Origin of the sequence: Nostoc sp. 'Peltigera membranacea cyanobiont' 210A (assembly GCF_002246015.1) — a bacterium.
GTDB lineage: Bacteria > Cyanobacteriota > Cyanobacteriia > Cyanobacteriales > Nostocaceae > Nostoc.
In genome coordinates this window covers 183,260-240,930 of record NZ_NOLJ01000013.1, presented here as the reverse complement: position 1 = coordinate 240,930, position 57,671 = coordinate 183,260, and the positions used below count along the sequence as shown (strand labels likewise).

The 57,671-nt window shown below is 43.1% G+C and carries 41 protein-coding genes and 1 pseudogene (1 of these 42 cut by a window edge); 10 read left to right on the top strand and 32 right to left on the bottom strand.

What is annotated here, in order from left to right:
* The first annotated feature begins 109 nt into the window (after positions 1 to 109).
* Entirely contained in the window at positions 110 to 1,732 is a 1,623-nt protein-coding gene (locus tag CDG76_RS32325) for a tetratricopeptide repeat protein (RefSeq protein WP_094352929.1), read from the top strand.
* 153 nt (positions 1,733 to 1,885) lie between these two features.
* Here the strand turns inward: CDG76_RS32325 and CDG76_RS32320 are convergent, their stop codons facing one another.
* The 12 genes from CDG76_RS32320 to aroF all read right to left on the bottom strand — a co-directional run bounded on the left by CDG76_RS32320 (position 1,886) and on the right by aroF (position 17,055).
* The gene (locus CDG76_RS32320; protein WP_094352928.1) at positions 1,886 to 2,392 is read right to left on the bottom strand and encodes a hypothetical protein; all 507 of its coding nucleotides are present in this window, start codon (positions 2,390 to 2,392) and stop codon (positions 1,886 to 1,888) included.
* 84 nt (positions 2,393 to 2,476) lie between these two features.
* Positions 2,477 to 4,183 carry a multicopper oxidase family protein gene (locus tag CDG76_RS32315; protein ID WP_223265478.1) on the bottom strand — a complete coding sequence of 569 codons (1,707 nt, stop codon included), beginning with the start codon at positions 4,181 to 4,183 and terminating at the stop codon, positions 2,477 to 2,479.
* 185 nt (positions 4,184 to 4,368) lie between these two features.
* On the bottom strand, positions 4,369 to 5,508 hold the full coding sequence (gene tyrA, locus CDG76_RS32310; protein WP_094352926.1) for a bifunctional chorismate mutase/prephenate dehydrogenase: 1,140 nt from the start codon (positions 5,506 to 5,508) through the stop codon (positions 4,369 to 4,371).
* Positions 5,509 to 5,576: 68 nt separating this feature from the next.
* Positions 5,577 to 5,969 (bottom strand): chorismate mutase, encoded by a 393-nt coding sequence (gene aroH / locus CDG76_RS32305; protein ID WP_223265481.1) that lies wholly within the window; start codon positions 5,967 to 5,969, stop codon positions 5,577 to 5,579.
* Between the two features lie 58 nt (positions 5,970 to 6,027).
* Positions 6,028 to 6,648 (bottom strand): PEP-CTERM sorting domain-containing protein, encoded by a 621-nt coding sequence (locus CDG76_RS32300; RefSeq protein ID WP_094352924.1) that lies wholly within the window; start codon positions 6,646 to 6,648, stop codon positions 6,028 to 6,030.
* Positions 6,649 to 6,819: 171 nt separating this feature from the next.
* Entirely contained in the window at positions 6,820 to 7,479 is a 660-nt protein-coding gene (locus CDG76_RS32295; RefSeq protein ID WP_094352923.1) for a PEP-CTERM sorting domain-containing protein, read from the bottom strand.
* Between the two features lie 186 nt (positions 7,480 to 7,665).
* Positions 7,666 to 8,811 carry a 3-oxoacyl-ACP synthase III family protein gene (locus tag CDG76_RS32290; RefSeq protein WP_094352922.1) on the bottom strand — a complete coding sequence of 382 codons (1,146 nt, stop codon included), beginning with the start codon at positions 8,809 to 8,811 and terminating at the stop codon, positions 7,666 to 7,668.
* Positions 8,812 to 9,043: 232 nt separating this feature from the next.
* On the bottom strand, positions 9,044 to 10,894 hold the full coding sequence (locus CDG76_RS32285; RefSeq protein ID WP_094352944.1) for a ScyA-related TPP-binding enzyme: 1,851 nt from the start codon (positions 10,892 to 10,894) through the stop codon (positions 9,044 to 9,046).
* Between the two features lie 67 nt (positions 10,895 to 10,961).
* A complete protein-coding gene (locus CDG76_RS32280; RefSeq protein ID WP_094352921.1) occupies positions 10,962 to 12,482 on the bottom strand; it encodes a long-chain-fatty-acid--CoA ligase in 1,521 nt (506 codons plus the stop codon).
* Between the two features lie 47 nt (positions 12,483 to 12,529).
* Positions 12,530 to 13,966 carry a cytochrome P450 gene (locus tag CDG76_RS32275; protein ID WP_094352920.1) on the bottom strand — a complete coding sequence of 479 codons (1,437 nt, stop codon included), beginning with the start codon at positions 13,964 to 13,966 and terminating at the stop codon, positions 12,530 to 12,532.
* 223 nt (positions 13,967 to 14,189) lie between these two features.
* Positions 14,190 to 15,887 (bottom strand): HAL/PAL/TAL family ammonia-lyase, encoded by a 1,698-nt coding sequence (locus tag CDG76_RS32270; RefSeq protein ID WP_094352919.1) that lies wholly within the window; start codon positions 15,885 to 15,887, stop codon positions 14,190 to 14,192.
* A 55-nt stretch (positions 15,888 to 15,942) separates the two neighbouring features.
* Complete coding sequence (gene aroF / locus CDG76_RS32265) at positions 15,943 to 17,055, bottom strand: 3-deoxy-7-phosphoheptulonate synthase (RefSeq protein ID WP_094352918.1); 1,113 nt, start codon at positions 17,053 to 17,055, stop codon at positions 15,943 to 15,945.
* Between the two features lie 339 nt (positions 17,056 to 17,394).
* Here aroF and CDG76_RS32260 point away from each other — a divergent pair, with 339 nt between their 5' ends.
* Both CDG76_RS32260 and CDG76_RS32255 read left to right on the top strand, forming a co-directional pair.
* On the top strand, positions 17,395 to 17,886 hold the full coding sequence (locus CDG76_RS32260) for a cupin domain-containing protein (RefSeq protein ID WP_094352917.1): 492 nt from the start codon (positions 17,395 to 17,397) through the stop codon (positions 17,884 to 17,886).
* A gap of 140 nt (positions 17,887 to 18,026) precedes the next feature.
* Positions 18,027 to 18,404 (top strand): hypothetical protein, encoded by a 378-nt coding sequence (locus CDG76_RS32255; RefSeq protein ID WP_094352916.1) that lies wholly within the window; start codon positions 18,027 to 18,029, stop codon positions 18,402 to 18,404.
* A 104-nt stretch (positions 18,405 to 18,508) separates the two neighbouring features.
* Here the strand turns inward: CDG76_RS32255 and CDG76_RS32250 are convergent, their stop codons facing one another.
* From CDG76_RS32250 to gvpN, 16 genes are all read right to left on the bottom strand, one after another.
* Entirely contained in the window at positions 18,509 to 20,731 is a 2,223-nt protein-coding gene (locus CDG76_RS32250) for a chemotaxis protein CheW (RefSeq protein ID WP_094352915.1), read from the bottom strand.
* Positions 20,732 to 20,769: 38 nt separating this feature from the next.
* Positions 20,770 to 22,020, bottom strand: coding sequence for a GAF domain-containing protein (locus tag CDG76_RS32245; protein ID WP_094352914.1), 1,251 nt, complete (start codon positions 22,018 to 22,020; stop codon positions 20,770 to 20,772).
* Between the two features lie 156 nt (positions 22,021 to 22,176).
* On the bottom strand, positions 22,177 to 23,202 hold the full coding sequence (locus CDG76_RS32240; RefSeq protein WP_094352913.1) for a chemotaxis protein CheW: 1,026 nt from the start codon (positions 23,200 to 23,202) through the stop codon (positions 22,177 to 22,179).
* A gap of 265 nt (positions 23,203 to 23,467) precedes the next feature.
* Positions 23,468 to 26,611, bottom strand: coding sequence for a hybrid sensor histidine kinase/response regulator (locus CDG76_RS32235; RefSeq protein ID WP_094352912.1), 3,144 nt, complete (start codon positions 26,609 to 26,611; stop codon positions 23,468 to 23,470).
* A gap of 139 nt (positions 26,612 to 26,750) precedes the next feature.
* On the bottom strand, positions 26,751 to 31,997 hold the full coding sequence (locus tag CDG76_RS32230) for a GAF domain-containing protein (protein WP_094352911.1): 5,247 nt from the start codon (positions 31,995 to 31,997) through the stop codon (positions 26,751 to 26,753).
* Positions 31,998 to 32,259: 262 nt separating this feature from the next.
* Positions 32,260 to 32,793 carry a chemotaxis protein CheW gene (locus tag CDG76_RS32225; protein ID WP_094352910.1) on the bottom strand — a complete coding sequence of 178 codons (534 nt, stop codon included), beginning with the start codon at positions 32,791 to 32,793 and terminating at the stop codon, positions 32,260 to 32,262.
* A 14-nt stretch (positions 32,794 to 32,807) separates the two neighbouring features.
* Positions 32,808 to 33,170 (bottom strand): response regulator transcription factor, encoded by a 363-nt coding sequence (locus tag CDG76_RS32220; protein WP_094352909.1) that lies wholly within the window; start codon positions 33,168 to 33,170, stop codon positions 32,808 to 32,810.
* A gap of 145 nt (positions 33,171 to 33,315) precedes the next feature.
* Positions 33,316 to 34,647: a response regulator gene (locus CDG76_RS32215; protein ID WP_094352908.1), complete on the bottom strand. Its 1,332-nt coding sequence runs from the start codon at positions 34,645 to 34,647 to the stop codon at positions 33,316 to 33,318.
* 442 nt (positions 34,648 to 35,089) lie between these two features.
* The gene (locus CDG76_RS32210) at positions 35,090 to 35,788 is read right to left on the bottom strand and encodes a gas vesicle protein GvpC (RefSeq protein ID WP_094352907.1); all 699 of its coding nucleotides are present in this window, start codon (positions 35,786 to 35,788) and stop codon (positions 35,090 to 35,092) included.
* 198 nt (positions 35,789 to 35,986) lie between these two features.
* Positions 35,987 to 36,208: a gas vesicle structural protein GvpA gene (gene gvpA / locus CDG76_RS32205; RefSeq protein ID WP_012408764.1), complete on the bottom strand. Its 222-nt coding sequence runs from the start codon at positions 36,206 to 36,208 to the stop codon at positions 35,987 to 35,989.
* Between the two features lie 239 nt (positions 36,209 to 36,447).
* Positions 36,448 to 37,137: a GvpL/GvpF family gas vesicle protein gene (locus CDG76_RS32200; RefSeq protein WP_094352906.1), complete on the bottom strand. Its 690-nt coding sequence runs from the start codon at positions 37,135 to 37,137 to the stop codon at positions 36,448 to 36,450.
* 374 nt (positions 37,138 to 37,511) lie between these two features.
* The gene (locus CDG76_RS32195) at positions 37,512 to 39,335 is read right to left on the bottom strand and encodes an AAA family ATPase (RefSeq protein WP_094352905.1); all 1,824 of its coding nucleotides are present in this window, start codon (positions 39,333 to 39,335) and stop codon (positions 37,512 to 37,514) included.
* Between the two features lie 111 nt (positions 39,336 to 39,446).
* On the bottom strand, positions 39,447 to 40,190 hold the full coding sequence (locus tag CDG76_RS32190) for a GvpL/GvpF family gas vesicle protein (protein ID WP_094352904.1): 744 nt from the start codon (positions 40,188 to 40,190) through the stop codon (positions 39,447 to 39,449).
* 36 nt (positions 40,191 to 40,226) lie between these two features.
* On the bottom strand, positions 40,227 to 40,661 hold the full coding sequence (locus CDG76_RS32185) for a gas vesicle protein K (protein WP_094352903.1): 435 nt from the start codon (positions 40,659 to 40,661) through the stop codon (positions 40,227 to 40,229).
* The gene (locus CDG76_RS32180) at positions 40,645 to 40,998 is read right to left on the bottom strand and encodes a gas vesicle protein (RefSeq protein WP_094352902.1); all 354 of its coding nucleotides are present in this window, start codon (positions 40,996 to 40,998) and stop codon (positions 40,645 to 40,647) included. The genes CDG76_RS32185 and CDG76_RS32180 overlap by 17 nt, the downstream gene beginning before the upstream one ends.
* A complete protein-coding gene (gene gvpN / locus CDG76_RS32175; RefSeq protein ID WP_094352901.1) occupies positions 40,995 to 42,167 on the bottom strand; it encodes a gas vesicle protein GvpN in 1,173 nt (390 codons plus the stop codon). The genes CDG76_RS32180 and gvpN overlap by 4 nt, the downstream gene beginning before the upstream one ends.
* 212 nt (positions 42,168 to 42,379) lie before the next feature.
* Here gvpN and CDG76_RS32170 point away from each other — a divergent pair, with 212 nt between their 5' ends.
* Positions 42,380 to 42,631: a gas vesicle protein GvpG gene (locus CDG76_RS32170; protein ID WP_094352900.1), complete on the top strand. Its 252-nt coding sequence runs from the start codon at positions 42,380 to 42,382 to the stop codon at positions 42,629 to 42,631.
* A gap of 585 nt (positions 42,632 to 43,216) precedes the next feature.
* On the opposite strand, the gene CDG76_RS32165 is transcribed toward CDG76_RS32170, so the two are convergent.
* Together CDG76_RS32165 and CDG76_RS32160 are read right to left on the bottom strand one after the other, a co-directional pair.
* Positions 43,217 to 43,549 (bottom strand): hypothetical protein, encoded by a 333-nt coding sequence (locus CDG76_RS32165; RefSeq protein ID WP_094352899.1) that lies wholly within the window; start codon positions 43,547 to 43,549, stop codon positions 43,217 to 43,219.
* 6 nt (positions 43,550 to 43,555) lie between these two features.
* Complete coding sequence (locus CDG76_RS32160; protein WP_094352898.1) at positions 43,556 to 44,260, bottom strand: hypothetical protein; 705 nt, start codon at positions 44,258 to 44,260, stop codon at positions 43,556 to 43,558.
* A gap of 176 nt (positions 44,261 to 44,436) precedes the next feature.
* Here CDG76_RS32160 and CDG76_RS32155 point away from each other — a divergent pair, with 176 nt between their 5' ends.
* Entirely contained in the window at positions 44,437 to 44,661 is a 225-nt protein-coding gene (locus CDG76_RS32155) for a site-specific integrase (RefSeq protein ID WP_223265477.1), read from the top strand.
* A gap of 30 nt (positions 44,662 to 44,691) precedes the next feature.
* On the opposite strand, the gene CDG76_RS32150 is transcribed toward CDG76_RS32155, so the two are convergent.
* Entirely contained in the window at positions 44,692 to 44,976 is a 285-nt protein-coding gene (locus tag CDG76_RS32150; protein ID WP_094352897.1) for a hypothetical protein, read from the bottom strand.
* A gap of 45 nt (positions 44,977 to 45,021) precedes the next feature.
* On the bottom strand, positions 45,022 to 46,920 hold the full coding sequence (locus CDG76_RS32145; RefSeq protein ID WP_223265476.1) for an ArsA family ATPase: 1,899 nt from the start codon (positions 46,918 to 46,920) through the stop codon (positions 45,022 to 45,024).
* A gap of 322 nt (positions 46,921 to 47,242) precedes the next feature.
* Here CDG76_RS32145 and CDG76_RS32140 point away from each other — a divergent pair, with 322 nt between their 5' ends.
* The 5 genes and pseudogenes from CDG76_RS32140 to CDG76_RS39790 form a co-directional block, all read left to right on the top strand.
* Complete coding sequence (locus CDG76_RS32140; RefSeq protein ID WP_094348113.1) at positions 47,243 to 48,901, top strand: IS1182 family transposase; 1,659 nt, start codon at positions 47,243 to 47,245, stop codon at positions 48,899 to 48,901.
* Between the two features lie 274 nt (positions 48,902 to 49,175).
* Positions 49,176 to 52,088 carry a WD40 repeat domain-containing protein gene (locus tag CDG76_RS39485; RefSeq protein WP_094352895.1) on the top strand — a complete coding sequence of 971 codons (2,913 nt, stop codon included), beginning with the start codon at positions 49,176 to 49,178 and terminating at the stop codon, positions 52,086 to 52,088.
* Between the two features lie 266 nt (positions 52,089 to 52,354).
* Positions 52,355 to 52,639: a hypothetical protein gene (locus tag CDG76_RS37895; protein ID WP_190241046.1), complete on the top strand. Its 285-nt coding sequence runs from the start codon at positions 52,355 to 52,357 to the stop codon at positions 52,637 to 52,639.
* A 326-nt stretch (positions 52,640 to 52,965) separates the two neighbouring features.
* Positions 52,966 to 55,188 (top strand): ATP-binding protein, encoded by a 2,223-nt coding sequence (locus tag CDG76_RS32130; RefSeq protein WP_094352894.1) that lies wholly within the window; start codon positions 52,966 to 52,968, stop codon positions 55,186 to 55,188.
* Between the two features lie 101 nt (positions 55,189 to 55,289).
* Positions 55,290 to 57,671 (top strand): annotated as a pseudogene (locus CDG76_RS39790) (trifunctional serine/threonine-protein kinase/ATP-binding protein/sensor histidine kinase); it runs 2,497 nt beyond the window's last position.

Here is a 57,671-nt window from a genome sequence, read left to right as displayed (position 1 = left end):
TGCAAAATAGTAAACAATTTTTGGGAATATCACCCAAGCTAATTAAAAGGTTTACGCCGAATGGATATTTTAATAGAATAATCTCATCAAAAGATTCGCAGAAATATAAATGGACTGGATTACACTACTGCGATCGCTACAGTCTGATTTTATTAAAAGGTTAGCATCTGGTTGTCTGCTTCATTGTGAAACAGAAGGTCAATATAGTGAATTAACTATAATTTCTGGAGAGAGGTTAAAGGCACTACGGGAATTTTGCTGGCAGATGGCTGAAAAATATAAGCGTGTTTTACCAGTGCGTGATGTTTTTCTTAGCTATCTCAAAGGGAAGTTGGGTGAGGAAGTTGTCAAAGAACGTTTAGCTGATTTTATAACGGAAGTCGATTATGAAAAGCGATTCGGTGGCGATGGCAATATAGATTTTACCTTGACTTCTAACCCATGTATTGGTATTGAGGTTAAATCTCGTCATGGTCGAATTGACAGAGTAAGATGGTCAATTAGTTCTGAAGAGGTTGAAAAAAATGCAGTTGTAGTTTGCATTTTGATTCAAGAAGATGTGAGTGAAGCACAATCTGAGTATCATCTTTTTTTGGCTGGCTTTCTCCCAACCCGGATGATTAAGTTGAAAACTGGTAAAATTTCTTTTGGAATAGAACAATTACTATATGGTGGTGGTTTATGGTGCTATCTAGAACAGTTACAATCTTCTATAAATAATTCTTCTCGGCAACAACCACCAATTTATAAATATCTCCCGAAACAGGAAATTCTATCTAAGCCAACTAATCATCAGGTACTCAAATCTTCTTTTCAGCCTGAATATCATCATGAAAGTTTAAATATATTTTATGTAAAACTGGGTGATGAATGTTTTCAAAAAGGAGAATATATAAATGCAATTACTAACTATAATCAAGCCTTACAACTTAATCAAAGTGATGTTGATGTTTTATATTATAAACGAGGTTTAGCTCACTATCAAATAGGAGATTATGAAGGTGCGATCGCAGATTATTCTCAGGCAATCCAGATAAACCTTCATGATGCTAAATCTTACAATAAACGAGGTTTAGCTCTCTATCAACTGGGGCGATTAGAGGAAGCGATTAATGATTATACTCAAGCTATTAGAATTAATCCTAATGTTGCCGTAACCTATAAAAATCGGGCTGAAGCTCGTTCTCATGTTGGAGATAACCAAGGAGCAATTGAGGATTATACCCAGGCTATTAAAATTAATCCTCATTATGCTGATGCTTATAAAAACCGTGGTATTACTCGTTATTTATTAGGCTCTCAGCCAGGATTTCCTCAAGCAATCAAGATTAATCCTCAAGATGCCATAGCTTATAAAAAACGTGGTAATGCTCGTTCAGATTTAGGAGATTTTGAGGGCGCAATTGAAGATTATACTCAAGCAATCCAGATTAATCCTAGTTATGCTGATGCTTACTACAACCGTGGTAATGCTCGTTCAGATTTAGGAGACTTTGAGGGCGCAATTGAAGATTATACTCAGGCAATCCAGATTAATCCTAGTTATGCTGATGCTTATTATAATCGTGGTAATATTCGTTTAGAAATTGCAGATAAACAGGGAGCAATTGAAGATTTTCAAAAAGCGGCAGATATTTATCGTAAAGAAGGTAAGCTAGAAGCACTCAAAGATACACGAGAAATAATATTAGATTTAGAAATAGAAGAATCATTAGATATTTTAAACTTCTAAATAATTGCTATATGAAGTAGCCTCCAAAGTTTGTTTACTATCTGGCTGATTTACTTAATTTAGGCGATATTATTACTGATGAATTGTCTATAGTATTTGGCCTTAATCAGCAACGCACAAATTGGGATTATTGAGTTTTGCAAATGAGCAAACCTACCGTTTATTTTTTTTGATAGCCATTAAAACGGTTATAGTTAATATACCTAACATTAACGAAGACTCAGGGATAGGTGTTATGGAAAAAGAGGTGAGGGGATAACCTGTGTAATAACCTTGCTCCCCTATTTCTAAGTAGTCATAAGTGTAAAACACATTATATGACGCTCCTCCTACGGTGTAAGCAAATCCGAATTCATCCAACGTCGGAGTTTGAGCTAATAAGAGATTGTCATTGTCAAGAAATGATCCTGGAGATAATAACGACTCTATTGGGTTCCCATTTCTTGTGCCAGTAATATCTATAATTTCATAACTATTTGTGGCTGAATCGTAGGGGTTAGTTGTTAATCTTCCTGCAACTGTAACAATATCATTTGGGTCAAGCACACTTGTACCAGAGTAGGAAAAATTAAAAATTGCGGCTGAAACAGGAGCCATCATAGTCGTTAAAAGACAGACTGTACTAGTGATGGTAACTGCGAGCTTTTTATCAAAATTCATTCCATTTTCCCTTTTATTTAAAACTACTATTAACAAGGATTTTTATGACTACTTATTTGTGTAACAAATAGCTGTTGGTAGGGGCTACGGCAGCACGTCAAAGGGTAGCATCATGTCGTTATCCTCGTGATTAAGCATGTGGCAGTGCCACACGAAGCGTCCAGTGAATGAATTGCCAAAAGGTAAATTCGCTGTGGCTTTAGCACCGAAGGGAACTATGACACGAACAAGCTCAAACGGATTGACTACCACAGTATCCTTCCAACCAGCTTCGTTCGCTGCTGGTGGTTTTGGTAAACCTTTTAAATAGGGGGTAGGGTCGAGTGGTGGATAACCATAAGGCACTGTATCTCCACCAGGTGCATGGTGCATAAGTACTTTACGCGGCCCAGTAGCCCTGTATGCTGCGGAGTAGGCAGTATCATTAATTGATTGACGGTTGAGGATTTGAAATGGCACTAGATGCAGGTGCATTGTGTGAGCGAATGGCTGTAGATTGATGAAGTTCCACTGCTCTACTGTGTCTACTTTTGGTTGCTCCCTCAATTCTGGGTGGTTGGCTGCTTCATGCCAGTAAACCGCGTTGAGCATCATCGCTAACACCTGAAAGTTAGAGTTCAAAATATCTGTTAAAACCAGGTTGCGCTGTCTTACTGGTTTGGTAGCAATCTTTGTTATCAATGGGTTGTTTACTCGCAACCGTATGGGAATAGCTTTAGGAACAGCAGCGCCACGATTCACCGTAAACTGCATGATTTCTGGCATTCTAAAGTAACCCTGGTCAATAACCGTAGCCAAACCCTTGGGATACGGTGCCGCAGCGTCATTTTGCAATACAATCTTATCTCCTGGCAGACTTGTAGAAAAATCGATTAGCACATCAGCTCGTTCACCAGGCCCCAGCAGTAACTTAGACAAATATACTGGAGCGTTCAAGAATCCTCCGTCACAGCCAATTTGAATTAATTGCTGATTTGACGACAGCTTCAGTCTGAAGAATCGGGAGTTTGAAGCGTTGACGATGCGAAAGCGGTACAAAGTTCGGTCAACATTGAGGTTTGGCCAAGCCTTGCCGTTGACAACAGCAACATCACCGTAAAACTCATGATCCCATTTTGCTGGGAAGGACATCGAACCATCAGAATTGAAGGAATGATCTTGTAGTATCAATGGCACTTCATAGGGCGCTCCAGCAGGGATACCAAGAGGGCCATTGCCACCTATAGGATCGTCCTCATCCCGAATCAGATACATCCCAGCCAGCCCGGCTTGGAGGTTCAATGCAGTCATGCCAAGGGAATGGTCATGATACCAGAGTGTCCCGGCTTCTTGATTGTTGTTGTAGTTATACACATTGCTCTGTCCGGGCAGGTACGTGTCTTCTGGATAACCGTCGCTGTCAGGCTCGGTATTGCTGCCGTGTAAGTGTATGACTGTTCGTGGGTTAGTTATGTCCGACGCATTGACACCATGTAAGCTTGTATCGACCGACCCAGCTAATGGATGAGTACCGAGTTTGTTGAATGCCCGAATCTTAACAGGCGTTCCCCTTGTTACCTCGAAAGTGGGGCCAAGATAAGACAATCCGCCGTAACCCCAGGTGGTAAAAGATCCTAAGCTGCTGTGGAACGAGTGTTTACCTGGCGCAATATCTAAGGTACTAGGTGGTGAAATCGGGTATGAAATGGGCAGAGACTCGGTAAATTTTGAGAGTCGAGGCGAGGCTGCATAAGTTCTCTTTGCTTTGAGTACTTCGGGAAGCAGAACTCCTACTCCTAAACCTGCGCTCATCGTTAAAAATTGCTTTCTAGTTAACATTTTTGGTTGTGTTGTAAAAATTAGCGTTGAGTCTACAAGGTCTTGGACTTATGCAAGAACTCTCTGAAACTCTTATCGGCTCATAATGCTATAGGTTGATTAGCGATGGCTACGCCCGCCGTACCCCTACGGGGAAGCAAGCTACGCGTAGCGTCTGTCTACGACACGCTGCGCGAACGCAGAGAAGGCATCGCACTTTGTTTACTAACAAAATATGGTTGTTTTTGTTCAACATCCCTAGCTGCTAAAAGTGTACTCAGGGTGTTAATCATTTGAGTACTTTCCTCTACAGCAGAGTTCATTTCTTCTCCCAAAATGCTATGGGTTGCTTTGAACTCCCGAATCAGGCTATCTCGATCGTTCTGAATAATTAATTGCGCCAACCGATTATAAGTGACTGCTAGTCGTTTAATGGCTTCACGACGCTCTGATGTAGCAAGCATAATATCTACTACCAGAGGTGCAGACTGAGTGAATAAGCGACCAACTATGTCAATTTCTAGACGGAAAATTGGGCTAGAAAAATCTAAGCTTCGGCGGATGTCAATCTCTTCTTCTGCCAGGAAAACCCCAAGACTAAAGGTTTTAAAATTACGGATTGCTTGAACAGCAATCATCATTTGGTCGTGTTCTTCCGGTGTAGATACAATCAGTTTACCACCATCATTTTGAATCAAATCCAGAAGCCATTGGAAGGCATCGTCTCCACGACCAGAACAGACTACAACTTTTTGAGATAAGAACGATTTGATACCTGGCCCAAACATTGGATGCAAGCTCATTACAGGCCCACTATGCTCCTCAAGCATAGTCTGTAATATTGGAGTTTTAATACTAGCAATGTCAGCTAAAGCAGTAGTTGGAGAAAGGTATTTGGCAAGTTTATAAATAACCTCTATTGTATGTTCAATCGGAACGCAGACTAAAACTAAATCTGCTTTTTCTAGCAGCGATTCTGCTTGTTCCCAATCATCCCGATCGAGAATACTGACGTAGTGACCAGCATCTGATAACTTCTGCTGGAAGAAGTGCCCCATCATCCCCTGTCCGCCAACTAGAGTAACCCGTCGTGGCTTAGTGTTAGGTGGAGGCGAAAATCTACTAGCAACGGCAGAGGTACAACCTGTAACCAAGTTTTTCCACATTGACTCTGGAACACCAGCCTGCACCAAGGAAAATGCAAAATTAGTAATTTGTTCCTCTAAAGAAATCGATTGTGATTCAGCCAAAATGGCAATTCTTTTACCTAGTAAATCAATGAGTTGTTGGTCAATTTTTTTCAGCTTTTCTGGAAGCATAAAACTTTTCAAATATATGATTAATTTGTTTACCGCATCAAAGAGCGATGTCTAAGGGCGGGCTACGCCTAACTGAATATCGCTAAATCTGGGCGTAACTGTGCAGCACCGCGCAAATAAATCGGGCGTAATGCATTCTGAGGTATAGGGGTATTGAAGTGAATTAGCACTCGAATACAGCATTTAAGGCTACTGTTTACCTGCATTTGCTGCACATCCAACAGAGGAACTTGATCCCAGTTTGGACGACGACGCGCCACCGCAGCCGGAAATATTGCATCTAAGTCAGGAGTGGCGGAAAAAGTGACACTAACGATTTCGGCAGGATCTAGCGGATTGTTGACTTCTAAGGCATTCAATAACTCATCCACAGCTTCTGTGATCGCTTGTGGTGAGTTGTGACTAACTGTAGTTGCACCCCGGAGTCCCCGCACTCGCCATTCTCCGAGTGTCGCTGACATATTAGTTTGTTGATATGTATGTGTAAGAAATGTGAGCTTATCCATACTGATTTGACCCTTAAGTACTTAATTTTTGTCTACGACGAAAGATAAACCAAGCGCCTACTCCTAACAATGCAGGCAACAATGCAGGTTCAGGAACCTTCTCAATTCGGGTTTGGACAGTTCCTGTATATAGCAGGTTGCCTATTGAATTAGGAAAGTCCACATTTGGATAGACATCAAGGATTGCAGTACTTGGGACTGTTGTTCGTATAGCGGTAGATCCTTTAAATGAACCCTTTGGGTAATGAAAATAGTTTACGAAAGCGAAAGGGGATGCTGGTTCGCGTTGAGAAGCGAGTACTTCCCAAAGAAAATCGTCGGTTTCGGGTGCTGTAATACCATCTTCTAGACGGGGTAAAAAAACAATCGGATTGCCAATAGTTCCTTGAAAAACTCCCTTCTCGCCTAAGTCAAATTTATAATCATTTCCCCCTTCAAAATATCCGGTAGCGTTCGGTGAATCTGCAAACCCTATGGTAGTGTCATCGTAAGTAAAGTAACCGTTGACTCCCTCACCCTCGAAGCTGAATTTATATAATGCTGCTTGCGCGGTATCTATGTTTAATGTTGCTGACATGACTAATGCTACTACGCTTGAAATAGCAGGAAGCGATAATTGATTCAATAGAGCCATTTTTATTACCTTTATAAACGATCGATTGCCAAATTAGTTTTTGAAACTAATACCAATTAAATTAATGATTGCAACATATCCTTGGCTAAAGACGCGATGAATCCCCTCTCTACAAATGGTCTATTTGTTGCATTCTTTTTTGACCTAAATATACTAAACTGGCTCGTGTAATTAATCCTGTGCAGATAATAATTGTCGGCGCTGACGACGGAAGAGAAACCAAGCACCCACTCCCAGTAATGCAGACACTGATGCAGGTTCGGGAATTTGCTCGATTTTTGTTTTAACAGTTCCTTCAAAGGTGTAGTCTCCCGTCGTATTAGGAAAGTCCCAGTATGGGTAAACTCTGAGCCTAGCGGTATCAGGTACGCTCGTTCGTAAGGCAACAGAATCTGAAAAGCTTCTCTCTGGGTAACTAAAGCGAATTGACAAACCGTATTGCTGCCCACGAGCCGCCGGAGGAACGTAAAGAATAAAGTCATCAATGGCACCATCGTAGCCCAAGTTACCAGCACGTCCGAGATAAACAATATTTCTGGCCTCATCATGTATATCTTGCTGCGATCCTTTTGTTCCCTGAGCCAGAATATCCCCTGCATTAACAAAATACTTTTCCACTGAGCCATCATACTCAGCAAGAGGAAAGTTTGGTCCAAGAGGTTCTATCTTATTAGCTGAATCATCATAAATGAAGTAACCATTTGCTCCTTCACCCTCGAAAGTAAATTTAAAAAGAGCAGCTTCGGCTGGATTGATGCTAACCATTTCTAAAAGTAAAAATGCTGCGACGCTGATAGCAGAAGCCATCGAGAATTTATTCAACAAAGCCATTTTAGTTATCTCGCAATATAGCTATACTTGAATGCTGGGAATTTTATTGTTTGGTAAGCGATGCCTACGGCGGGCTACGCCTACGCGGTTCAAAAAATACCATCTGTATGTACATAATCCTTGTATTGTGAAAGGAATAGCAATACAGTTTTATGCACAATCTCAAATTGATATAAGAATAGAATTCTAGTGACGGATCGGAATTCTATCCTCTAGTTGAGAAAGGCTGACTGAGGGAGCAGGAGCAGGACCTAGCGCGACATCGCCCCAACGCATCACACAACCACCAGCATTAGATGACGAACCCATTGTGTAGACAAGAACTAAATCGTTTTCACGAATTTTACCTGCATGGGCGGCATGATACAGATTAGCAACGGGAAAGGTTGGCCCAATGTTGGCATATAGGGGATTGATGTTGATTGTACGCTCTGGTTCGATATCTAGAGCGCGGATGCAAACTCGTGAATACCAAGCGCTGGGTGTATTAAAAACAAAAAAGTTGATTTGATCTAAGGTGAGTCCAGCATCAGCGATCGCACCGTGGCAACATAGACGAATAAACTTCACTGTCGTCTCGTTAAACATCTTACTTGCACCCTTGCCGCCTCGGATGAACATTTTGACGTTGCCATGCTCATCGGTGGTAAATTCATTATAGAAGGCTCCACAGGTAGCAGAGGTATTGGCAATTTTTGTACCAAGAATACCTTGATTTGGTTTCAGCTTACCAACTACAAAGGCTCCAGCACCATCACCCGATAAAAACGCTAGAGTATCATTTTCGTCGGTATAGCGTGAATACGTAGTTGAGACAACCACTAACACATTGCGATACCGTCCCGTTTGCACCAAAGAACAGGCCGTCTGAAGCGAAACTAACACTGAAGTGCAAGTTGATTCTATATTCCACGCCGCACCTTGTAGTCCCAGTTTCCCAGCGAGAAAGGCAGCATTACCAGGTGTGATTTGCTCTGGAAACAGTGAAGTAACGAGCATAAGATCGATGTCTTCAGGAGATAGTTTTGCGGCTTCGAGAGCATCGATAGCAGCGCGATATTCTAGTGAAAGGGAAGTCTCATTGGCAGCTAACACCCTTCGCTCGACAGTACCACGGAAGGGGTCTGACATATATGGTGCTACCTCTTGTGACCAGATATCATCGTCAGTATCGACTGTGGCATTATCGGGTACAAAAAGTTTAGCTAGGGTTTTTTGTTCAGCCTCAGCAACCATCTTGGGGAAATTCTCTCTGTAGTAATCGTTGGTGCGGATAATGCTAGGAAAGTTAACTGAGACTGCGCGAATACCTACTGGTTCTAATCTTGTCATGACAAATCTCCTTTTGATTTTGTTTTTGGTTTGTGTAAAATCGTGGCGAATTGAGGTATGAGATTTAAACGCATAGGCGCTTCGCCTTCCCGCAGGGTAGGGGCGCAGAGGGAAGCGCAGAGGCACGCAGAGAATTCGCTACGAATTAATGAAATGTTGTACTAAGGACGCAAAGGACGTAGAGAAATAAGAGTTTTAGAGAGTTGTTGCGTATGTCCTGTTGGTATGATTTTTAGGAACGCCCTATTTTGGCTTCTATGGCTCCTTGCTGAATCAGACTCTGAATGCGACCTCCAATCGGTGCGGGTCGGGTTGGGTCAATCTTCACATCAACAATGAATGGAATAGTAGAGATAAGTGCTTTTTCTAAAGCTACTTCCAAGTCAGACTCAGTATTAACACAGATACCGTCAGCTCCCATAGCTCTAGCGATCGCCGCAAAATTAGTACTCGGTATCTCCGTATCTATAGGGACGCTCCCACTTAACCCCTGCAATGCCATTCCTTGGGCGCACATATTGTAGCGTCCATCGTTGAGGACAATCCAGACAGCTGGAATCTCGAATTTCACGGCTGTGCTAACTTCGTTGTTCATCAACATTGCTCCATCCCCAACAATCGCCACGGCTTTACCTTTTCGCCCTAATGCTGTACCAACTACCCCCGTGGCAGCATGACCCATAGACCCAAAACCAGTACTAATCCGGTAACGATTTGGTTGGTTAAATCGCAGTAAATTAGTTGCCCAAGCAAAAGAGTTACCCGCTTCAGCTAAGATTGAGGCATCACTGCCCTCAATAATCAGCCGTTGAATTGCATCCATCAGTGCTTCGGGTCGCACTAAGCCATTTGAGCGCTGAGTATTTGTGTAGGCTTCAGGACGCGGTAGTGAGGAAGTGGGAAACCAATGAAGACGCTCTGGAAGGTGTTTTAATAAAGCTTTGAGGAATTCTTTGATTTCCGAGTGAACAGCGAGAGTCTCTACTGATGGATAAGCCACTCCTGGAACTTGCGGGTCGATATCAATATGCACAAACCCATTAACAGGAATCATTGTCGGACTCCAGAATGAAGTCGGCTCACCAAGACGCGTTCCCAACACTAGTATGCGTTGTGGTCGTTGTTCCTGCATATATTTCAGGACAGATAGATGCCCACTAAAGCCTGTGACACCGATAAATTGGGGATGATCTTCTGGAAAAATGCCTTTGGCGCGAGGTGATGTCATTACCGCCGCTCCAGTTTTTTCTGCCAACTGGCGGATTTCCTCTGCGGCGTGTCGCGCCCCAAAGCCAACCCAGATAGCAAAAGATTCTGCTGATAATAACTTTACACATTCAGCGATCGCTTCTTCACTCGCAGTTGGTACAGACTGAGAAAATGCTGGTTGAGGTAACTGTACTTTTAATGGTGTCGTCTGTATTGGCGTGGGAACACTAATATGGGCTACAAAGCTGCCTGGTTGTGCTAAACCTTGGGCAAGTCTGCGAGAAATTTCTGGTAGTTGATCTCCAGACTCTAATATGGTTGCGTAATTGAATAGTGGGCCTGATGTAAAAATTCCTGAGAAAGGCATTGTGTGAGCGCTGGTTTCTTGACAAGCTCCGCGCCCACGATTTCCAGTTGAGGTTGCAGCCGATAAGAAAATTACCTTTGCTCCTTCCCCTCGTGCAGCAAAAAGCCCAGTCAGAGCATTAGTGATACCGGGGCCTGTAGTAGTGAATACCACGACGGGGCGATCGCTAGCAAAATAAGCCTCGGTAGCGGCAAAAGCTGCTCCTGATTCATGGCGAAAGTGAAGCAATTCGATGCTGCTACGGTTTAATGTTGCCCATAACGGCCCAATACCGCCTCCTGAAACACCAAATGCGTAGTTAACTCCCAAATTTTCCAGGATCTCAACTAGAGCCTCTGCAACCGTAGGGGTTAATTCTGACTCTGGAGATTTTTCATTCAGTGATGCAGGAGAGAAAATGGAAGATCCAGTTGAAGTTTCAAATGAAATTTGATTAGATGAGAGGTTAATTTTTGTTCCCAAAGCTTGAGAAGAATTAGTATTTTTGTTGATAGATTTAGTATTCACAATTGCCAACCTTGATTTCTATTTGTTGTTTTCCGATCTTTCTTGAGTATTTAGCTCAACTTAGCATTCAGTTGTTTACAACAGCTAATTCAGAGCTTGATTGCTGGCGCAAAAATCGTTTGATAACTTTACCACTGGGATTTTTGGGCAGGGAATCTACAAAAGTAATGGCATAAGGAAGTTTGTATTTTGCCATTCTTTCAGCACAAAATTTGAGGATTTGTTCTTCACTAATTCTGTAACCCTGCTTGAGGATAATATTTGCTTGAACTATCTCACCTTTGATAGCATCTTTAACGCCATATACAGCTACCTCAGCAACAGATGAATGTTGATAAATCACATTTTCAACTTCAGTCGGATATACTTTAAATCCAGACACATTAATCATGTCTTTCATGCGGTCAACGATGTAGAAAAAACCGTCTTCATCTACCCGACCAATATCGCCAGTATGAAACCAGCCATTTTTAATTACTTCCGCAGTTTCCAATGGGCGATTCCAATAACCAAGCATGACGTTAGGCCCTCGGATTACTATCTGACCTAATTCACCAAGCTCTACCTGATGACCATTATCGTCAATTACCTTCATTTCTACATTCTCAATTGGAGCGCCAATAGAACCAAGTTTGTATTTTAAATCGTGATTATAAGACGCACATGGTGATGTTTCAGTTAAACCATATCCTTCATTAATGACTTTTCCATATTTATCCTGCCAAGTTTGGGCAACCTCAATTGGCATCGGTGCGGCGGCTGAAAAGTAGTAACGTATACTATTGAGATTGTAGCCAGATAAATCACTATTTAGAAGATTGATAAATACCGTTGGTACTCCAAAGAACATTGTTACTTGATGAGTCGCGATCGCGTTAAGTATTTGCTCAATATCAAATCGACGTTTTAGGATAATTGTGGCGCAGACGTTTAATGCTGCGTTGAGAATAGCATTTTGACCAAAGCAATGAAATAATGGTAAGTAAAGCAGTAATCGGTCATTTGGTTGCATTCCACAACAACGGTTTTGGGAATACATATTAGAAATTATATTGCCGTGAGAAAGGGTTGCTCCTTTAGGAAAACCTGTTGTTCCTGATGTATAAATGATGCTAGCAGGAGTATGGCGATCTATTTCAATAGCGTATGCATTATCAGAAGCACTTTCCATCAGTTTGACTAAATCAATTCCCTTTTTGGCGCTACCTTCTGCAATCAAAATGTGTTGCAGTTCGGGTAAATCTGCCTCTGGTACATTTTCAACGAGTGACTCTGTGGTAATTATTACCTTAGCGGCACAATCGTTGAGAATGTAGCTAAATTCATTGCTTTTTAGCATGACATTGATTGAGACGACAATCGCACCAATTTTGAGAATGCCAAGATAAGAAATGATAAATTCGGGAATATTTGGCAAAAACAAAGCCACGCGATCGCCTTTTTTAATTCCTAATCCACTTAAACTGTTAGCTAGACGATTTGCTAGTTGGTTAAGCTGTTTGTAAGTAAAAGATTTCTCTTCAAATATCAGAGCGATTTTGTCAGGAAATAGTTGACAACCCCGCTCGATGTGTTGGGTAATATTCATGGCTAAAAAGACTTACTCGACTTGATTACCTTTGTCTACTTCGACAGTCATTGCTCAGAAGAATTCAGTGTTAATAATGTCTTTTGACTATTTAGTTGACTGATGTTATCGAGTTCAGTTTGTGGCTGCAATGTCATCAAGATGCCTTTGCGTGTTTGCAGAGTTAGCAACGGCTGCGGCTCAACTGGATGTTCCGGCAGTAGATTGAGGCGAAAACGTTGACACACCATTGCTACAATCAACTGAATTTCTGTTAACGCAAAGATGTCACCTAAGCATTGGCGTTGGCCGCCGCCAAAAGGAAAGTATGCATAACGGGGACGATCGACAGAGCGTTCTGGTGTGAATCGTTCAGGATCAAAACCTTCAGGATTATCCCAGAAAGCAGGGAGGCGGTGCGTGACAAAGGGACTCAACAAAAGCATGGAACCAGCGGGGATATGATAGCCGCCGATTAAATCATCGCCCAAATTGTTGCGGGCATAAACCCACGCACCCGGATAAAGTCGCATTGCCTCTTGGACAACCATTTTGGTATATTTCAGCTGTGGCAAATCCTCGAAGGTGGGGGTTCTGCCAGCCAATACCATAGTCAGTTCTGCCTGTAGCTGGCGTTCCACAGTGGGATACTTAGAAAGCAAGTACCAGATCCAGCCAAGTGTTGCTGCTGAAGTCTCAAATCCAGCCGAAAAGAGTCCAACTATCTGGTCATGTAATTGCTGGTCACTCAATCCCTCGCCAGACTCATCTTGAGTATTCATGAACATTGAAAGTATGTCATGAGTGGTACGATTGCCTTGTTTGCGTTGTTGGATGATGCTGTTGGCAATTGTGCGGAGAGTGTTGATTGCTTGTTGAAACTGGCGGTTTTTTGGCGTGGGAAAGTTAATCGGTGGCTTAATGATAGCCCACAAGCGATCGCTCAGGAACTTGTAGATAGTATTCCAAGCCTGAATTAGTTCGCTGGTGTCACTATCAGTATCGATACTCAAAGTCGTTTTCAGGAGAATCTTCTGTGTCAGCACGAGCATTTCCGCAGAGATATCGAGGGTTGCACCGGGTGGAATTTTTTGCCAGCGTTCTACCATCTCGGCGGTAAGCTGGGTCATGTCATTGACCATCGCGGCGATTTGCTGGCGGTGAAAAGATGGTTGCATGAGGCGACGCTGGGAACGCCATGAGTCACCCTCGCTAATCACCAAGCCTTCGCCAATTACTAGTTTTATGTCCTGGAAATTTTCACCTTTTGTATAGTTCTGAGGATTTTCTTGCAGGACATATTTTATACAATCGGGATCGGCAATCAAGTAAAGTTGTTGCGGGCCGATTGACCCCAGATGGACAACGCCACCATATTTACGCGCTGCATTGGTGAGGAATTGCAGCGGATTTGTTGACATTTGGGGAAAGCAGCCAATAATTGGGAGACTGGGTGGGCCAGGAGGTTTTTTCGGTGCATTTTGGTAGATGGTTTGTTGAAGCATTGTATTTTCTCCAATTTGAAAAAATAAGGAACGAACCACAGAGGCACAGAGAACACAGAGAGAAAGATTCTAAAACTTGGTCTTAATAGACTACTAGTTTTGAACTAATACCAATTCTTCAAAAGCAAGGGTGCAAGGTCTTACGCTCCTAAAAATGTAAACCTTTAAACCCTGATTTAATTTGATTTTCCTAATTACGAATTACGAATTTGTATTAGGAGTATCAGGTCAACAAAAGATCCTTAACTGCTTGCACAATCTGTCCACCATTGGCGATATCACTGGCAATTTTGGCGATGTGTTCGTCTAGGGCTTGTTCGTGGTCGTTCCAGATGTAAGGTCTGTCGGGAGAAGGCGGTTGTCCGACTAGATCGCGGATTGCTAGATATAAATTTCTGGTTGCTGGCGAGAGGGTGACGCGGGCATCATAATGTCCTACAGTTTTATATGTGCGTAAATCAACTGCTTGCACGCCAAACATTAAGGCGATCGCTATATATTGTTGAAAGATTTCTACTGATTGACGTGCTAAATTTGCCGAAGCAAAACCTTGACTATTGATATTTTGGTTATATTGTTCTGCGTGGGTAGGAAATCTATCAGCTATGGAATTTCCATAGAAGGTTAACAGAGGCATAATCGAGTTGCCAGTAATTTGCAATCCCTTCAAACCCATGTTTACACTCCGCTCTTTATTACCAACTAAAGATGGAGAAAGTCCATTATTAAATTCTGGTGCTACCAAGTAGGCTATTTGAACATCTAGATGTTTAGCTAACAACCCAATGTAGTAACGTAATTGATCCATGCCTACACCAATGTACTGCCCTAAGAAATTTCCACCATGATAAGTTACTTGGTTTTCTACATCGATAAGTGGGTTGTCAGTTACAGAGTTAATTTCTACTTCAATTTGTTTTTGAATTTGCTCAATTCCATCGACAATTGGCCCCATATATTGAGGTAAACAACGTAGTGAATAACGGTCTTGAATCGGCTCTTCACCGCGATAGTTGTGAGAACCATTTAACTCTTCTCGAATTAACTGTGAACCTTCCAACAGGTTGAGCATTTGGTTAGCAGCCCATTTTTGTCCTGAATGTGGTTTCAGCTGATGGATAAATGGGTGAAATGATTGATTAGTCCCATTTAAACCTTGAATAGCTAAGGCGTGAGCGCCCATTGCTAATGCTAAAAGATTCTTGGTGTCGTAGACGCAATTGGCGGCAATACCTGTCATCACTGATGTGCCATTCATCATCGCCAACCCTTCTTTCGGAAGTAGTTGCAATGGCTCTAAACCGAGTTTTTTCAGTGCTGTTAGTGCATTTATTTCTTCACCGTTAAAATCAACGGTGTAGCTAGAATTTAAACCAATCAATGCCCCAGTGATATATGCTAAAGGTGTTAAATCACCACTAGCACCAATTGAACCATATTCGCAGACATGAGGTGTAACACCAGCATTGAGGAATATCAGCATCCGCTTGATAATTTCCAAGCGAATCCCCGATGCACCACTAATGTGGGAGTTTGCACGTAGAAGCATTGCAGCCCGAACATCAGCCAAAGGTAATTTTTTTCCTGCACCTACTTTGTGATACCACATCAAATTATTTTGTAGCAAAGCCGCAGATTCAGGAGAAATCACCACATTTGCCATACCACCAAAACCAGTTGTCACCCCATAAATAGGTTCGCCAGATTCAACTGCATGGCGAATAAAATCGCAGGATGCTTGGATATTAGCCAATTTTTCTAGATCGTCTGTTAAACGTACTTGTTTGCCATAACGCGCTACACTAGTTACTTCTTCAACAGTGAGATTGCGATCGCCTACAATTACAGCCTCATCAGAACCATATACAAAAGGAAAGACAGTTTTGTTGGCAGTGTTTTTATTTAAGCGAAGTGTATCCATGTTTTTGAGAGTTTGTGACTAAAGTTTTTAACCTTGACCGACGAGTTGACAATTATCAAAGAACCCCAATCTTCCAACTTGATAAGGAGAGTAGAGGCTGAGTTTCGCTGCTTTTTGTGTTGTATTTCTGTTCTTGCCAGCGACCAAAGAATTTGCCCAAGGGAGCCATTTCTCTCATAAATTCTTCAAAGCTGGCAAAATTGAGCGACTGGGGCCCATCTGAAAGGGCTTTTTGAGGATTAGGGTGAACCTCGACCATTAGCGAATCACAACCAGCTGCTAAAGCAGCCATTGCCATTGGTGTCACCAATTCCGATTTCCCAGTACCGTGACTGGGATCAACAGCAATTGGCAGGTGAGTCAAACTACGCAAAACAGGAATTGCAGATATATCTAAAGTATTGCGTGTATACTCTCTGTCAAAAGTCCTAATTCCCCGTTCGCATAAAATCACATTGGGATTTCCTGCTGCCAAAATATACTCAGCTGACATCAACCAATCTTCAATAGTGGCAGACAAACCACGTTTGAGTAACACAGGTTTACCTGTTGCACCGACTTTTTTCAAAAGGGAAAAGTTTTGCATATTGCGGGCACCAACTTGCAGGATGTCTGCGATTGATGCCACCATTTCTAATTCCGCCCCATCCATCACCTCAGTAATAATACCCAAGCCAGAAACCGATCTAGCTGTTGCTAACCAGTCTAGGGCACTTTCTCCATGTCCCTGGAAAGCATAGGGTGAAGTTCGTGGTTTGTAAGCACCTCCTCTAAGAAACTTTGCACCTGCGGCTTTGACTCGCAACGCAGTTTCTACAATCATCTCTTCGCTTTCGACAGAACAGGGGCCTGCAATTACGACTATAGGATGGTTTTGACCAAAGGTAATAGTTTCGGAGGGTGTAGACACCTTTACATCGCTGGGTTCACCATAACGAAATTCTAAACTAGCTCGTTTGAATGGCTTCTTTACCCGCAGTACTTGCTCAATAAAAGGGCTTAAATTTTGCACTTGCTGCACATCGATTTCCGCTGTATCGCCAACCAAACCAATTGCTACTTTGTGTTTACCTACAGAGATTTCTGGGACAATCTTCCAGCGCGAAAGTTCTGTGAATAGTAATTCAATTTCTTGTCGAGGACAACCGGATTTCATGACGATAATCATTGTTTTCACATCCTCCTAAAATATGCAATGTGTAATTACTTAGCTGAAAATCAAGGGACTAATTAGCAGTCAGTAGTTTTACTGTTGCCGATGAATTACACAATATCCGACATATTCATGGGACACATCCACGTTTTCTGCTTGTTTGGGTGCAGTATTCATACCTGGAGAATGCACAAACGCGATTGCCTCATTTCAGAAAGCTGTATGATTCACGAATATCCGCTTATTTATTGGTGTTGTCAAAATTATTGACTTTGGAATTGCCAAAATTCAATGTAGAGTTTGTGTAGACGGAATTTAGGCACGAAACTCAACTCAAAAAGGAGAGTAATTGCTATGACAATTAATCAAAACGGACTTTTTGTTGAACCGGATCGAGGTCGTTCTTACTACCTTGGTCAAGACCTCTATACCTTCAAAGCAATTGGTGAAGAGACAGGAGAAGCCTATGCACTTTGTGAGTTAATCGTTGCAACTGGTGGCGGTACGCCTCCCCATCGGCACAGCCGAGAAAATGAATCGTTTTATGTTCAAGACGGAGAAATTGAATTCCAGCTTGGCGATCGCACCCTGGTTGCAACACCTGGAACCTTCCTCTATTCGCCCAAAGGTCAACTTCATCGATTTACCAATACGACCTCTGTACCAGCCAAACTGTTAGTTTGGGTGACACCTGCTGGATTTGAGAAATTTATTGCCGAAGTTGGAAAGGCGGTAAATGGTCAAATTACATCTGCTCCACCATTGAGTTCTGAAGACTTCGATAAAATCCTCACCATTTCATCTAAGTACGGCATTGAAATTATTCCTCCGCCTCCTGAGCAATGACAACACCAGGGAGCATCTCAGATTTACAAATCCCGAAAGCTGGCGCGACTACTTTCAGGAGCAAAGTCGTCGTCAGGATCTGAAATAAAGGCTTGCTGGAATGCTAAACAAATATTAATTTCACAACACTCTTGAAAATAATGAAAACACTACTGAAAAGATCCGCGTTACTCCTTGCTTTGCCAATCAGTATATTAGCTAATTTTTCCTTAAGAGCTTCTGCTGATTCTACTGCTGGCATCATCCTGAGTACAAAATGCCAGGGTGGTTATAACATCAATATTTGGCAGAATTATACGAACGGTGAACTGCTCTATCGCGCGACCAATCCCAACGGTAATTTAAGTTTGGGTAAAGGAACTAGCCAAGCGACAGAAGGGGTTCGAGTGTATAAGTTTCGGAATGGAATTTATGAATATTGGGTGTGGGATGGCACGTTAGATAACCCGCAGTCTGGAACTTTAGAGGTGTATAAAAACAAGCGTATCTTGATGAAGCAAGCTTGTAGAAAAAGTTGAATCTTCTAGCGGGTGTTAGCACTTTTTGTCAACCCAGCTAGGGCAAATATCGTTATCGTAAATTAAAGGGTTTAATTTTGATTTATGCAAGAGGTGTATTGAGTTCAAGTTAGAGATTTTGCGAGAAGCTGACCATCCAAAACCAGGCTAAGTTGCCCATTGGCAAGAATGCTAGTTCCTTGGATATAAGCAGCAACTGGGATTGCTTCCCCCAGAGGATGGATCGCAGCGGATTGCTTGCCGATAATGCAATCTACTTCTAAAGCACATCGTTTGTCTAAGTAACTAAATACTAATAAAGGCTTATCCTGCTTGAAAGCATTTAGTGTATCTGTGCTGTAAGTGGTAACTGAGGTGGGAAGGTGGTTAGGACAAATCAGCACATCAGTCAATAAGTGGATAGGGACGAGCATTTCTGTTGTCAGATCCTCACGATCGCAACCAAGGAAGCCACTGGTGCCAGAAGACTGCAAAAATAACATGCGTCCCGCTTGAGTTTGGATAATTTGTTCAGGCTGGGATAGACAAATCTGCTCTACAGAATCGGCAATAAATGCATAGACTCTGGAGTTAGCTTGGCAGACGATAAGTTGAGCAATTTTTTGATCGAGGGGAATTTGGAGCGAGAAGGCTGTACCATGTCCAGCTTTAGACTTCAATACTATTCTTCCCTGAATAGCTGTTAATTGCTTGCAAACTTCAGTTAATTCTACTCCTAACTCTAAGGCAGCGCGATCGCATAAAACAGATGAAACCTCTGGTTCAATTACCAGTTCTTGTAAGATATCTCCTGGTTTTGTTAGGGCGAGTCCTTGGGCTAAAGCTTGTTGATAGATTTGAGATAAGTTAATTCCTGCGCCATCATCACAGCCATCAATAATCAGTTGATTTCCCTGCTGGTAAACTTCAATTTCAATAATACCGTTGCTATTTTTACCAAGGTGTTGGCGTGTTTGGCCAGACTCAATACTTTGCTCTAGTAAATAGCAACTTATATGCAACAGGAGGGTACGGAGGCGATCGCTAAATGCCCGATCGACTTGGATATCGCTAATTTGTAAATGTAGTCTAGCAGACTTATCTTGTAGAGCTTGTAACTGAGACCAAAGCCGATGCAAGGGTTCTAAGGCTACTTTTAAAGGAATAGTTGTAACTTTTTTGACTAAACTGGAAGACTGGTTAAGTAACTTTTCCTGCTGTATGAGTTCTTGTTGGAGTTGATGATGATTGTTATTCAGCGAATCAACAGTTGATGTCACCTGAGACGCTTCAGCCAAAACAGATTGCAGAGTACTGTATAATTGCTGAGAGCGAGAAGCAGCTAGGGGAGAAAGGGTATCTGAAATTGCTGCTAAACGTCCTGACCATTCCTGTAGATTATTTAGCAGGTGTTGTAATCGTTTAACTTGTCGGAGCAACCGCCCGATGGTATGTTGTTGTTGTTCTTCTTGACAGGCTTGCTGATTATATGTAGTTAATAATGTTGCAACTAGCACACTTAGTTGTTCGAGATGCTTAAGATTGATGGGTGTGGCGGTTGGAATACTTGTTGCAACAATGGTAGCAATGGATTCTTGCAAAGAGAGTGGATAGCGATCGGGAACAGATTTAACTAGGGATGCAACAGAAGTTTCAGTAGGCAGGGAAAAATCCCCCAACCAAGCATGAAAATCTCCTTCCTCCAGGTTTACTAGTTCCCCTACATTGACGGGAAGTTTCTCTGTATCTACGTGAACAAGGCTGCCAGACTGGGGGCTAGTTTCATCTATTAGTTCCCTGTCAAGACTTTCCTTGTCTTTAACCATAACTTGCTCTGGTAGAGCCGTAGAAGATTCTACCTTGTCCAAGCGATCGCCAAACTGAATAACTGGTTGATATTCCTGCGGTTGCTCTATCGATGTCTCAAGGTTTGTTTCCTGGGAATCGCCAAACTCTGCTTGTAAACAAGCAACAATGGCAGACATCCGCTCTAGAATTTCTACTTCGTCAATTTGCGAGGCTGTTAAAAATGCCATCAACAGCATCTGTAGGCAATCTAATCCTTCCGACAACAGGGAGGCGATTGGGGCGTTGACTGTTGCTTGATACTGATGTAAAAGCTGAAAAATCTCTTCTAGTGCAGCCGCAACTATGGCAATGGCATCTAGCTCGGCTGCTATGGCAATCGAATGCAGAGAGCGAGCAGCTTCCATGAGAGCCAAAGCTGTACCAGGGTTACTGTCTTTTGTATAGTTAGGCAACTCCTGCTCCAAGAACAGTAACAAATCGATCGCTTCTTCTAGGAAGCGATCGTCGTTCTGCGGTTGGGGGACAAAATCGGTACTCATGAACACAACTCTCTGTTTCTATGGGGTTTGTGACAATTCTATGGCTTCGATATTGTTTGGAGGCTACAAGCAGCGATGTCGGCGATCGCTTTGAATTGCTCCTGGATTTGGGCGATTGACTCTAACCCTGCACTGATTTGGCGATCGCACGGTTCGATCACAGAAGCAACATCTGCTGCTGCCACCTGGAGTTCCTGGAACCATTCCTCTATATTTAGGGCGCTATCGCGGGCTTGACGGGCGAGAATTTCCACCTGTTCGGCAGCAGCTAGCAAACCTCGTTCCCGATCGCTAGCTTTTGTGGCTTCGATGGCTGTATTCAAGGACAAAACCTGAATTTTAGTACTCAAGCCTTCCACAAGGTGAACAAAGCCAGAAGCTTGCTGGCAAAATTCACCAAGATATTGCAGCTGTTTATTAGTAATAGCAACAGTATCTTGAATAGACATTAAATGTTCGCCGGCAAGCTCGGCGATTCTTGCTCCTTCTTGTACGGACTGGCTCACCTGCTGAAATGGCACTAGTAACTCAGAGCGATCGAGGGATTCAAGCTGTTGAGCAGGTGGAGCTACTATTTCAGCCGAATGCAAGTTAATTGTCAACATCATTCCTACTTGTTGCAGCAAACTGCGCTCTGCTTCCTGCCATTGTCGGGGTTGGAGGCAATGATGAATAACTAAAAAACCCCAAGGCTGTTGTTTGACAATCAAGGGTAAGCAGAGGCTAGTTTGCACCTGAAAGCGTTGCCAAAATTGCTGTTGGCGGGGAGTTAATTCTAATACTTCAGTTAGGTTGCCCTGCGAGTTTTTTCCGTCGCCAACATCGGGTTTATTAACAAACAAATTTATCGGTAGGGATTGGTTGAGCAGGGATGTCCAACCCGCTTGTATCGCTTCAGCGATCGCCCGACTGCGATTATCTTCCTCAAAACGATAAATCAAAACGCGATCGGCGTTGAGAGCATCTCGAAGGGTGGTAACTGTAACCTCCAAAAGTGCGGTTTGACCTTTTGTCTGCTGCATTTGCCGATCGATGGCCGCAAGTTGTTCTCGCTGGAGTTGAAAAGCCCCTCGAACATTTTGATCGTTGTCACTGGGTGAATCCTGAGCCAAAGCTTGGATAAAAGCTTCGATTTGACTCACCTTCTGCTGCAATTGAGCGACCTTTGGCCCCTTAGCAGATTGAAAGACTGCTTTGATTAGAGCCACATTAGCCAAAATTTCTTCTATCTGGATTTCATTTTCAACAGGCTGGGTTTCAGAATTAGGGTCTAAAGTTGCGATCGTCACAGAAAACTCCTTGGCAGCATCAAGTCAAATATAAAAAGCAGGGGAGCAGGGAGCAAGCCTGGATTTCTCACAAGTGAGAAATCCAAGGGGTGTGGGAGGTGTGGGAGGTGTGGGAGGTGTGGGAGGTGTGGGAGGTGTGGGAGNCCCTGCCTCTTATCAGTGGGTTTGCCATTGCAATGTCTGGGCGATCGCTCTGGTGTCTAAAATCCAGCGATCGCCTGGCAGAATACCTCGAACAAAATTTAGCAGTTTGTTTGGGGAAAAGTCGGTTGGTGCTGATTGTGCTTGCTGTAAATCCTGCCACTCTACATCGTAGACATGAGCCACCAAAAACCCGATTACCTGATTTTGCAGTTCGAGAACCAGAACCATTGGCTTTTCTGGTCGTGACTGCCGCTTCAAAAGCGGCGTATAACCAAGCAAATGTTCTAAATCAACCACCCGCAGCATCTGTCCTTGCCAATTATAGAAACCTAAAATCCAACTTGGTAAGGCCGGGGCTGGGGAAATTTCTTGGCTAGCGAGATGAATAATGTCCTGTAATGAGTGGAATGGTAGCAATCCACTTCCTCGATCGCCCAAGGAAAAACGGAGAAATCTTTGCCGTTGTTCGCCTGATGTCAGCCCAGGAGCCAAGGTTGGGGTTGTTCCGGGCAACCCCAACTTATCAGCCAATATCTGGCTCATACCAAAAAGAAGTACTTTGAGTGGTTCCTCGTTTGGTGCTACAGGCAAAACAGCCATGTGGCTAACACAGCTTAACTCCGCCACTTGCCGATAAGACCAAGGCACCGGACGCACTGCTGACAAAGGAATATCGATTAAGGCAGGGGGCTTGTCCACAGGAATGCCACAAATTTCCCCAGTCCGCGTTTGAGTCAGAAGTAAGAAGCGCCCTGAAGTGTCAACCGCAGAGGGAACTTGATGCGCCTGTTGGCCTTCTACTTGCTGAATGAACTTTTGGCGCAAGTCCACAATCGTGATGGTTTGCGCTCCCAAATCAACCATCCCGATACCACTTTCAACCGTACTGCTAATAGGGGGACAAGCCATCACCTTGAGAACTGCACCAACTGGCAGGGCAAATAAATAGTCTGCGATCGCAAAAACAACGACTCGTAATGAGTCGCGCTCGCTCACAGCGCCAGATAATCGCTTAAACGGAAAGGGAGTGTTAAGCATAAGTCGGTCGGTGTTGAAAACTGTGGTTATGACAAGGCAGGAGGCAGGAGGCAGGAGGCAGGAGGCAGGAGGAAAGAGATTTTTGAGGAACTTTACTTTCTGTTACGTACGAATGGCACTAAGTTTAGTTATTTATTGAGGTGAGGCAGGAGGTAGTTCTTGCTAGAGGCAGGAGTTTTAAAATCTTGTGCTGCAAGCTTTTCAGATATTTATCTTGTCTCTACCTCCTGCCTCCTGCCCCCTGCCTCCTGCCTCCTGCCTTATATCAGGTATTAACTAGTTCAGCGATCGCGGTGAGGAAATTTTGTTCTGAATAGGGTTTGGTCATGTAAGCTTTTGCTCCTAGAGCTAAAGCTAATTGGCGGTGCTTCTGTCCGCTACGGGTAGTCAGCATCACCACAGGAATCCCGGACAAACGCTCGTCTTGGCGACGATGTTCTAAAAACTCAAATCCATTCATCTGCGGCATTTCAATGTCACAAATCACTAAATCAACATCACCGTGTTGCAGGATTTGCGCGATCGCCTCTCGACCATCGGCTGCTTGCAACACCTGATAATCGGCTTTCTGGAGCGTCTGCACCAAACTTTGCCTTTGTACAACCGAATCTTCTACCACTAACACCATCAGTCGGTTAGGTTGAGCAACGGCTGTATTGACTTCCATCGGCTGTTGCTGCGGTTGCATTATCGTTAGCTGGGATTGCTGCCCCTCTAGAGTAAGAACAGGCTCAGGCGCAGGCAATAGTTTAGTTGCAATTGATGTCGGGGAAGTCGGGATCATATCTGTCTCCCAAGTTTGCCGAACTAACTCTAACGGGTCAACGATTAGGGTAAGACTACCATTTCCCAACACGCTGTAGCCTTGGATGTAACTAGGTAAAGTCAGGACTCTACCGAGGGATTTAATTACTAATTCCTGCTCGACTAAAATCTGATCGACTTGCAAACACAGGTATTGATGCTCTGTTTCCAACAGCAGCAGAGGTTCGACGGTGTTCCGTTGTTTGACTGGAAAAGGACTGAGGTTTAAATTGTGGTCTTGGGTGAATAAAGGATATTTGTAATCCAGCAAATTGGCAAGCGAGCGGATAGGAACTAGTTGCAGACTTTGCCCTTCTCCCCACTGCCAGAATTTTTGGCTGCCTTGCCCGTGTAAAGATTGCTGAACTTGAATCTGCTCTGGCTGCGGTAATAAAACCTGGCTAACTCCTTCAGACAGCAAGCCATAAGTAATACCTTGAGATTGACAAACGAGCAAGCGTGCCGTTGTCAAGCTCAGAGGCAATTGCAGCATGAAGGTGGTTCCCTGCCCTGAAAGCGATCGCACTACAATCGAACCTTGTAAAGCTTGCAATTGAGTGCGAACCACATCTAAGCCGATACCACGACCAGATAACTCACCAACCTGCTTGGCGGTAGAAAAGCCTGGTTCAAATAATAAATCTGCCAGTTGGTCTTCTGAGGCGTAGGCGGCTTCTTCAGGAGTCAGCAAGTGTTTTTCTCTAGCTCGTTGACGAATGGCTTCCCAGTTTAAGCCTCGACCATCATCCCGTACTTCAATAGTAGTGCGGTTGCCTTGATGATAGGCTTTAATTGTAATCGTTCCGGTTTCTGGTTTACCCTGCTGGCGACGGGTTTCTATCGGTTCAATGCCGTGATCGAAGGCATTGCGAATCATGTGCAGCAAGGGATCGTACAACTGCTCAGAAATGGCTTTATCCACGAGTACCTTGGTACCGCCAAGCTTGAGTTCAACAGGCTTATGATAAGTTGCTACCATCTGTTGCAGCAGCCGGGGTAATCGATTCAACACTGTTCCCAGTGGAACCATTCTGGCTTGCAGCAAATCTTCCTGCGCTCCTGAAAGCAGTTGCTTGCGCTTTCCGAGACTGAAGCGAGATTGCTGAACTAAGCCATTAACAGCCTCAATCCGTTCTCCTAATTGCACCATGTCTTCTGTAAGATTTTGCAGGAGAATGTGCAACTCGCTATAGTTATCCATTTCTAAGGCATCAAAATTGGATTGTGCCTCGGTAGCAGAGATAACTGGGCGTGGAGATACATGCATCTGTCGCTGCTTGCGTTCGGGAAGCAGCAGATGTCGATCCGACCAAGTAAAAACTTTACTAAGTTGTTGTTGACAGTACAAAAACTGTAGTAGAGTGTCTTGAGCTGCTTTGTGGATGTGGTTAGATTGCAGGTTTTGTTGGTTTTCGCTGATTAGCAATTCCCCAATTGTATGGCTGAGGCGATCGAGCTGTTCTATCGCGACTCGGATACTGGGAAGTGATGCCGATGACTGAGCCTGGAGGCTTGGCGCTGGTGGTGGAGAGGCTGGCCGATCTGAGTCTGAGTATCGGCAAGATGTCTCTGGATCTCCGATCCAGATTGACTGTAAAATCCGCTCTATGGCAGAGGGGACTACTACCGAATCCTGAGAATGAGAAATAGGTGCCAGTACCTCCGGTGCTTTCGCTACGGAGTTATCAGTCCGCTTCGGGAAAAACGACCAAATTGATTCCGCTTCGCTGGCACTGAGGAGGGGGGATGGCTGATTCTCAGTTGTAGTCGTTTGTGTTGGTTGGGCAGCGATCGCAACTGGCTGCTCTTGCGGTTCTGGGACAGGAATGGTTATTCCTGCCCATTCTCGCAATTGTGGAGATATCTCTCCCCCTTGAGTGCGATCGCCTGCAAGTACTGCTGCTTGAGCTGCTTTAAAATTTTCTAAAGCCACCTGAGCGATTTCCAGTACTTTGTCTGGATGTGCTTTGAGCGCGTTTAGGGTCGCCTGGGCAATTTCTTCCAATCCAGATAAGCCATAAGATGCTGCTAGTTCAGCAAAAAATTCGGCTTGGGAGTTGAGTGTTGTTTGAATTTGTTGCGGATCTTGGCTTTGGATGTCAGTTTCCAGCTGTTGCAAATCCTGGAGTACACTCCCGGAAAAGATTGACTCTACCACATCAAAGCCAAGTTCTTCCGAACTGGGAAGCAGAGCCTCACGACCAAAAAAGTCGCCTAGTTTATGTTGGAGTTGGGCGAAGATTGAGGCAGTTCGATCGAGTATTTCTGCCTCATTGCAGGATAAGCCCATCAAGGCTGCACTCAATGGAGTTCGCAGGCACTCATAAGCATCTAGAAGCAAAGCACCCAATTCTGGATCGATTTCCAGTTCTGGAGCATATAACGCTTGGAATACATCTTCCAAATGATGGGCAATTGTCTGAATAGTTTCTTGCCCAACACTGGCAGCACTCCCTTTGATAGTATGGGCGCTTCGCATCAAGGCATGAACTTTTTCTATTGTTTTTTCATCAAGTAGACCGATCAGATTCTGCTCAATGGTTTGCAACAACTCTGCCGCTTCGGCAAGAAAAGCCTGCTCTTGATTACTGGGATCGGGGTTCATAACAGTTTTGCGAGATTAGGGACTTCCAAGAAATAAATTATCCAAATAAACGAACCGCAGAGACGCAGAGAACACAGAGAGAAGAGAAATAGAGAGGATTTTTCCGTCAGTTTTGGGGTATTTTTTATTTGGAAGTCCCTTAGTCAACTTTGAACTGGCTAACGCTGGTTTCCAGTTGTTGTGAAGTCATCCGTAGTTCCTCAAAAGACTCGGAAATGTGCATGGCACTTTCTGAAGTCTTGCGGGCGATCGCCGAAACATCCATCATCGCCTCTGTCAATATGTGAGATTGCTGACTTTGATGGGAAACTGCTTCGGTAATTCCTTGTACCAGTCCACCAATTTCGTTGGTAGCTACGACGATCGCACTTAGGGAATGACGAGTCTCATCGATCAAGTTCGAGCCTTGGACAACTTGGCTAATCCCTATTTCCATTGCTTCGGTAACTTCGTTGGTGCCAGCTTGAATTTCTTGCACGAGTCGCTCAATTTCTGTGGTGGCACTAGCCGACTGATAAGCCAGAGAACGAACTTCATCTGCAACCACCGCAAAGCCTTTGCCATACTCTCCGGCACGGGTAGCCTCGATGGCAGCATTGAGTGCCAGCAAATTAGTTTGAGTGGCAAAGTTTTCAATCAGACTCACTACTTTCGAGATTTTCTGAGAAGCTTCACCAAGGCGTTTAATCTTCTTCGCTGTTTCCGACACGGTTTCCCGAATCTCCAAAATGCCCTCTACGGTTTTTTCCATTAGGATATCACCAGCTTGGACGGTGTTATTAGCTCTTTGAACCGCCTGTCCGACTTTTTGGGCATCAGCAGCAACTATCTGGGTGGAAGTTACCATCATTTGTAATTGTTCCAGAGCGTGTTCGAGCCGTTCTGCCTGCTGTTGAGCTTGGTCAGATAGTTTCACTACTGAGATCGTGTTATTGCTGGAAGTTTCACTCACCCTGCCAGCAGAAACCTGCACTTGTCGCACTAAATCTCGCAAACTTTGGATCGTAGTATTGTAACCATCGGCGATCGTCCCAATTTCATCTTCAGATAAGGGCGCTCGAACGGTAAGATCGCCTCTGAAGGATGGTTCCAAAGCCATGAGAACGCGTATAGCTCCTTGTTGCAATTTTTCGCGGGCGGTGCGTTCGCGCTCTGCTGCTTCTGCTAGTTGCTGCTCTTGAATACGCACCTGTGTTAGGTAGTCTGCAAGATTCAGGGCAAGACCAATCTGGACGCTGGCTTGGTTGAGAACATCTTCCTCGGATTGCTCCCACTGGCGCGGTGCGTTATTTTGATAAACTCCCATCAGCCCCCATAGCCGATTTTCTTGAAAAATCGGAGAAATCATGTAGGCTTTAGTTCCCCACATCTCTAACAATTGGATGTGACATTCGTCATGACCAACAGTATATATATCGTTAACCACCAAACTTTCTTTGCGGACATAACGCCCTCCTTGGTTGTACTGGAGATAGGTATCTCTAACTCTGGCCAGGCTAGTTCCCACAAGTCTAGGCCAATCTCCACTCACAGACTCAACTACAAATTCTCCAGACCAATCAGGCTCAAAACGGTAAACTCCAACTCGATCTACTTTCAGTAGCTGACGAAGTTCGTGGGTGGCAAACTGGACAAATTCCAGAACATTACCATTACTTTGGGCCATTTCTGTTAACCGACTTGGCAAGCGATAGGAAAATCGGGCGTTTGCCATTTCCCGTTCTGCCAGTTTGAGCAGTTCCTCATTCTTGGTTAAGGTTTGTTGTAAGTATTGCGATTGCTGGACGGCAACCCCAAACTGCGTGCCGATTTTTGTTACCAAGTTAATTTCATTATCTTGCCATTGCCGCGGCCCGCTATTTTGGTAAGTTCCTAACAAACCCCAGAGCTTGTTTCCGGCAATAATCGGGGTGATGATATAGGCTCTAATCTGGAATTGCTCTAGAATTTTCAAGTGGCACTGGGCATGACCAGCAGTGTGAATATCATTGACAACAAAAGTCTCGTTGTTGCGATAGCGTCCACCTTGGGTTTGTTGGAGGTGTTCGTCTTCCCATATAGTTCTGATATCGGGGCCAACCAAAGCCACCCATTCACGACTTACAGATTCGGCAATAAACTCCCCACCCCAATCTGGATTGAAGCGATACACGGCTAGACGATCGCATTCCAAATGCGATCGCAATTCTGGTAAGGCATTGCGGAAAATCATCTCTAGCTCTTGAACTTGGCGAATTTTTTCTGACAGCCGTGTTAATGCTCGTTCCCCTTCTGCGGTTCGCGCTAATTCTGCATTCTTCTTCTTGAGCTGTTCGATATACTTAATCTGTTGCAAACCTATACCCATTTGCACAGCTATTTTTCGCAACAGTTGCACATCCTTAGATTTCCACTGCCGAGGGCCAGTATTTTGGTATGCTCCTAAAAAGCCCCAGAGTTTGCTTCCAATAAAGATAGGAGTGATCGCGTAAGCTTTGGCCTGGATTTTTTCTAATATCTCTAGGTGGCACTGAACGTGATCGGCAGTGGAGATATCATTGACAACAAAGGTTTCATGATTGCGATAGCGTCCGCCCTGAGTTTCTTGTAGGTGATCGTCCATCCAAATCGTTTTGATGTCGGAACCCCCTAAAGGCAGCCATTGATCTTTTACGGATTCGGCAATAAACTCCACACTCCAGTCGGGATGAAAGCGAAATATTGCTAGGCGATCGCACTGTAGTTGTTTGCGTAAACTTGGCAGCACATTCAGGAAAATTGTATCTACGTCTTGAGCTTGGCGAATTTTTTCCACCATCCCTGTCAGCACCTGTTCCTCTTCTGCTGCTCGCGCTAACTCTGTATTCTTCGTTTTCAGTTGTTCGATGTACTCGGCTTGCTGTACGCTTAACCCGAACTGAATGCCCAATTTGGTCACTAATCGCACCTCCTCGGAATTCCACTGGCGCGGGCCGCTATTTTGGTAAGCTCCTAATAAACCCCAAAGTTTGTTTCCAGCAAAAATCGGGGCGATGGTGTAGGCTTTAACCTGGAACTGCTCCAACAGGTCGATGTGGCACTGGGCATGACCAACAGTATAGATGTCATTGACGAAAAAAGTTTCATTGTTGCGATAGCGTCCGCCTTCGGTTTGCTGTAGGTGTTCGTCTTCCCATACGGTTTTGATATCGGGGCCAACCAGAGGCACCCAGTCAGTTCCGACAGATTCAGCAATAAATTCACCACTCCAGTCAGAGTTGAAGCGATATATTGCTAGGCGATCGCATTTGAACAACTGCCGCAATTCTGCCAAGGTAGTGCGGTAAATTGTTTCTGGGTGTTGGGAATGAAGCATTCTATCCGTCATTCGGGCGATCGCGTGTTCTACTTCAGCTACTTGGGTCATTTCTAGATTTTTTAACCGTAGCTGTTCGATATATTCAGCTTGCTGGAGGGCAATGCTCAACGGTTCGCCGATCTGCAACAAAGCACCGATCTCTTCCTCAGTCCATTTCCGAACATCAGAATTCTCATAGGCTGCTAACAAACCCCAAAGATTACCAGCGCGGAAGATGGGAACATTAATGTATGCTTTGGCTTGGAACTTCTCTAATGTTTCTAAATAACAAGGTGAAAAACCAGCAGCAGAAATATCGTTGACTTTACGGAAGCGCGTTCCTTTGGTGTAAACTCCACCCTGCGTTTCTTTCAGATAGGTATCGGCATCAGGTTTAATAGGGGAGTTATAGTCCTTAATATTGCAACGCTCTGAAGATATCAGACCTGTTTTTAAAATGCTGTCTTGTTCCTGCATCTCCAACAGTGACGACCAACCAGCAGCCACAGATTCAGCGATAAATTCTCCACTCCAGTCTGGATGAAATTGATAAATGACAACGCGATCGCATTTTAAAAATCGCCGCAACTCTTGGGTGGTAATGCGGAAAAGGGTGCGAAGATCCGTTGCTTGCCCAATCTTTTCAATGATGCCGAAAACAGTACGTTCTCGTTCAACAAGTTTGGCTGACTCCTCAGAGCGGTGATAAAGTTGTTGCTGATATTGCACCTGTTGAATAGTAATACTAGACAGGGTTGCAACCTGCACCATTAGTCGAACTTCACTATCTTTCCACTGACGAGGCTGAGAATTTTGATAGGCAGCGAGCAAGCCCCACAACTTTTCTCCCTGGAAGATGGCAACAATAATGTATCCTTTGGCTTGATAGGTTTCTAAAACTTTGATATAGCAGTCAGAAAAACCAGCACTGTAGATATCATTAGTGACTCGATAAATCTGTCCGCGATGGAAATTTTTGCCTTGGGTGTGCTGAATGTAGCTATCTGCACTGGGCGATCGCCCCGTTGCCCCAGCCAATCCCCCTTCGTCTGCAAGGTTCCTCACACTGCAATAGTTAACGTTATTGACAATTGCTGGGTTGTTTCGCTGTTCTTCTAATAGAGAAACCCACTCAGATCCAACAGATTCAGCGATAAATTCCCCACTCCAATCTGGCTGGAAACGATAAATTGCGACGCGATCGCATTTTAGTGACTGTCGCACTTCTTGGGTGGCAACGCGAAAGATGGTATCCAAATCTTTGGATTGGAGAATTTTATTTGCTACACCGACCAGGATTTGGTCTTTTTCCACTTCTTGTTGCAACGTAGCCTGAATCACGGCAACTTGCAGTTGCGCTTCTAATTCCTGCTCGATCAATTTTAGTAACTGAATTTCAGCATTTTGCCACTGGCGAGCAGCAGCGCATTGCTGCACTACCAACAAACCCCAAACCCCATCTTTTGCTAAGATCGGCAAACTCACACAAGCTCTTACCTGAAACCGATCCACGAGCTGCTTTTGGTAAGGGGACAAGCCAGCAGTGTAGGTATCCGCGATCGCGACTAATTTTTCTTGTTGATAAAGCTTGGCAGAACCTAACCCAAAAGTGACGGCGGGCAGTTTTTCCTTCAGCATTGGGGTAAAGCCATCCCTCATCGCCTCCGCAACAACTATTCCCAGCGTCGGATTCGTAAACTCATACAGCACCACGCGATCGGCTTGCAGGGCGCTTTGTATCTCTATGACAGCAGTGGCCAGCAAGGTATCTAGATCGGAAAATTGGCGGATTTTGCTGGCGATCGCCTGTACTTGCTCTACCTCTAATCCATCTCCTCCGTCTTGATATGGCAACACACTTAGCAGTTCTTTTAACTTGCGGATTCTCTCTCGCAATGGCCCTGTTTCCACCCAATCAGCTTGATCCAGTTCAGTTCGTAATTCTTCTAGAGCGGAGGTGATTTGCTGTTTTGCTGGTACATCAACGGTATGCCCGTTATCGATTTCCTTATAAGCGTTGCTGGAATTTGACTGAGGTTGGCTCGGTCTAAGATTGTGTTGCGCTACCATGATCTTTCTTGCTATGAAGGTTGTCGGAGTTAATTAAGTAGAATGCAGAGCGGAAGCTAATTACTAAGAAAGGCAGAGGGCAGAAGGCAGAGGGCAGAAGGAAAGAAGTATTAATAAAAACTGTCTTTTCTGGCTGGGTCTGAGCTACAGTTTAAAAAAAGAATTGTATTGAGACGCGTAGCACGAGATACAAAGCATAGCTCCCTTCTGCCTCCTGCCTCCTGCCTCCTGCCTCCTGCCTTTCTTCGGCAGGAAGCTCTGTTTAAAGAGGCTGAAGGGCTTGAATCACAACCTGGGTGTCAAGTAACATCAAAGGGCTACCTTGAGAATCCACAAAGTAACCCTGTAAAAATGAGCCTAGTCGGCCAGGTAACATCGATGTCGAAATCTCTAACCGCTCTTGGGGGTCATGAACTTCAATGGTATTGACTTGCTCTACCAACAGCCCGACGGTTTGATTCTGGACTTGAACAAGCATCGCCATGCCAGAGTTACACACACCTTCTCGCCGACACCAGTGTGTTGCTCCCAACAAAGCTGCTAAATCAAGAATCCAGATCGCTTCTCCCCGCCAATTCATTATGCCTAACAAGAATTCTGCTACCTGCGGTACTGGCAAAATCTCGGTCAGCGCAACCTGAATTACTCCCCGCAAATCAGCTAATGGGAGTAACCCATTTACCTTTCCATTCAACGGAAATCTTAAAAACCTCTGGTTGTTTCCTTGAGAAGAGTTTTCAAGTCGAAATTGGCTATTAATGGGTAGCGAAGAAAAGCTATCATTGGCCTGTACCATTGCCCTAGTTTCCTTTAGCGAATAAATTTATTAACAGTCTGGAGCAAGGTATTTTCATCTACAGGTTTTACTAAATAGCCATCGGCACCACTCATAGTGCCCCAAGTTTTATCAACATCTGTATTTTTAGTTGAGCAAATCACTACCGGGATTCCTTTTGTTATCGGATCGGCTTTCAACTTGCGGCAGAACTCAAATCCACTTTGGCCCGGCAAAATCAAATCCAGTAGAATCAAGTCAGGTTTTTGTTGTTTCAACCTGAGTTGAGCCTCTTCACCACTGCGAACTTCATAAACTGAATATCCTCCTTGCTCTAGGTAACGTGTCATCTTTTCGGATTCTGTGAGGCTATCTTCAACTAAAAGAACTTTTTTCATTTTTTCCTAACTATTTTATTCAGAATTTGAAAAATGATTGCGATGAATGAATTAACACCAACCCAGATGTAGAAAGCAATTTACAATCCAAAATCTTTTTTGAAAATGGATGTAGGGGAGTCACTGTCATGACTACCGCTTCAACCTAAACACTTAAATACTTGTGAAGCACATTGAGTACTTTCTCTGCTTCTACAGGTTTCCCCAAAAAGTCAGTTGCCCCTACTAATTTTGCCCGCATCCGATCTACTATTCCATCTTTCCCAGTTAAGATGACAACCGGCACATTTTTGAGACTTGGAGTTTTACGGATTTGAGAACAAATTTCATAGCCATTGACTTTTGGCATCAACAGATCCAAAAAAATGAAGTCGGGCTTGGTTTTAATTAGGTTTAAAACTGCCGTCAAGGACTCTTGAATGCCAACAAAGCGATAACCTTGATGGGTGAGAATTTCCTCCAAACTGCGACAGATCATCGGACTATCATCCACACAGGCTACTAAAGGTCTTGAGACATCAATAATTGCTTTACTAGCCGCTGGGGGGGCAAATTGTATAACAGTGTTCTCTTCTTTCTTCAGTGAAGAATTGAAATTATTAACTGCACTGGACGGACTGACAATTTCTTTACTAGTCGCTGGGGGAGCAACTTTGTTGAAATTGGGCGCAACTTGTAAAACAGTGTCCTCTTCTGTCTTTAGTGAAGAATTGGAATTATTAACTGCACTGGACGGGTTGCCAGTTTCTTTACTAATCCCAACCTGCCTGAGCTTTGGGGTGGGTGAAAAAGCGATCGCCCCTGTTTTTACCAATGTCATCAATAACCGAGTCAAAGCTAAGACATCCCGACCGCTTTTTTGCCCTAGACCTCGTAAAGTTTTTGTGCCATCAACTAGAGCAATAATCTGTTTAGAGGATGCTTGTCCTTGGAGTAGCTCAATTTGTTGAATAATCGGAAATAAATTGGGCGAGTAGGTTGCCAGTCCTGCATCTCGCCATTCTTGCCAGGCTTGTGTAGCCTGTTTCAAGACTTCCTCTGTTGGTATTACAGCTAGGAGAACCCCAGGAACTTCACCAACAACGGTAGTATGTGACAACTGCCCTGCTGGATTGTTGCCATTTCTTTTGGCTTCAATGTACTGCATTATATCAAACAGGACTTCAGCTATTGAGCTTGCAATCAGGCTAACAAGTTGTTGTTGTTCGATTAATTTTTGTTCTCGCAACTTAGCAAGAATGGAATACTCGCGATAATTTTCCTGGGGAGAGACAAGCCGCTCCAACTGTGTCACATCCAGATTAGAACAGTACCGCAACAAGTGTCGTCGCCATCGCTCATCGGCATTAGAACCGCCAGCCTGCCAAATTAATCGTCCTAAACGAAAATATAGCGTCCAAGTCGGCCCATCCCTTGCTTCAAGATTCAGCCTACCTGTAAATAATTTAGTTTGAAGTTGGTTGATCAATTGATTCACAATGGATCGCACCTCCTTATATATATTGAGTTTTGCATTTACATTAGAATTTCTCAAACAATCCAGCTTACTAACTTCATTGTGAGATTGCCAATAGCAGGGTTCAAAACCTTGATTGAGCTATCCCAGCTTGTTATATCCCTTTCCAATCTGGATATTTTTAAAGTTCAAAGCCGGAAGCTTGAACAAAGATTAAAGCTCTTTTTCTAATTATTAATAGGTTAACTATATTACTTTTGCCATATTACATCTACTGAGCATATTGCTTGTATAGATGGAGTTGCAATACAGACCTGAAAAAGATGGAAATGTTGAATACTACAAAGCATAGACCAGCTTTAATGCTTATCGGTTGTGTACTCTGCTGCTTCAGGCGACAGATACAAGCGATCGCCCAATAGCTAGTCTGCAAATACAAAAAATGAGCTTGAATGTAAGTTTGTCAAGAAATTGCTTGTTGCCGAATAAAGTATTGGCGATCGCGTTGTTCTAGTACGCCTTGCTTGATCAAGGAGCGCAGGACATCTATCGTTTGCACCCGGCTTAAGCCTATCACTTCTTCAATTTCTATCAGAGTAGCTCCTTCAGCTTGCTGAATGTATTGCTGCACTTTAGATTTAACAGTATCTGCATTCAAGGCAGGCACTTTCTTAGTCATGGTATTGGCGGAAGGACGAAAACCATTAGCTTTAATTGCAGAACGGGAAATTGACCATTTTGGAACTGTTACAACTAATTTTTCTTCTTTAGCAGGAGTCGGGGAAACTGCTTGTTCGTGACTGTAATCGCCCCAAACACTGTTATGTAAGATTTCCCGGAAATTTTGCAAGTTTTGGAATAATGCCTGAGCCTTTGCTGAACGCTGTTGGCGGTATTCTTGCTGGCGTTGCGAGACATCTGTTTTTATTTGCAATATTTCCAATTGCCGCTCGACAATCTCTTGCTGAAATTGCTGCTGTTGTAACTTTCTGTTGTTGTCAAGGCTGGTAACAAAACTGTTCAATTCTTGATGAAGCACATCTGCTTGCAGCTGAAATTCTTGTTGAGTTAGCTGTTTCCACTGGTTAACTTTTTGACGACGTTCAGCAGTTATTTGCAATCGCTGCGATCGCTCTTGTTCCCATAAATTCTTGAGAGCCATCAGCTGATATCTCCTATTTTGTTAACTAGAAATATTAAATAAGCTGTTACGCATTTAATTTGTACATTTACCTGATGACTGATGACAGATGACTGTTAACCGTCAATAGTCATCTGTCAACGACCATCAAGAGTATTTATATACTTTAGACGCGCATCAGCTTAGAAGCCATAAAGACTCCCTTTTTCTAATGTGGTGTTAAGCAGCAGATGGAACAGCAGCCTGGGATGTTAAACCAACTGCCTCGGCATATCTTAAGTAAGTTTCGACTGAAGCAATCACAATCCGAGCTTCTATTGATAACAGTTCAATACCAACTAAAGAAACACGTACCCAAGCATCAATTACAATTCCTTTGTCCAAAATGCGGTCAATAACTTCAGCCAGACTTGAAGATGAGTTAACTTTTTCAACAGCCATTTTATTTTGCTCTCACAACTCTAATTATTGATTTCATCCTGCTCTGATTGAGCAGTAGGTAAAACTTACACAATGTGTTTTATTCTTCCTGGGTTTAGTGTTCCCAAAAATATAAGATAAATATAAGAAAATAAAAAAATATTAAAAAGTTAACAATATTTTTTTAGACAAAAATTCAAGAAAAAATCATCTCATCTTTATTTTTTCTGGGAAAGTTTTAAATATTATTTTTTATGAATTTATATGAGAGTATTTTTTAGAAAATGATAGGGTGGTAGAGGTTCGCTAAGTGCTAATTGCCAGTGCGAGCATTGTACCTGCCAAAGGGAAAACAGCTGCGTACTGAGCGTTGAATCGTTGCGCTGTGCCAAAAAGTGGATTTGCCGCACATCTGACTGTCGAGTTTCACAGATAACATTTGTATATGTTTTGAGAATTAACTGGCTCAAGAGTTCCCACTGTTCGCATTGTTGTGCTTGAAATGCTTGCTGTGTTTGGTAGCGTTGTTTTTTAGCTAATAAATAGGCTTTTCCCTTGGCATCAATAGTTTCAGAATCGTCAAGCAAATCACAGGGTGTCATTTTTAAGGTGTACTCAACTTTGTCTGCTAGCTGAGTTAGGGCTTCTAGATATTGCTCTTGGTGCTTTTCTAGATGATTCAGCAGTTTTTCTACAGAGGTAAAACCCCTCCCAAAGCGTAGGGGAAGAAGGGGAGTTTGTTGAAAAAGTTCTCGAATTACGCGATCGTGGTTTAATACAGCTTGAAGTAAATGCTCATCCGTTGCCTGTATTGTCTCCAGTGAAATTTCCGGCTCTACGATCGCAGCTAAACCAGAAGAGTAAACGAGTTCAATATTCCTTTGCATCCCTAAGGGTAGAACAAGTGGTGATGCGGTCGGGACTAGAAGAGCATAAGCGTATATTGACATAAGTAGAACGGCGTAAATATTTGTAGTTGGGATGAGGCAGGAGGCAGGAGGCAGGAGGCAGAAGGAGAGAGGGTTTTAGTTAAACTTACTCTTATTAACATAGTTTGTTTATTTGCACCGTTCTACTTAAGTAGCTTCTGCTGTGAACTTCTGCGTTTTTTTTAAGTAAGCTATTCATGCCTAGTTTTGGCACAATCAAGCATGAACAGGAATTACCTCTTCCTTCTACCTCCTGACTTGAAAGTACTGAATGCTGAGTAAAAATCCCAGTCCCCAGTCCCCAGTCCCTCTTTCATGCTTGGCGGTGAAACTGGTTTCATCGGGACTGCCTTCTGCCTTCTACCTCCTGCCTCCTGCCTCCTGCCTCCTGCCCTCTATTGAGATTGATGCTGATTAGCAAGCATTTGGTATGTAACTTGGAAATCATCATTTGTAATCTGAATCAAGCTGGAGTCAGTCAATCCTTGGGCGCGGTATCGACGAATTGCGCTTAAAGCAGCTTGATTGCTCAATAAAGCCAAGTCCGCTCCATTCCAACCCTCGGAAACTGTCGCCCAGGTTTCTAAATCGACATCAACCAAGGGACGATCTAGATTGTGAACTCCTAAAATCGCTAATCGGCTGGCTCGATCTGGTAGATCGATTTTTATTTGTAAGTCCAATCTTCCGGCTCTGAGCAAGGCAGGATCGAGCGCTTCTGGACGATTGGTTGCTCCTACTAACAGTACTTTAGGGCATTCATGCAACCCATCCAGTTCGGTGAGTAGTTGACCGACAACGCGATCGCTAACTCCAGAATCACCAGTGAATCGTCCCCGTATTGGTGCCAGGGTATCAATTTCATCTATAAACACAACGCAAGGAGCTGCTTGCCGAGCTTTGCGAAAGAGTTCTCTGACTGCCTGTTCTGCGGCACCTACCCATCGGCTTAGTAATTCCGGGCCATTCACAGCAATAAAGTTGGCTCTAGCCTGGGAAGCGATCGCTTTTGCAAGTAATGTTTTTCCCGTTCCAGGCGGTCCCCACAACAGAATCCCACGGGGAGGCTTGGCTTTGGTTTGCTCGTATAGTTCGGGATAGAGGAGTGCGCCTTCAACAGATTCTTGAAGTTTTTGTTTCACATCATCCAAACCACCAATGTCATCCCAACTTACACTTGGTGTTTCAATTGCTACAGACCTGAGAACTGAGGGTTTTATCTCCTTAATTGCTTCGAGAAAATCCTGCTGCATGATAGTCATGTTCTCAGGAACGGGACTGTTGAGCGAGGGGACTTGACGACGAAGGGCAATGTAGGCTGCTTTTTGACAAAGAGCTTTGATATCGGCACCGACAAAACCGACAGCCAAATCGGCGATCGCTCCTAAATTAACTGAAGTCTCCAAGGGCATGGCACTTGTCAAAATTGTCAGAATTTCCAATCGTCCATTGCGATCGGGAACCCGAAACTGAACTTCGCGATCGAAGCGTCCCGGACGACGCAGCGCCGGATCGAGATAATCGGGACGATTTGTTGCCGCTAATACAATTACGCCCTCAGTTTTGGCAAACCCATCCATTAACCCAAGCAACTGCGCCACTAGTCTTTTTTCAACTTCACCTTCCACTTGGCTGCGATCTGGGGCAAGGCTGTCAATTTCGTCAATAAATATCAGGCAGGGAGCAGAACGAGTTGCTTTCTCAAAAATACTTCGTAAACGAGCTTCTGCTTCCCCGTAATACTTGCTCATCACCTCTGGGCCATTGATGGCAATGTAGTTTAACTCTAACTCTTCTGCCAAAACACGGGCTGTTAAAGTTTTTCCCGTACCGGGCGGGCCAACGAGCAAAACCCCACGCGGAGGCTCTAACCCTAATTTCACCAATAAATCTGGACGTTTAAGTGGAATTTCGACTAACTCTCTGATTTCTTGGAGAACATCAGCCAAGCCGCCGATACCTTGCCAAGAAGTTTTTGAGTTCGTCCGAGCTGATGGGGGGGTGACATCAGCATCATCCATTGGTGTAGCTGCATCGGTGGAATTGGATCTGACTCGGCTGGAACTACTTGTTCTCGGAATATTGCCTTGCCGGGGAATACTACTGAGATTATGAGAGCGAATTTGAATAGAAGTTTTTAACTCCCCTTTCTCTACTTTTTCTTCTAAAGCTTTGGCAATTTCTAATAGGTGTTCAAATCCTTTAAATATGTCGTCCATTGATTTTACTTAAATAAAAGGCAGAGAAAAATTTTATTTACAAAAAAATTAAAAGTTTCAATAATTTTTGATTCTCAATTTTTATTGCTGTTCAATAGGGAGAGGAATTAATCAGTTGGAAATGGTTAATCGAAGACGAGCAAAGTTATACGGGGCAGTGAAATTGTTGTAGCGAATTCGCAAACGGTTTTCAAATTGACGATCGAGTGCTTCAACGTGTTCGCTAAATTGTGATTCTGCTTCCCAAGGAATTAGGTAGGCTGAATTGTAGATCATTGTGTCCATTTGGGGAGCATTTTCTACCACCTCGATCGCAATGGAGTTGAGTGTGCTTTTAAATACATCGATGATGCCTTGCTTGCGATCGTTCATTCCCTGTTCGATGGTTTGCCCTATTTGGATTACCCGCTCCATACTCAGGGGTTGACCCACTAGTTTATCCCTTTCGGTTTTGAGATTTGGGTGTTCTGCCAATAATCCCTGAATTTCTGTCTCAGTATTCCAAAAAACTTTGACACTAACTTCTCGGCAACCTGATAACTTCGCAAGCAATTGCGTCAATTCTTCTTGATGAGGACGAATTAATTGCTGTGAAACCGTTTCCCAGCTTGAAACCAAAAGTCCAAATTGCACGGGCAGTAAATAGCGATCGCCTCCTTGCATGATCTCCTCAAGGACTTTCTCATGACTTAGCAGGTTACGACGGCTGGCCAAATAACGCTCTTGCTGTGCTTCGGAGTAGATGACTGCAAAATCATCCAAAATTTTAATTTGTACAGGTTGCCGATCTAAGCCCTCTAAATTTAAATCTTGCGGAGCAGGCAAGGTCAAAATTCCATAAATGTAAAAACTCATATAAATGTCTTACCAAGAAGAATGTAGATAAAAAAGTTACAGGGGTTTAGAAGTGAGTACTAGTCTTAACTTGGCATGAACTAAGCTTAACTGAGCCAGTCCTAAATCCAAGTCACCTTCAACCACAACACCCGTATTTAATAGGCGATCGAGAAGTTCTAAAATAGAAGGTTGACTAGAGGTTTCACCGGGGTAATATCCTCCAGATTGGGGAAGTAAATTTCCCATTTCACCCAAGTTAATATTTAGATCGGCTGGGTCAACATCAAATATCTCGCAAAGTTTAACAACCTGTTGTTCAAGCTGTTGTAGGCTTTCGGAAGCTCGATCTAGCTCATGGTCGCTGAGGGTGCCAGCATCCATTCGCCGAATCACCTGAGCTTCCATGAGTTGGCGTATCAGTTCAACAACCGTCAGTAACAACGGTGCTAAACCGGAATCGGAACCTTTTGATTTAGTAATCGCCTGCATTCTGATGATTATTAGGATTGAGTGCTTTGAGCGATTGCAGTTCTGTTTCTAGACTGGCAAGACGCTCTTGAAGTTGTTGATTAGTTGCTAATAAGGTGTGAGTTTGACTATTAAGATAGGGGTCGCTTTCCCACCAGTTAATTCCAATCTCTTTGGCTTTATCAACAGAAGAAATCAACAAACGAATCCGAATGTTGAGCAATTCTGTGGAGCCTACGGAAATAGAAATATCTCCTGCGATAACAATGCCTTTATCCAGAACCCGTTCTAGAATATCTGCCAAGGTAGAACCTTGAGTTGATGTGGTGATAGCTCCCCGATTAGTATTAGTACTCATTTGTTTATTAAATGGCCAGAATCAAAAGCAACTGTTTGTGAGATGTTCGGCGACTCGGCATTGCCCTGCATTTGGACTAATACTCCCTGTTCTCTGAGAGACTTGAGTGCAGTCACAATTTGACTGCGATCGATCCCTAATTCTACTGCCAATTCAGAGAAACGCCTTCCTGGAGAATTACACAGGTAGTTGTAGACTTCATGCTCGTAAGGTACTCGTTGTTCCAATACAATCTGATTTTGGTTGTTTGGTATTATCTCTGACGGCTGAGATTGGGTATTTATACTATGATAGAATTCACTTAAAACCTCTTCCAGTAGGCGAGTTGCTTCTATGAGAGGTTGATTCGTGCGAGAAAGCAGGATATCGGCACAAATATCTTGGAAGCTAGGATCTCCAGGGTTTACGGAAATTTCGTGTTCGTGGCAGATTTTGGCAATCATCAGACAGGAACGCAATCCACCGCCCTGTCCAGAGCTAGATCGACTCCAAAACGTCCGTACTAAGCGGACAATTTTTTCTGCTTTCTCAGAATCTATACCTGTTTTATGAACTACAATTTCCTGCTGACTCAGTTCATCAGGTGTAGGCATATCGATGGTAATAACACGATCCATCAAAGCATCCTGAGTTGCATGAACTCCACAATACTCTTGAGGATTTGATGTTAAGATTGCCCGAAACTGAGGATGAACCCGGATATACTCGGCTCGATGTTGGTTTGTTGGTAATACTAACAATCTCTCCTCTAGTACGGAGAGTAAAACGTTATTTACCTCCGGGTGCGATCGATTGAATTCGTCGTAAACCAGCGTAAATCCTTCTTTACAAGCTAGGGTTAATCGTGCATCAACCCAATGTTGTCGGACTTCATCCTCAACTTTAACAACGCTGTGGATATAGTTATCAACAACCTTTTTACGGGTATAACCTAATTGATTACCAATCAAGTCTGAGGTTTTAAACTCATCATCTCCAAATAAGAGGATGATCGGCTGGTTGAGCAAATCAGCTAGATGCATTGCCAGAGTAGTTTTTCCGACTCCGGCTGCACCACGTAAATGTATTGAAAAACCTGACTGTAGATAGCGCAAAGCACGTTGAGCGATGCGTTGAACCGCAGGTGTATTGACAAATCGCTGGGGAGATGCATTTAATACTGTTGTCAAACTCTAAGTACCTCCTCAATAGTAATGTGTCATACAAAAGTATCTTTTGTTACATGGCGAATATAAAATACAGATGTCAATCAGCCTTAACTGGACTCAAATCCAACGCATTTTGGCATCAACACAAGACTAGTAATGTTTAATATTTATGTCATCAGCATGATTACGGTGTTGAGAGGATACCTTTAAGAAGTCAACACAAGTGTAAAAATATGGTTCTGCGCTTCTTACTATTACCGATTACTGGCCCATTAATGGGGGTAACGTGGCTTGGGGAAAAAATTTTAGAACATGCGAGTACTGAAATTGATGATAAAGAGAATCTCAGTAAGCAACTTCTTGCACTCCAACTTGCTTTTGATATGGGAGAAATTCCTGAAGATGAGTTTGAAATTCAGGAAGAAGCTCTTTTATTAGCGATTCTGGAAGCAGAACAGGAGGAACGCGATCAGACACAAGAGTAATACCAATTCTCTCAAAGTCGGCTACAGATAGAGCCGCCAAAATATATTGCCTGCGAGCAGCCTGGACAAGGTATGCTCAATGCTGAAAGGCTACACCACATCACGCGGTAGCCAGTAAGTAGCTCGGTGCAAATAAAGCTAACTGGCGGGGACAGTCATTTGTCATTGGTCACTTGTCATTGGTAAGGGTTTTAAGCCTGTTTACGTTTCGTAATATAATTTGGTTTATTCCCGCCGACTTACTTAGCGCCTTTCCATCACTCTCAGAAAACAATAATCGAAGCAGAAAACTGAAACTATGACTAAATCAAGGTTTGAGGCTTTATTTTCTAATATAAATTCAAAAATGTAGCCAAAACCTGGAAACTTAAGTCTCGTAAGCCTTGCAGCGATTGCTTTCTCCAAGAGTGATGGAAGAGGGTTAGACTAAGCAAGCACTTAATAAAAGGCTAGCAGCGTAAAATTAAATATAAATAAAAAAGAGAGGATATCACCTCTCTTTTTAATAGTTATTAAATTTTGTAAGTTACTTACACATGAGCTATAAACACAACTTGAATTATTTTCTGCCATAACCTAAATTTGTTAGCGCAGAACTTTATCATCTCGAAACCTTGACCTCATCTTAGATTTTGGGCAAGGTTTCCGCTTTTGACCTAATGGTAGGACAAATAGAAAAGGAAGTGTAGAAACGTAGCGGCTGAATTTTAGAACAAGAACTGTTCTCTTAGGATAGTCATTTTGTGTAATGGTTGTATCCGTCCAGTTGTCTAGCCAGTCTCCATCTACATCTTTAACAAATTGGCGAATTCCATCCACGCCGTGGACTCTTCTAGAGTGTCTCAAAGCCCTAGCTCGTTGAAGAGCATCTCTAGCTTCATCAACCCTTTGTTTTTCAAGACCCTTTTGAGTAGACATTACACTTTATTTGTCTATGTTAATTACAAGATAGCAGTTTCCTTGAGTTAGATCACTACGCTGAAATACAGATTGACCAATTTTTTGATTTACTTGAGTTAATCTTGGATTAAAACTTACAAACATTGCTCTTCTAATACCCCAGTATTTTAAGGTTAATTGCCATTCTCGCTGCTTATTTCGAGAATGAGTATCATTTACTGTGGTTATTTGCACACACAAAGGTAAATTTCTTGACCCTGAAGCTATAAAATCAGTTGCCATTGACAAATCAGCAATATAAGAGTTTGATGTGTTTCCTCCTAAAAATTCTATTTCTTGGCAGATTTTATTGACAAAAGATTTATCATCGCCCTTAAATTTACCACCCATTAATTTTTTCTTCCAAATTGGCATCTTGGGGTCAGGCTCATTAATCCAACGCGTGAATAAAAATTCATACCAATATTGTTCTGTTGGTGTTAGCTGTGCAAACTCCACTTTTCTATCATCTTCGGGCATTAATTGGGTTTTAAACCAGAAAGTGGCATCACTCAGCAATTCTTCAAGGAACTGCAAAACATGAGGTTTTCTTTTTAGAAGTCCAGATTTTTTATTCGCTATCCAGCGTCTTACCTCATCCAACCTAGAAGCTAGTTTGGGGAAAATAGATCGACTTTCTTCAATTAGTTTATTTAAATCTGCCCTAATCTCGTCCGGGTCTCTTTGCACGCTGAGTATATTTTTATATTTTTAAAACAATGAATGATCGTAACACGAGGGTGTGTTTCTATGATGGTCTTTTACTGAGTGCTTAACGTAGTTTTTAGTTCCTCAAAGCATTCTGATTAAGCAAGGTCAAATTCTTGTAGGCTATGGGTTACAGGGTCTAAGTCTACAGTCTAGCAATGAAAATCAATCGGCATGGACGCGCTAAGATTCTCACTCAACAAGAGATACAGCTAATCTTCAGTCATGGTGTGAACAATGACCGCGATCAAACTTTGTTCGCGGTATGTCTCTTCAGCGCTTGCCGAATTCGTGAATTCTGTACCCTACTAACAGAAGACATCTACACACCCAAAGGGGGAGTTAGACCGCAGTTTGTGATTTCTGCCTTATTGTCAAACTAGGAGGAAAGAGATTTTCTCGTGAAGGATTACTTAATATTCCAATATTAAGGTTTTGAATCTTGGTGTCTTTTTCTCCAAGTCAGTCTTTGCTTGCTGATGAGTCATGTCCCCTTCAGCAATTGTTTGACTATTTAAAATGGCAAGACGCTGCTGAATCTGATGTCGGCGTGCTTCGAGTTTCTCTAGTTCCTCCTCTAAACGCTCCTTCTCTAACATCATTTTGTAAGCATTTAAGTAAGCTGTTGCTTGAGAACGTTGAGGAGGCATGGTGCTAAATTTGGCTTGAATTTGTCTGCGGTTTGGAGTGCGATGCATAATAAATTTCTCTTTGGGTATGAAAGTATTTAGTCTAATTAGCCGTTAAAATAAACAGGCTGCGGCTCCTTGGATGCGTTCTAAAGGCTGAACTGAGCGAGGAAGCATTGGTAAACGAACTATTGTCAAACCTGGAAAATTTGTCTCGCAGTCATCGCAATTAATGGTTGCTTTAGAATTAAAGCGGTTGAGAACAAGGTAATTCTGGCTCACACCTATTTCTTGCATAGATTTGAACAAGCGTTGTTGTTCGGCAAGTACGCTAGTCTGGTTAAGTGTAACCCCAATGAACTCTGCTTGTTGTGGGTCTTTTAGCACTTTTTGGGCTTTGACTACGCGCTGTCGCAAAGTTCGTAAACGCCCCATAAACTCTGTACGACCAAGGACATTCTGATACTTGATCCAGAGTTTGAAAATCCAACCTAGCCAGTCTGCCAGTGCAGTCGGCATTTCTAGAAAACGCAGAAGATGACCTGTAGGAGCAGTATCTAAAATAATCAAGTCTTCTTCTTGTTGCTCTAGCAATTCCATTACTGTTAACAGGGAAAGTATTTCATCAATCCCTGGTAAAGCTTGATCGACAATTTTGCGCCAGGCAGCAGGAGCATAGGCCATTTCAATAGCTTCGCTTGTTTGGGTTTCGCCACTCATCATTTCGGCCAGCTCCCATAGGTAATCGGCTCTGAATTGATCGACAATGCGATCGCCATCCACTTCCTGACCTCGAAGATTGGCAGTTATTTGATATGGTTCGTGTCCTAAACTCAAACCAAAGGCATCACCCAAGGAGTGGGCTGGATCGATAGAAACCATGCGAATTTTGCGATCGGGATGTTGTTGAGCCATAGCCCAACCAATCCCAGCTGCTACTGTGGTTTTGCCTACTCCACCCTTACCGCCAATTAGTAATAGGCGACGACCTTCGGTGAGAAAATCTCCAAAGCTAGGAGGAATTTTTTCAGGCCATTGAATTGGGAGTAGATGAACAGGAGATAGTGGTTCAAGCTGAGGAACATGGATTTGGTCGATCAGATGGCTGAGGGCTACAATTCCCAAAGGCTCCTTATCTTGCTGTGGCACAATGAACATCGGCTTTCCGTTAGCAAGAGCCGTATACTGACTGATGAGCGGTTGTTGTTCTTGGTAACGATCTGGGTCAGTGGCACTGGCAAGGACTTGGTTAACAAACAACCCTCCACAAGGAACCTGCATGGTTTGTAAGGCTTCTAGGAATCGTTTTGACTCCAACCAACTCATTGGTTCGGCGATCGCTACTAACAAACAAGCTGTATGCGTGGGATCTTGAAGCAGACGACGACCTTGCGACAGTTCAGCTTTCAGGGTTTGCAAAAACTCGTCAGCGCGATCGGGTGTGTAGCTTCCAGCAAAGGTCTTGCTAATAATCCGATGCTTTTCTTGAAACAGTTCAAGAGAGTCGAGGAAAGTGTCTAAAAAGTCCATCAATCCAAACAAGTTGAGAGTATGACCGCTAGGAGCCATATCTACTACTACTCGATCTACCCGCTGCTCCTGAAAAAGGCGTTGGATCTCTAACAAGCCCATCAACTCGTCCAGCCCAGGCCAATTTAAATCCCAAACTGGCAGCAAGTCTTGTCCTTCAACAAAACTACCGCGCTCCACTAACAGTTCTAACACCTGACCATAACGTTCTTTAAACTCTTGTAGCAGAAGCTTTGCATCCAACGCCCTTACTAGTAGATTGGGTAGTTCAGCTATGGGACGAGGAATGTCATCAACGCTAACTTGTAAGACATCTCCAAGAGAGTGAGCCGGATCGGTTGAGATTAAAAGAATTTGCTCATTGGTAAATTTCTGCGCCCAACGACATGCAAAGGTGCAGGAGATTGTCGTTTTTCCGACTCCACCTTTGCCGCTAAACATAGCAAGGTGTAGGTTATCAAAAAGTTCCATCCCGTTTGTCATTTGCGGTGTTTTAGGATAAAGTTACTACATTTTTTTGAAAGTTACTTAAGTAATTTTGCTGAATAAAGGTATTTAAAACTAGCCTTGGCGACTAGAAGTCGCGGCTATACAGACAAAACCCGCACTTCGACAAGCTCAGTGACCACCTGCGCGGGTTAAAATTCTTACTTTTTCATTAGTCCACCTCCGTGAACTTCGCCTGTGTAGCTGCAAATTATNTGAGACTGTTGGCGAACAAGTGAGGGGTCTTACCCCTCATAAAACAAGGCAGTAAACAGTGATCAAAATGATTGTGTGACAAAAGTGGCATAAATAATCAAATATGACTCTTCATCCGCGAGACTGGTCATCGATTCCAGAAACGACAGCGCAAGTAGCACGAAAATGCTTTCCCAAAGGAAACGTGTATATGAAAATGCGGGATGAATTGGGGGTGTTGTACCTTGATAATGACTTTCTAACACTGTTTCGGGCAGACTGTGGACAAAGCGGCATATCGCCAGGACAATTGGCATTGGTAAGTGTGATGCAATTTGGCGAAGGGTTAACAGACAGACAAGCAGCAGATGCAGTCAGGAGCAGGATTGATTGGAAATACGCATTGGGACTAGAAATTACTGATAGCGGTTTTGATTACTCAGTATTAAGTGAATTTCGCAGTCGATTAATTGCTTGCGGGCGAGAAAGGGAATTGTTAAATCTGATGCTGGTACATTTTCAAAACAAAGGTTGGCTCAAAGCTAGGGGAAAAGCCAGAACCGACTCAACTCATGTACTAGCAGGAATCCGGCAACTAAACCGCCTAGAGTGTGTTGGAGAAACCTTACGCCATGCCTTAAATCAGTTAGCAACGGTTGCTGATGAATGGTTATTAAGAATAGTCAATGAAGATTGGTATTCGCGTTATGCAACCAGATTTGAACAATACCGCTTACCAAAGTCAAAAACAGAACAACAAAGCTTGGCATTGACCATTGGCTGTGATGGTCATCATTTATTGGCAGCCTTGTATGACCCATCAAACCCAGAATGGTTACGGCATCTCAAAGCGGTAGAAACTTTACGCTGTGTGTGGATACAGCAATATGAACTACAACAGGGGCAAGTCTATTGGCGAGAAGCCGACAACTTACCACCTAACAAACAGCTCATCCAGTCTCCGTATGATATTGAAGCGCGTAACCGCACAAAAAGAGAAATGAATTGGACGGGTTATACCCTGCATCTGACAGAAACTTGTGATGACGATGCACCGCATCTAATTACCAATGTTGAAACCACGCCTGCAACCACTGGCGATGTGGAGATGACTCAGATTATTCATCAAGCTTTGGCTGATAAAAACCTCTTGCCAAATGAACACATCGTTGATACTGGTTATGTTGATGCCCAACACTTGTTAACGAGTCAGACTGAGTTAGGAATTGACATCGTTGGCAGAGTACCTCCTGATTCCAGTTGGCAAGCCCAAGCCCAACTTGGTTTTGACGCTTCAAGTTTTACTATCGATTGGCACAATCGCCGTGCTATTTGCCCACAAGGTTGCACCAGCCAATCTTGGCATTTCCGCACGGATAACTATAACAATCCTGTGATTCAAGTACGTTTTCACAAGAGTGATTGTGCTGCTTGTCCCGTCCGCTCTCAATGTACTCACTCACCGAAGTTGTCCCGTGTTCTTACCCTCAAGCCTCAACCTCTTTATGAGGCTCTTACCTCCGCTAGAGCTAGACAAAACACCCAACAGTTTAAACAACTTTATTCTAAACGTGCTGGTGTTGAAAGCTCCCTATCTCTTGGAACTCGTGCATATCAATTGCGCCGCACTCGTTACATTGGTCTTGCCAAAACCCATCTTCAACATATCGCCACTGCTGCCGCCATTAATCTCTCCCGGATGTGGGCTTGGTGGTCTAATGTTCCTATTGGCAAGACCCGTGTCTCTCGTTTTGCTGCTCTTTTTACCTCTGCTTCATCATAATCCCTTTGCCATTTTTATGGGATGTTTGGTTTCACCCTCTTTTAATTCGCCAACAGTCTCATGGAATTCGCCCAAATTGGTAGAGAGCAAGAATTGTATTTTCTTCCTTCTGCCTCCTGCCTGGTTGGTGAGCGTTCGCGTAGCGTCTCGCAGAGAAGTAGAACCACTGCCTTTCTTCGGTAATTAATTTTGTTGAGTTACTTACAAAGATTAGCCGAGGAACTATAACTGAGGTAAAGATTTAGCCAGAGATGTCCAAAAGTAAGGAGATAAGATGGTTAACAGTTCTGAAGGCGATATAAATATTGGCTGTAATGTCCAAGGTATTTCTGAATACGACTTTTTTTCTGACAGTAATTTTGAGGACATTCATTGTCGTCCACTCAAAACAGACTCTCCCTACTTAGGACTAAAAACTTTTGAAATTAAAGATAAAGACAAATTTTTTGGTCGGGAGAAGTGGATTGCTAATCTGGGCGATCGCTTAAAAAAAGATAATGTACTCTTGCTTTTAGGAGCCTCAGACACTGGCAAATCATCATTGATTCGGGCAGGTTTAATTCCTTATTTAGGATCTCATAAAAATTCGTTAATTAATATAAGTTTTCACCCAGATGAAAAGCCTTTTAAATCTCTTTATCAGTGTCTTGCTTCTACTTATGGGAAAAAATCGCCAATAGCGGATATCGCTAGAGAAATAAGAGAAAATACCCTAATAAAAATTGTCAGATTCCTCAAACAAGATTATCAGTACATTCTGATTTTTATTGACCAATTTGAAGAACTGTTTACGAAAACTCAAAAGCCAGAACGCGATAAATTTGTTGCTAGTCTCTTTCAACTGTTCCAGCAGCAGGATAGCTCTGTCAAAATTGTTTTAACAATGCAATCTGATTTTTTGGATAGATTTAGTGAGTATCCCCAACTTGCGAAGATCCACGATCGCTATAGTCGTATACTCACTAGAATGAGCAACGGAGAATTAAAGTTAGCGATTGCTGAACCTGCTGCTAAAAATGGCGTTACCTTTGAACAAGGATTAGTTGAGCAAATTATTCATGATTTTCACCAACAAAATGATTATTTACCACTGCTGGCATACACCTTAGATGTGCTGTGGGAAAGAGAAAATATTGCAAACCGGGTTCTGAAGATAAAGACTTATCAAGAACTAAAAAAGCAAACGTTTGGTTATTTAAGCGAAGAAGCTAATCAATTTATTAATCCTAGTCTTGGATGGCGCGATCGCCATTCGAGAGAAAAAGAACAAGAGATTCAAAAGTTACACCTTGCACTGACTGAATTAAAACTGCGCGAGCAATCCGCCAGGGTTTTGAATTTACTTCCTGTCCAACCGCTACAGGGTTTGGTGCTGGCAATTCAAACAATGGGTGAGAATCTAGAGAAATACCCAAACCAGCTTCTAGCTCCTGTTTTGGGAAGCTTAAAGGAAGCAATGAACACACCCACAGAGGCAAATAGCTTGCGCGGACACGAGCAAGAGGTTAATTGTGTAGCCTTTAGTCCTGATGGCAAGTTTATTGCCAGTGGCAGTAGTGATTCTACGGTGTGCTTGTGGAATATCATTGGCAATCCTACTGCTCAATTTTTGTTGGGGCACGAGCAAGAGGTTAATTGTCTAGCCTTTAACCCTGATGGCAAGTTTCTTGTTAGTGGCAGTATTGACGGAATTTTGTGTTTATGGGATCTACAAGGTAATCTCATTACTCAACCGTGGCAGGGACATGAGGAAGGAGTTATTTCCGTCGCCTTTAGCCCAAATGGCGATGGCTGCGCCAACCCCGGAGGGGTAAGCATTGTCAGTGTTGGTTTTGACGGAACAGTGTGTTTGTGGGATTTACAAGGTAACGCCATTACTCAACCTTGGCGCGGACATAAGGAAGGAGTTATTTCCGTCGCCTTTAGCCCAAATGGCGATGGCTGCGCCAACCCCGGAGGGGTACGCATTATCAGTGTAGGTTTTGACGGAACGGTGTGTTTGTGGGATTTACAAGGTAACACCATCGCTCAACCCTGGCACAAACATGAGGCGAAAATTATTTGCGTCGCCTTTAGCTCTGATAGCAAGTTTATTGTCAGTGGTAGTAGTGATTGTACAGTGCGGTTGTGGGACATCCAAGGTAATTCCATCGGTCAACCTTGGCACGGGCATGAAGGACATGTAAATTCTGTTGCCTTTAGCCCTGATGGTAAGTTTATTATTAGTGGTAGCTGCGATCGGACAATACGCTTGTGGAATATCAATGGCAACCCGATCACTCAACCTTGGCGGGGACATGAAGGACAGGTTAATTCCCTAGCCTTTAGCCCCGATGGCAAGCTGATTATCAGTGGTGGCGATCGCACTGTGCGTTTGTGGGAGCTAGATCAAATACTACAAGATCGGGTCATCGGGCGATCGCAGCGCAAATATGAGAATTGGGTCAATTCTGTAGCCTTTAGCCCTGATGGTCAGTGGATTATCAGTGCCAGCAATGATTTGACAGTGCGCTTGTGGGATATTCACGGCAACCCCATTGGTCAACCTTGGCAGGGACATGAAAAAGAAGTTAATTCTGTAGCCTTTAGCCCTGATGGTCAGTGGATTATCAGTGCCAGCAATGATTTGACAGTGCGCTTGTGGGATATTCACGGCAACCCCATTGGTCAACCTTGGCAGGGACATGAAAAAGAAGTTAATTCTGTCGCCTTTAGCCCTGATGGTCAGTGGATTATCAGTGCCAGCAATGATTCGACAGTGCGCTTATGGGATATTCACGGCAACCCCATTGGTCAACCTTGGCGCGGGCATGAGTATTGGGTAAATTCCGCAGCTTTTAGCCCTGATGGTAAACTGATTGTCAGTGGTAGTCTTGATGGAACAGTCCGCTTGTGGCAATGTGGGTGGCAAGAATGGTTGCAAGTTTGCTGTAACAGATTACATTATCATCCCGTCTTTCAAAATCCTGAAAATGGCAGTGATGTAGAAATTGCCCAACAAACTTGTCAAAAATATGTATGGAATCCACAATGCCCTAAACAGTTGCACAACCAAGGTGCAGCAAAGCTAAAAGAGAAAACTTTTTCAGCAGCTTTGGAGGACTTTAACCAAGTAGTTCAAGTTAATTTCACATCGCACTGGAAACATCGTCTTGCTTGGCAATCAGTACCCACAGAGAACCAATAACTCGGACTACGGTTTGTTTAACTGTACTAGCGGGTTGACTGGGGGTGATTTTGGTTGTTCAAATTTGAACTGTTTTGGTATCGATCGTGTAGCTGGTTGTGGTTTGAAGCAAAACATGAGAAAAATTCTGAAGCATAAGCTCGACTTTATCCATTTTTGTGAAACCCAGAACCTAATGCGCTTGCGTGATGAACTTGGGGTCTTGTTATCAAGATGAAGACTAAATATACTATTTTAGAGATGTCTATAGGACTCATATTTGATTTTTGAACAAAACTCAGTACACCTTTATTCCTTCTTCCCAGTCCCCAGTCCCCAGTCCCCAGTCCCTTACCTCTACGAGTGATTCAGAAATCAAATCGGATTGCTATATTAGGGTTGATAGTACTTCGACAAAACTTGATGGAAGTGAGAAATTCCATATTCAATATCTGCAAGCTGAAGTACACCATAAGCTTTGGAATGAACGCTTGCTTGTAGCGATCGCACCACCCCAAAGTCTTCTTTGGTTTTTAGAATCTAAAAACCTTAAGTTTTATTACTATATATAGTAAATCATTAAAAACATTGATATTTTATTAAGATTATTAAAGTAATGTTTCTTACTGAAACTTATGTAAGTAAACTTAATTACTAAATATTAATACTTAGTAAATCACATTAAATATCCCAAATAGCGGGACACAGATATATTTATATTGTTCGCAGAAGCAAGGAACGAGCTTGATTGAGGATAAAGTTCGGGAAGATGAAGCACAAATCATCTTAAAAATAGTATAAATACAACTAAGTGGTTTTTCTGATATTTGATAGTATGAAGTTTGTGATGGGTAATCTAGGTTAAGCCAAGACCTGCGCGAACCAAGATTTACCACTCATGAAGATACATCCGTCTAGCAAAGTCCGTGCATTTTCTTTACAGCTTGTTCTGATCGTTCCTTTCGTATTGCAAGTTTTTGCCATCGTGGGACTGGTTGGGTATCTGTCGTTTAAAAATGGCGAGAAAGCGGTGAACGATCTAGCGGATCAGTTGATGGAACGAACCAGTGGTGAAGTCAATCAACATTTGGATGCTTACCTGTCGATTCCCCATAAAGTTATCCAGTTAAATGCGGATGCAATTCGCATGGGATTGCTAAATGTGCGCGATCGCCTCAAGGTTGGCAAGTATTTCTGGCACGAAATGCAAGCCTATGACCTAACTTTTATCAGCTTGAACCTAGCAACTGGGGAAGGGACTGGAGCCGGCCGTTACGATGGCAAAACGGTGACAATCGATGATAATGCAATCAAAACTCCAAGTCTGCCGAAAAATACGAAAACTTACTTAACAGATAATGATGGCAACCCAACCAAAGTGATGACGACCAGTACTTGGGATACTGTCAATGAACTTGCCTATACTGAACCTGTGAAAGCCGGTAAACCTGTCTGGGTTCGCATTTATACTTATTACGATCCTGCTTATCCTCCTTATATTGTGGCATCGGCAGGTCGTCCGATTTATGATGCCAGCAAAAAACTGATTGGTGTTGTGGGGGCTGAAATTCACCTGTTGAAACTCAGTGAATTTTTACAAAAATTAAATGTCAGCCGCCTTGGACAAGTTTTTATTATGGAGCGTGATGGTATGTTGGTTGCCAATTCTGCTCAAGAAAAGCCTTTTACCGTAGTCAATAACGAAATTAAACGCCTTAAAGCGATCGATAGCCTCAATCCGGCGGTACAAAACATTGCCAAGCAGCTTCAGCAGCGCATTCCAAATTTCCAGTCGATTACCAATACCCAAAAACTGAAAGTTAATGTTCAAGGGGAAAATTTCTACGTGCATATTGTACCTTGGCAAGACCAATATGGTTTGGACTGGTTAGTGGTAGTTGGTATTCCGGAAAAAACTTACATGGCGCAAATCCATGCCAACACCCAAATTAGTATGCTGCTGTGTTTTGGGGCGCTAATAGTAGCAACAACGATTGGCATATTTACCTCACGCTGGATTGCCTATCCTATCTTGCGCTTGAATCAGACTACCCAGGCAATAGCATTTGGTGATTTACAACAGACACTCGAAGAGGGGAATATCGATGAACTCAACACTCTTGCTCACTCTTTTAATCACATGGCAGGGCAATTGCGCGAATCCTTTATTGCTTTAGAAAATAGTAATGCAGAACTAGAAGCGCGAGTCGAACAACGGACTGTTGAACTGAAAACAGCCTTGAGTGAATTGCAACGTACCCAAGCACAAGTAGTTCAAAGTGAAAAAATGTCTAGTCTGGGTCAACTAGTGGCAGGTATTGCCCATGAAATCAATAACCCAGTCAACTTTATTCACGGCAATATTACTCACTTGGATGAATATACTCAAAACTTGTTACAGATGATTTATCTCTACCAAGAACGCTATTCTAGTCATGACCCAGAAATTCAAGCATTAGCAGAGGAAATCGATCTAGAATTTCTCATTGAAGATTTACAAAAGATACTGCCTTCAATGAAAATGGGGACTGAGAGGATTCGTAATATTGTGCGATCGCTACGGAATTTTTCGCGTATGGATGAAGCGGAATTTAAGACAGTTGATATTCATGAAGGTATCGAAAGTACGCTCTTGATTCTGCAACACCGCCTTAAAGATAAACCAGACCGTCCAGCAATTGAAGTTATTAAAGATTATAGCAACTTGCCGCAAGTGGAATGCTATCCTGGTCAACTCAACCAAGTATTGATGAATATTTTGGTAAATGCAATGGATGCCCTTGATGAAGCAGACATCAAGCGCACCTCTCAACAGATACAAGAAAATCCCAGTCAAATTACTATCCGCACTTCAGTAGTTGATTCACAATCAATAGAAATTGCGATCGCTGATAATGCAGAAGGAATGCCAGAATCGGTTCAAAGCCGGATCTTCGATCCATTTTTTACTACCAAACCTGTAGGCAAAGGAACAGGCATGGGTATGGCAATCAGCTACCAAATCATTACGGAAAAGCATGGTGGGAAATTGCTATGTTTTTCTAGCCTTGGGGAAGGCACTAATTTCATAATTCAAGTGCCTATCCGCCAACAAGCTCCTGAACGCGTCCTCAAAGTATAGAGCGATGGCATCATTGATTGGAATTTTTAATTTCGTTACAAATGTTACAAAGCTAAACTTGCATGGGCATATTAAGAATGCTTATATTGCAAGAAAAAACAATGACAGCAACTTTATCTGGTTATCAACTCCTCGAAACCCTTCACTCCGGTAGTAAAACCGTCATTTATCGTGGACGGCGAGAAACCGATAATGTCCCTGTAGTGATTAAAACTCTTCTGTGCGAACATCCACCCCTAGAAGATATTGCTCGACTGCGCCACGAATATCAAATCATTGAGTCCCTGCGAATTCCTGGCATTGTTAAAGCCTACGAGTTAAAGAATTATCAGCATGGTTTGGCTTTGGTATTAGAAGATATTCCAGGTTGCTTGCTCAAAGAAATGATTACAACTCAAAAAACTACCTTGATTACTTTTCTCAAGGTGGCGATTAATTTGACACAGACTTTAGGAGAGCTACACGCCCAAAAAATTATACATAAAGATATTAAGCCGCACAATATTTTAATTAATCCCGAATCAGGGGAAATCAAACTGATTGACTTCAGTATCTCCTCGCGCCTCGATCGAGAAAATCCTACTTTGAGCAATCCTAATTTGCTTGAAGGTACACTTGCCTATATGTCGCCTGAGCAAACAGGCAGAATGAACCGAGTGTGCGACTATCGCACCGACTTTTATTCGTTGGGTGTCACCTTGTATGAAATGCTAACAGGTACGCTGCCATTTTATGCTAATGACCCGATGGAGTTAATTCACTGTCACATCGCCAAAATGCCAGTCGCACCCTGTAGCGAAACCGTGTGTCGTGTTCTGGAAGATGTGCCAGAGGCGATTAGTGCAATTATTTTGAAACTGTTAGCGAAAACAGCAGAGGAGCGGTATCAAAGCGCTTGGGGACTGAAAGCGGATTTAGAGGAATGCTTGTTTCAACTTCAAGTGATTGGCAAGATTGAAAACTTCGTACCAGGGAGACAGGACAAATCTGGGCATTTTTTGATTGGGCAACAACTCTACGGACGCGAAGCAGAAGTAGCAACATTGATGGCTGCATTTGAGCGTGTAGCAGTTGGTAGCAGCGAATTTATGCTCGTCTCTGGTTATTCGGGCATTGGCAAGACGAGTGTCGTCAATGAAGTTCATAAACCGATTGTGGGGGCAAGGGGTTATTTCATTGCAGGCAAGTTTGACCAATTCAAACGCAATATTCCATACACGTCGTTGATTCAGGCATTCCAATCTTTGATTGGGCAATTACTAACTGAAAGCGAAGCCCAAATCCAAGTGTGGAAAGAGAAACTGTTAACCGCATTGGGAGAAAACGGGCAAGTCATTATTGATGTGATTCCAGAAGTCGAACTAATTATTGGAACTGTGCCACCTGTTACACAACTGGGAGCCGCAGAATCTCAAAATCGTTTCAATCGCGTTTTTGGGCAATTCATTGGGGTATTCACGAACCAAGACCATCCCTTAGTTGTTTTCTTGGATGACTTACAGTGGGCAGATTCGGCATCACTGAACTTAATTGAGCGATTGATGACCGATACTGAGCGCAAATATTTATTACTAATCGGGGCATATCGTGATAATGAAGTGTCGCCCACCCATCCATTGATGATGAGTTTGTCCAAAATTCAATCCTCTGGTGCATTGGTGAATAACATCATCTTGTCATCATTGCAGTTAACGGATGTGGAAGCGTTAATTGGCGATACATTGAATCACATAGAACATAGTCAGCCACTAGCAGAATTACTATTCCATAAAACCGGGGGGAACCCTTTCTTCTTAACGCAACTGCTGAAAACCCTACACCAAGAAGACTTGCTAACATACAACTTCCATTCTGGAGTATGGCAGTGGGATATTCAACATATTCAAGCGATCGGCATTAGCGACCTGAATGTGGTTGAACTGACAGCGAGAAATATTCGCAAACTCTCATTAGAAACGCAACAAGTCCTTAAACTGGCTGCTTGTATTGGTAATACTTTTGGACAAAATTAAAGTGTATGAAGTCCAGATGCAAGCTTATATGGGGCAGAACAGGCTGCTAGAAGCGGTTAACACAGCGCTACAAGTTTTAAAGCTGTTAGGGGTGGAGTTTCCCCAAGAGCCGAACGCGTCAGATATTGGGCAAGGATTGGCGGACACTGCGGCAATTTTGAGTGGAACGCGAATTGAGGATTTAATTGAGCTACCTCAAATGAGCGATCGCTATAAATTAGCAGCCATTAGACTTTTGTCAAGTATCTTTGCTCCTGCATATATTGCTGCTCCTGCACTGTTGCCCTTGACGGTGTGCAAACAAGTACAATTATCCGTCGAATATGGTAACGCTACCGTTTCTGGGTTTGCTTATGCCAATTATGGTTTTCTTCTTTGTGCCATTGTGGGAGATATTGATTCAGGTTATAAATTTGGTCAGTTGGCTTTAAATCTAGTGTCAAAGTTAAATGCTCAAGAAATCAAAGCCAA

Coding starts and splice junctions, on each gene's coding strand:
- CDG76_RS32255 (WP_094352916.1), top strand. CDS start 18,027: ATGAAAACACTACTGAAAAGATCCGCGTTACTCCTTGCTTTGCCAATC.
- CDG76_RS32210 (WP_094352907.1), bottom strand. CDS start 35,788: ATGGCTCTCAAGAATTTATGGGAACAAGAGCGATCGCAGCGATTGCAA.
- CDG76_RS32235 (WP_094352912.1), bottom strand. CDS start 26,611: ATGAACCCCGATCCCAGTAATCAAGAGCAGGCTTTTCTTGCCGAAGCG.
- CDG76_RS32270 (WP_094352919.1), bottom strand. CDS start 15,887: ATGGATACACTTCGCTTAAATAAAAACACTGCCAACAAAACTGTCTTT.
- CDG76_RS32195 (WP_094352905.1), bottom strand. CDS start 39,335: ATGGACGACATATTTAAAGGATTTGAACACCTATTAGAAATTGCCAAA.
- CDG76_RS32300 (WP_094352924.1), bottom strand. CDS start 6,648: ATGGCTCTATTGAATCAATTATCGCTTCCTGCTATTTCAAGCGTAGTA.
- CDG76_RS32225 (WP_094352910.1), bottom strand. CDS start 32,793: ATGGTACAGGCCAATGATAGCTTTTCTTCGCTACCCATTAATAGCCAA.
- tyrA (WP_094352926.1), bottom strand. CDS start 5,508: ATGCTTCCAGAAAAGCTGAAAAAAATTGACCAACAACTCATTGATTTA.
- CDG76_RS32240 (WP_094352913.1), bottom strand. CDS start 23,202: ATGCTTAACACTCCCTTTCCGTTTAAGCGATTATCTGGCGCTGTGAGC.
- CDG76_RS32185 (WP_094352903.1), bottom strand. CDS start 40,661: ATGCAGGCGATTACTAAATCAAAAGGTTCCGATTCCGGTTTAGCACCG.
- CDG76_RS32170 (WP_094352900.1), top strand. CDS start 42,380: ATGGTTCTGCGCTTCTTACTATTACCGATTACTGGCCCATTAATGGGG.
- CDG76_RS32200 (WP_094352906.1), bottom strand. CDS start 37,137: ATGTCAATATACGCTTATGCTCTTCTAGTCCCGACCGCATCACCACTT.
- CDG76_RS32250 (WP_094352915.1), bottom strand. CDS start 20,731: ATGAGTACCGATTTTGTCCCCCAACCGCAGAACGACGATCGCTTCCTA.
- CDG76_RS32315 (WP_223265478.1), bottom strand. CDS start 4,183: ATGAGCGCAGGTTTAGGAGTAGGAGTTCTGCTTCCCGAAGTACTCAAA.
- aroF (WP_094352918.1), bottom strand. CDS start 17,055: ATGATTATCGTCATGAAATCCGGTTGTCCTCGACAAGAAATTGAATTA.
- CDG76_RS32295 (WP_094352923.1), bottom strand. CDS start 7,479: ATGGCTTTGTTGAATAAATTCTCGATGGCTTCTGCTATCAGCGTCGCA.
- CDG76_RS32230 (WP_094352911.1), bottom strand. CDS start 31,997: ATGGTAGCGCAACACAATCTTAGACCGAGCCAACCTCAGTCAAATTCC.
- CDG76_RS32190 (WP_094352904.1), bottom strand. CDS start 40,190: ATGAGTTTTTACATTTATGGAATTTTGACCTTGCCTGCTCCGCAAGAT.
- CDG76_RS32155 (WP_223265477.1), top strand. CDS start 44,437: ATGAAAATCAATCGGCATGGACGCGCTAAGATTCTCACTCAACAAGAG.
- CDG76_RS32325 (WP_094352929.1), top strand. CDS start 110: ATGGACTGGATTACACTACTGCGATCGCTACAGTCTGATTTTATTAAA.
- aroH (WP_223265481.1), bottom strand. CDS start 5,969: ATGTCAGCGACACTCGGAGAATGGCGAGTGCGGGGACTCCGGGGTGCA.
- CDG76_RS32145 (WP_223265476.1), bottom strand. CDS start 46,920: ATGACAAACGGGATGGAACTTTTTGATAACCTACACCTTGCTATGTTT.
- CDG76_RS32290 (WP_094352922.1), bottom strand. CDS start 8,811: ATGACAAGATTAGAACCAGTAGGTATTCGCGCAGTCTCAGTTAACTTT.
- CDG76_RS32165 (WP_094352899.1), bottom strand. CDS start 43,549: ATGTCTACTCAAAAGGGTCTTGAAAAACAAAGGGTTGATGAAGCTAGA.
- CDG76_RS32220 (WP_094352909.1), bottom strand. CDS start 33,170: ATGAAAAAAGTTCTTTTAGTTGAAGATAGCCTCACAGAATCCGAAAAG.
- CDG76_RS32320 (WP_094352928.1), bottom strand. CDS start 2,392: ATGAATTTTGATAAAAAGCTCGCAGTTACCATCACTAGTACAGTCTGT.
- CDG76_RS32275 (WP_094352920.1), bottom strand. CDS start 13,966: ATGCTTCAACAAACCATCTACCAAAATGCACCGAAAAAACCTCCTGGC.
- CDG76_RS32280 (WP_094352921.1), bottom strand. CDS start 12,482: ATGAATATTACCCAACACATCGAGCGGGGTTGTCAACTATTTCCTGAC.
- CDG76_RS32140 (WP_094348113.1), top strand. CDS start 47,243: ATGACTCTTCATCCGCGAGACTGGTCATCGATTCCAGAAACGACAGCG.
- gvpA (WP_012408764.1), bottom strand. CDS start 36,208: ATGGCTGTTGAAAAAGTTAACTCATCTTCAAGTCTGGCTGAAGTTATT.
- CDG76_RS32130 (WP_094352894.1), top strand. CDS start 52,966: ATGAAGATACATCCGTCTAGCAAAGTCCGTGCATTTTCTTTACAGCTT.
- CDG76_RS32150 (WP_094352897.1), bottom strand. CDS start 44,976: ATGCATCGCACTCCAAACCGCAGACAAATTCAAGCCAAATTTAGCACC.
- CDG76_RS32260 (WP_094352917.1), top strand. CDS start 17,395: ATGACAATTAATCAAAACGGACTTTTTGTTGAACCGGATCGAGGTCGT.
- CDG76_RS32180 (WP_094352902.1), bottom strand. CDS start 40,998: ATGAGTACTAATACTAATCGGGGAGCTATCACCACATCAACTCAAGGT.
- CDG76_RS39485 (WP_094352895.1), top strand. CDS start 49,176: ATGGTTAACAGTTCTGAAGGCGATATAAATATTGGCTGTAATGTCCAA.